General features: G+C 72.7%; 53 protein-coding genes (2 of these 53 only partly in view). 25 read left to right on the top strand and 28 right to left on the bottom strand.

Features of this window, described 5'->3' with window-relative positions; translation table 11 throughout:
- Window positions 1-172: the beginning of an adenosylhomocysteinase gene (gene ahcY, locus ASG95_RS06120; protein WP_057376900.1), read on the bottom strand. 1259 nt of this gene lie to the left of the window's left edge; 172 of the gene's 1431 nt are visible here — the first part of the coding sequence; it begins with the start codon at window positions 170-172; its stop codon lies off the left edge, out of view.
- Window positions 173-392: 220 nt separating this feature from the next.
- Here ahcY and ASG95_RS06115 point away from each other — a divergent pair, with 220 nt between their 5' ends.
- From ASG95_RS06115 to ASG95_RS06100, 4 genes are all read left to right on the top strand, one after another.
- Window positions 393-683 carry a hypothetical protein gene (locus ASG95_RS06115; protein WP_056922841.1) on the top strand — a complete coding sequence of 97 codons (291 nt, stop codon included), beginning with the start codon at window positions 393-395 and terminating at the stop codon, window positions 681-683.
- A 78-nt stretch (window positions 684-761) separates the two neighbouring features.
- Window positions 762-1709, top strand: coding sequence for a DUF808 domain-containing protein (locus ASG95_RS06110; protein ID WP_056922842.1), 948 nt, complete (start codon window positions 762-764; stop codon window positions 1707-1709).
- 67 nt (window positions 1710-1776) lie between these two features.
- Complete coding sequence (locus ASG95_RS06105) at window positions 1777-4053, top strand: hypothetical protein (RefSeq protein ID WP_157581755.1); 2277 nt, start codon at window positions 1777-1779, stop codon at window positions 4051-4053.
- Between the two features lie 9 nt (window positions 4054-4062).
- A complete protein-coding gene (locus tag ASG95_RS06100) occupies window positions 4063-5502 on the top strand; it encodes a hypothetical protein (RefSeq protein ID WP_056922844.1) in 1440 nt (479 codons plus the stop codon).
- Here ASG95_RS06100 and ASG95_RS06095 read toward each other — a convergent pair.
- Window positions 5437-6318, bottom strand: a complete 882-nt coding sequence (locus tag ASG95_RS06095) for a glycosyltransferase family 87 protein (protein WP_056922845.1) — start codon at window positions 6316-6318, stop codon at window positions 5437-5439. The two genes, ASG95_RS06100 and ASG95_RS06095, sit on opposite strands and share 66 nt — an antisense overlap.
- Before the next feature lie 105 nt (window positions 6319-6423).
- On the opposite strand from ASG95_RS06095, the gene ASG95_RS06090 reads away from it, so the two are divergent.
- Entirely contained in the window at window positions 6424-6951 is a 528-nt protein-coding gene (locus ASG95_RS06090) for a YbaK/EbsC family protein (protein WP_056923213.1), read from the top strand.
- On the opposite strand, the gene ASG95_RS06085 is transcribed toward ASG95_RS06090, so the two are convergent.
- Window positions 6935-8125: a glycosyltransferase 87 family protein gene (locus ASG95_RS06085; RefSeq protein WP_056922846.1), complete on the bottom strand. Its 1191-nt coding sequence runs from the start codon at window positions 8123-8125 to the stop codon at window positions 6935-6937. The genes ASG95_RS06090 and ASG95_RS06085 overlap by 17 nt on opposite strands.
- Window positions 8126-8280: 155 nt before the next feature.
- Between ASG95_RS06085 and ASG95_RS06080 the strand changes: the two genes are divergently transcribed.
- From ASG95_RS06080 to ASG95_RS06065, 4 genes are read left to right on the top strand one after another with little or no spacing between them, the layout of a single operon-like run.
- Window positions 8281-8694: a hypothetical protein gene (locus tag ASG95_RS06080; protein WP_056922847.1), complete on the top strand. Its 414-nt coding sequence runs from the start codon at window positions 8281-8283 to the stop codon at window positions 8692-8694.
- A 5-nt stretch (window positions 8695-8699) separates the two neighbouring features.
- The gene (locus tag ASG95_RS06075) at window positions 8700-9110 is read left to right on the top strand and encodes a hypothetical protein (protein WP_056922848.1); all 411 of its coding nucleotides are present in this window, start codon (window positions 8700-8702) and stop codon (window positions 9108-9110) included.
- 10 nt (window positions 9111-9120) lie between these two features.
- Window positions 9121-9612, top strand: a complete 492-nt coding sequence (locus tag ASG95_RS21985; protein ID WP_162259372.1) for a DCC1-like thiol-disulfide oxidoreductase family protein — start codon at window positions 9121-9123, stop codon at window positions 9610-9612.
- Entirely contained in the window at window positions 9587-10279 is a 693-nt protein-coding gene (locus tag ASG95_RS06065; protein ID WP_235543447.1) for a TetR family transcriptional regulator, read from the top strand. Before ASG95_RS21985 ends, ASG95_RS06065 begins: the two co-directional genes overlap by 26 nt.
- Before the next feature lie 164 nt (window positions 10280-10443).
- Here the strand turns inward: ASG95_RS06065 and ASG95_RS06060 are convergent, their stop codons facing one another.
- From ASG95_RS06060 to ASG95_RS06045, 4 genes are read right to left on the bottom strand one after another with little or no spacing between them, the layout of a single operon-like run.
- Window positions 10444-11640, bottom strand: coding sequence for an SIS domain-containing protein (locus tag ASG95_RS06060; protein ID WP_057376898.1), 1197 nt, complete (start codon window positions 11638-11640; stop codon window positions 10444-10446).
- 18 nt (window positions 11641-11658) lie between these two features.
- Entirely contained in the window at window positions 11659-11859 is a 201-nt protein-coding gene (locus ASG95_RS06055) for a Trm112 family protein (RefSeq protein ID WP_056922852.1), read from the bottom strand.
- Window positions 11859-13301, bottom strand: a complete 1443-nt coding sequence (locus ASG95_RS06050) for a phosphomannomutase/phosphoglucomutase (RefSeq protein ID WP_057376897.1) — start codon at window positions 13299-13301, stop codon at window positions 11859-11861. The genes ASG95_RS06055 and ASG95_RS06050 overlap by 1 nt, the downstream gene beginning before the upstream one ends.
- Window positions 13302-13320: 19 nt before the next feature.
- Complete coding sequence (locus tag ASG95_RS06045; protein ID WP_057376896.1) at window positions 13321-13704, bottom strand: DUF3499 domain-containing protein; 384 nt, start codon at window positions 13702-13704, stop codon at window positions 13321-13323.
- A gap of 126 nt (window positions 13705-13830) precedes the next feature.
- On the opposite strand from ASG95_RS06045, the gene ASG95_RS06040 reads away from it, so the two are divergent.
- Window positions 13831-14214, top strand: a complete 384-nt coding sequence (locus tag ASG95_RS06040; RefSeq protein ID WP_235543445.1) for a metallopeptidase family protein — start codon at window positions 13831-13833, stop codon at window positions 14212-14214.
- Window positions 14215-14251: 37 nt separating this feature from the next.
- Here ASG95_RS06040 and ASG95_RS06035 read toward each other — a convergent pair whose 3' ends face one another.
- The 3 genes from ASG95_RS06035 to ASG95_RS06025 all read right to left on the bottom strand — a co-directional run bounded on the left by ASG95_RS06035 (window position 14252) and on the right by ASG95_RS06025 (window position 19170).
- Window positions 14252-15739 (bottom strand): DUF5719 family protein, encoded by a 1488-nt coding sequence (locus ASG95_RS06035; RefSeq protein WP_057376894.1) that lies wholly within the window; start codon window positions 15737-15739, stop codon window positions 14252-14254.
- A complete protein-coding gene (locus ASG95_RS06030; protein WP_057376893.1) occupies window positions 15736-18858 on the bottom strand; it encodes a glycosyltransferase in 3123 nt (1040 codons plus the stop codon). Before ASG95_RS06030 ends, ASG95_RS06035 begins: the two co-directional genes overlap by 4 nt.
- Window positions 18859-18954: 96 nt before the next feature.
- Window positions 18955-19170, bottom strand: a complete 216-nt coding sequence (locus ASG95_RS06025; protein ID WP_153269213.1) for a WhiB family transcriptional regulator — start codon at window positions 19168-19170, stop codon at window positions 18955-18957.
- Window positions 19171-19481: 311 nt separating this feature from the next.
- On the opposite strand from ASG95_RS06025, the gene cofD reads away from it, so the two are divergent.
- Window positions 19482-20468, top strand: coding sequence for a 2-phospho-L-lactate transferase (gene cofD, locus ASG95_RS06020; RefSeq protein ID WP_057376892.1), 987 nt, complete (start codon window positions 19482-19484; stop codon window positions 20466-20468).
- 2 nt (window positions 20469-20470) lie between these two features.
- The gene (gene cofE / locus ASG95_RS06015; RefSeq protein ID WP_235543443.1) at window positions 20471-21505 is read left to right on the top strand and encodes a coenzyme F420-0:L-glutamate ligase; all 1035 of its coding nucleotides are present in this window, start codon (window positions 20471-20473) and stop codon (window positions 21503-21505) included.
- Between the two features lie 6 nt (window positions 21506-21511).
- Here the strand turns inward: cofE and ASG95_RS06010 are convergent, their stop codons facing one another.
- Window positions 21512-22444 carry a DNA-3-methyladenine glycosylase gene (locus ASG95_RS06010; protein ID WP_057376891.1) on the bottom strand — a complete coding sequence of 311 codons (933 nt, stop codon included), beginning with the start codon at window positions 22442-22444 and terminating at the stop codon, window positions 21512-21514.
- A gap of 90 nt (window positions 22445-22534) precedes the next feature.
- On the opposite strand from ASG95_RS06010, the gene ASG95_RS06005 reads away from it, so the two are divergent.
- On the top strand, window positions 22535-23236 hold the full coding sequence (locus tag ASG95_RS06005) for a DUF3105 domain-containing protein (RefSeq protein ID WP_057376890.1): 702 nt from the start codon (window positions 22535-22537) through the stop codon (window positions 23234-23236).
- Between the two features lie 95 nt (window positions 23237-23331).
- Here the strand turns inward: ASG95_RS06005 and ASG95_RS06000 are convergent, their stop codons facing one another.
- From ASG95_RS06000 to ASG95_RS05985, 4 genes are all read right to left on the bottom strand, one after another.
- Window positions 23332-24135: a class I SAM-dependent methyltransferase gene (locus tag ASG95_RS06000; RefSeq protein ID WP_235543434.1), complete on the bottom strand. Its 804-nt coding sequence runs from the start codon at window positions 24133-24135 to the stop codon at window positions 23332-23334.
- Window positions 24132-25163, bottom strand: a complete 1032-nt coding sequence (locus tag ASG95_RS05995; RefSeq protein ID WP_082592373.1) for a lysylphosphatidylglycerol synthase domain-containing protein — start codon at window positions 25161-25163, stop codon at window positions 24132-24134. The genes ASG95_RS06000 and ASG95_RS05995 overlap by 4 nt, the downstream gene beginning before the upstream one ends.
- Before the next feature lie 832 nt (window positions 25164-25995).
- Window positions 25996-27035: glycosyltransferase family 4 protein (locus tag ASG95_RS21980; protein ID WP_235543432.1), on the bottom strand; the 1040-nt coding region annotated here is incomplete at its 3' end.
- A gap of 67 nt (window positions 27036-27102) precedes the next feature.
- Window positions 27103-28227, bottom strand: coding sequence for a glycosyltransferase family 2 protein (locus ASG95_RS05985; protein WP_235543430.1), 1125 nt, complete (start codon window positions 28225-28227; stop codon window positions 27103-27105).
- Window positions 28228-28393: 166 nt separating this feature from the next.
- Here ASG95_RS05985 and ASG95_RS05980 point away from each other — a divergent pair, with 166 nt between their 5' ends.
- Window positions 28394-29185, top strand: a complete 792-nt coding sequence (locus ASG95_RS05980) for an inositol monophosphatase (RefSeq protein WP_056923217.1) — start codon at window positions 28394-28396, stop codon at window positions 29183-29185.
- 25 nt (window positions 29186-29210) lie between these two features.
- Window positions 29211-29513 (top strand): hypothetical protein, encoded by a 303-nt coding sequence (locus ASG95_RS05975; protein WP_057376889.1) that lies wholly within the window; start codon window positions 29211-29213, stop codon window positions 29511-29513.
- Between the two features lie 15 nt (window positions 29514-29528).
- Here the strand turns inward: ASG95_RS05975 and ASG95_RS05970 are convergent, their stop codons facing one another.
- Entirely contained in the window at window positions 29529-31643 is a 2115-nt protein-coding gene (locus ASG95_RS05970; RefSeq protein ID WP_057376888.1) for a hypothetical protein, read from the bottom strand.
- 72 nt (window positions 31644-31715) lie between these two features.
- Here ASG95_RS05970 and ASG95_RS05965 point away from each other — a divergent pair, with 72 nt between their 5' ends.
- Window positions 31716-32150 carry an adenylyltransferase/cytidyltransferase family protein gene (locus ASG95_RS05965; RefSeq protein WP_056922866.1) on the top strand — a complete coding sequence of 145 codons (435 nt, stop codon included), beginning with the start codon at window positions 31716-31718 and terminating at the stop codon, window positions 32148-32150.
- Window positions 32150-32860, top strand: a complete 711-nt coding sequence (locus ASG95_RS05960) for a TIGR03089 family protein (RefSeq protein WP_056922867.1) — start codon at window positions 32150-32152, stop codon at window positions 32858-32860. The genes ASG95_RS05965 and ASG95_RS05960 overlap by 1 nt, the downstream gene beginning before the upstream one ends.
- An 18-nt stretch (window positions 32861-32878) precedes the next feature.
- On the opposite strand, the gene ASG95_RS05955 is transcribed toward ASG95_RS05960, so the two are convergent.
- Window positions 32879-34513 (bottom strand): peptidoglycan-binding protein, encoded by a 1635-nt coding sequence (locus ASG95_RS05955; protein WP_057376887.1) that lies wholly within the window; start codon window positions 34511-34513, stop codon window positions 32879-32881.
- Between the two features lie 442 nt (window positions 34514-34955).
- On the opposite strand from ASG95_RS05955, the gene ASG95_RS05950 reads away from it, so the two are divergent.
- Both ASG95_RS05950 and ASG95_RS05945 read left to right on the top strand, forming a co-directional pair.
- Window positions 34956-35795: a CoA transferase subunit A gene (locus ASG95_RS05950; protein ID WP_057376886.1), complete on the top strand. Its 840-nt coding sequence runs from the start codon at window positions 34956-34958 to the stop codon at window positions 35793-35795.
- A gap of 1 nt (window position 35796) precedes the next feature.
- Entirely contained in the window at window positions 35797-36438 is a 642-nt protein-coding gene (locus tag ASG95_RS05945) for a CoA transferase subunit B (RefSeq protein WP_057376885.1), read from the top strand.
- Between the two features lie 9 nt (window positions 36439-36447).
- Here the strand turns inward: ASG95_RS05945 and ASG95_RS05940 are convergent, their stop codons facing one another.
- Both ASG95_RS05940 and ASG95_RS05935 read right to left on the bottom strand, forming a co-directional pair.
- Window positions 36448-38493 (bottom strand): FG-GAP-like repeat-containing protein, encoded by a 2046-nt coding sequence (locus tag ASG95_RS05940; protein WP_057376884.1) that lies wholly within the window; start codon window positions 38491-38493, stop codon window positions 36448-36450.
- Window positions 38480-41206, bottom strand: a complete 2727-nt coding sequence (locus tag ASG95_RS05935) for an FG-GAP-like repeat-containing protein (protein WP_162259371.1) — start codon at window positions 41204-41206, stop codon at window positions 38480-38482. Before ASG95_RS05935 ends, ASG95_RS05940 begins: the two co-directional genes overlap by 14 nt.
- A gap of 200 nt (window positions 41207-41406) precedes the next feature.
- Here ASG95_RS05935 and pseI point away from each other — a divergent pair, with 200 nt between their 5' ends.
- Window positions 41407-42465 (top strand): pseudaminic acid synthase, encoded by a 1059-nt coding sequence (pseI, locus tag ASG95_RS05930; protein WP_057376882.1) that lies wholly within the window; start codon window positions 41407-41409, stop codon window positions 42463-42465.
- A gap of 77 nt (window positions 42466-42542) precedes the next feature.
- Here pseI and ASG95_RS21735 read toward each other — a convergent pair whose 3' ends face one another.
- Window positions 42543-44156, bottom strand: coding sequence for a bifunctional UDP-2,4-diacetamido-2,4,6-trideoxy-beta-L-altropyranose hydrolase/GNAT family N-acetyltransferase (locus tag ASG95_RS21735; RefSeq protein ID WP_057376881.1), 1614 nt, complete (start codon window positions 44154-44156; stop codon window positions 42543-42545).
- Complete coding sequence (locus tag ASG95_RS05920; RefSeq protein WP_082592371.1) at window positions 44156-44884, bottom strand: cytidylyltransferase domain-containing protein; 729 nt, start codon at window positions 44882-44884, stop codon at window positions 44156-44158. Before ASG95_RS05920 ends, ASG95_RS21735 begins: the two co-directional genes overlap by 1 nt.
- A 43-nt stretch (window positions 44885-44927) precedes the next feature.
- Between ASG95_RS05920 and pseB the strand changes: the two genes are divergently transcribed.
- Genes pseB through ASG95_RS05905 form a run of 3 tightly spaced genes read left to right on the top strand, consistent with a single transcriptional unit; the run spans window position 44928 to window position 48494 of the window.
- A complete protein-coding gene (gene pseB / locus ASG95_RS05915) occupies window positions 44928-45935 on the top strand; it encodes a UDP-N-acetylglucosamine 4,6-dehydratase (inverting) (protein ID WP_056922875.1) in 1008 nt (335 codons plus the stop codon).
- Window positions 45936-45937: 2 nt separating this feature from the next.
- Entirely contained in the window at window positions 45938-47065 is a 1128-nt protein-coding gene (locus tag ASG95_RS05910) for a DegT/DnrJ/EryC1/StrS aminotransferase family protein (RefSeq protein ID WP_082592370.1), read from the top strand.
- Window positions 47058-48494, top strand: coding sequence for a lipopolysaccharide biosynthesis protein (locus ASG95_RS05905; RefSeq protein ID WP_057376880.1), 1437 nt, complete (start codon window positions 47058-47060; stop codon window positions 48492-48494). Before ASG95_RS05910 ends, ASG95_RS05905 begins: the two co-directional genes overlap by 8 nt.
- A gap of 15 nt (window positions 48495-48509) precedes the next feature.
- On the opposite strand, the gene ASG95_RS05900 is transcribed toward ASG95_RS05905, so the two are convergent.
- Window positions 48510-49565, bottom strand: a complete 1056-nt coding sequence (locus ASG95_RS05900; protein ID WP_057376879.1) for a hypothetical protein — start codon at window positions 49563-49565, stop codon at window positions 48510-48512.
- A 62-nt stretch (window positions 49566-49627) separates the two neighbouring features.
- Here ASG95_RS05900 and ASG95_RS05895 point away from each other — a divergent pair, with 62 nt between their 5' ends.
- Complete coding sequence (locus ASG95_RS05895; protein WP_057376878.1) at window positions 49628-50296, top strand: glycosyltransferase family 2 protein; 669 nt, start codon at window positions 49628-49630, stop codon at window positions 50294-50296.
- Window positions 50297-50320: 24 nt separating this feature from the next.
- Window positions 50321-50785 (top strand): DUF2304 domain-containing protein, encoded by a 465-nt coding sequence (locus tag ASG95_RS05890; RefSeq protein ID WP_082592369.1) that lies wholly within the window; start codon window positions 50321-50323, stop codon window positions 50783-50785.
- Window positions 50786-50799: 14 nt separating this feature from the next.
- On the opposite strand, the gene ASG95_RS21200 is transcribed toward ASG95_RS05890, so the two are convergent.
- The 6 genes from ASG95_RS21200 to ASG95_RS21195 form a co-directional block, all read right to left on the bottom strand.
- Window positions 50800-51789, bottom strand: a complete 990-nt coding sequence (locus ASG95_RS21200) for a hypothetical protein (RefSeq protein WP_057376877.1) — start codon at window positions 51787-51789, stop codon at window positions 50800-50802.
- Window positions 51789-52595, bottom strand: coding sequence for a CDP-alcohol phosphatidyltransferase family protein (locus ASG95_RS05880; protein WP_057376876.1), 807 nt, complete (start codon window positions 52593-52595; stop codon window positions 51789-51791). Before ASG95_RS05880 ends, ASG95_RS21200 begins: the two co-directional genes overlap by 1 nt.
- Window positions 52592-54637 (bottom strand): DUF5941 domain-containing protein, encoded by a 2046-nt coding sequence (locus ASG95_RS05875; protein ID WP_057376875.1) that lies wholly within the window; start codon window positions 54635-54637, stop codon window positions 52592-52594. Before ASG95_RS05875 ends, ASG95_RS05880 begins: the two co-directional genes overlap by 4 nt.
- Window positions 54634-55383 carry an ABC transporter ATP-binding protein gene (locus tag ASG95_RS05870; protein ID WP_057376874.1) on the bottom strand — a complete coding sequence of 250 codons (750 nt, stop codon included), beginning with the start codon at window positions 55381-55383 and terminating at the stop codon, window positions 54634-54636. The genes ASG95_RS05875 and ASG95_RS05870 overlap by 4 nt, the downstream gene beginning before the upstream one ends.
- Entirely contained in the window at window positions 55383-56195 is an 813-nt protein-coding gene (locus ASG95_RS05865) for an ABC transporter permease (RefSeq protein WP_057376873.1), read from the bottom strand. Before ASG95_RS05865 ends, ASG95_RS05870 begins: the two co-directional genes overlap by 1 nt.
- 122 nt (window positions 56196-56317) lie before the next feature.
- A protein-coding gene (locus tag ASG95_RS21195; RefSeq protein WP_057376872.1) for a glycosyltransferase crosses the window boundary here: on the bottom strand, window positions 56318-56922 show its 3' portion. The gene runs 598 nt beyond the window's last position; only the last 605 of its 1203 coding nucleotides appear in the window; its start codon lies beyond the right edge, outside the window; the stop codon is at window positions 56318-56320.

Below are 56922 nucleotides of genomic sequence, written 5' to 3'. Positions count from 1 at the left end.
TCTGCACGGTCATGTGCAGGGAACCGGCGATGCGGGCGCCGGCGAGCGGCTGGGCCGCCGCGAACTCCTCGCGCAGGGACATCAGACCGGGCATCTCGTGCTCGGCCAGGCGGATCTGGTGACGGCCGGCCTCAGCGAGGCTCAGGTCGGCAACCTTGTAGTCAAAAGGCATGGAAGAACTCCTGGAGTTGACTTGCTGGTTTGCGGACCCGGCGTAGCCCATCTGGGCGCACATCGTTGGAGCGGGGTATCACCCACGCCGGCGGTGTCCCACTCTACCGGAGTCGGGGGCCGGGACCCGCTCGGCGTGACTCGAGGTGCGCTTGGGACTCAGGGTGCGCGTGACCCGGTCCGGCGCTAGGAAGGGAGGCACCAACCACGGACGGAGCACCATGAGCGAGCCCAGCAGCGGAGTCCCCGGAGAGATCGCCGACGCGCAGGTCGAGGAGCCGACGACCGACGAGCCCGACACCCTGGAGCTCGAGGTCGACGAGGAGAAGGTCGAGGCCTGGGACGAGGTCAAGGCCGACTACCAGGTCGAGCCCGGTGGTGCGCCGGTGCCGAACAGCATGGACCAGGCCGACGTGACCCTGGCGGATGAGGACGACGACGAGGACGACGACGACGAGGACGACGACAAGGACGACGACGAGGACGACGGGGCGGACGACGACCGCGCCTGAGGTCGGCCGCAGGTAGGCTCGCCGGGTGGCCGCACCCATACCTTCCGCCCTGCCCGCACGACAACCCAGGTCGCGGCCATGAGCGGCGGGTTGTTCGCGTTGCTCGACGACATCGCCGTGCTGGCGAAGGCGGCCGCCGCCTCCGTCGACGACGTGGGTGCCGCGGCGAGCCGAGCCAGCGTCAAGGCGGCCGGCGTGATCGTCGACGACACCGCCGTCACCCCGCGCTACGTCGAGGGCCTCTCCCCCACCCGCGAGCTGCCGATCATCAAGAAGATCGCGATCGGCTCGCTGCGCAACAAGCTGCTGTTCATCCTGCCCGCGGCGATGTTGCTCAGCCAGTTCTTCCCGGTCGCCCTCACCCCGCTGCTCATGATCGGTGGCACCTTCCTGTGCTACGAGGGGGTCGAGAAGATCTGGGAACGGATCTCCGGCCACGGCGAGACCGAGGCCGACGCGGCCCACGAGCGCGGCGAGGTCGCCAGCGAGGACGACATCACCAGCGGGGCGATCCGCACGGACTTCATCCTGTCGGCGGAGATCATGGTCATCTCGCTCAACGAGGTCGCCGACGAGCCGTTCCTCAGCCGGGCGATCATCCTGGTCGTCGTCGCCTTCGCGATCACAATCCTCGTCTACGGCGTCGTGGCCCTGATCGTGAAGATGGACGACGTCGGGCTGCACCTCTCGGGCCGTGAGTCCGGGGTCAGCCGCACCATCGGGCGCGCCCTCGTGGCCGCCATGCCACGCCTGCTGACGACTCTGTCGGTGGTCGGCATCGCCGCGATGATCTGGGTCGGCGGCCACATCATCCTCGTCGGCCTCGACGACCTGGGGCTGCACGCCCCCTACTCGTGGGTGCACCACGCCGAGGAGTCCGTCCACGACGCGACCGGCGCGCTCGGTGGCGTGTTCGGCTGGCTGACCAACACGGTCGGCTCCGCGGTCCTCGGGCTGATGGTGGGTGCGGTCGTCGTGGCCGTCATGCACGTCATCCCCCGCCGAGGCGCGTCCAGCAGCCACTGACTCGTCCTTTTGGCCGGAATCAGCGTGCCAACCGGAAACCGCACGCTGCACGCCGGATACTCCTGTGGTGGCGCAGACCCAGCTCACGTCGGTGGAACCCACCACCACGTCTCACGCGACGCCGCGCCACCCCCGGCCGGCCGGGCGCGCGTGGGTCGCGAGCACGGCCGGCCCAGGCCTCTCGGCCGTACTGTCGCTGCTGGTCGCGGTCCAGTCCCTGCGGCTGTGGGACTGGCGTCCCGGGGTGCCGCTCAGCCTCTCGGGCGACTCCCCGCAGGTGCTCATGCAGGTCCGGGCGATCATGGAGGGCGGCGGGTTCGGCTCGACCGACCGGATGGGCGCGCCGTTCGGCCTCAACGCCGCCTGGTTCGCCACCGGCGACCAGCTCAACTTCGCAGCGATCCGGGTCATCGGCCTCTTCACCGACAGCCCGGCGACCGCCTCGGCCGTCTTCTTCGTGGCCGGCTACCCCGCCGCCGCCCTCGCGGCATACTGGCTGGCTCGGCAGGTGGGCATCGCCCGTCCTGCCGCGGTCACGGTGGGCGTCCTCTTCTCGGCGCTCCCGGGCCACCAACGGTGGTTCCAGCACCTGTGGCTGTCGGCCTACTGGGTGCTCCCGCTCGGGGTGTGGCTGGCCCTGCAGGTGGCCACCGGACGCTCGGTGTGGCCGGCCAGGCGGGCGCTGCGGGCCGGGACGGCCGGGCGCCGACGGGCCTGGCTGCACGTGGCCCGGACCGTGGCCATCGCGCTCGCCGTGGGGCTCTCGGACGCCTACTACGTCGCGTTCGTCCTGATCCTCGTGGGCGTCGCGCTCGTCGTGCGGTGGGCCACCGACCGCACGCTCAGGTCGCTGCTCCCCGGGGTGGCCGCAGCCGCCCTGGTGGGCGTCAGCTGCGCGGTCTCCCTCGCCTTCGCCGTGGTCGCGAGAAGTGGTGACGTCGTCACCTCCGACGTGCCCGCGCAACGCACCATCGGCGAGTCGGAGCGGTATGCCGGTCGGCTGATCGACCTCCTCCTGCCCTGGTCGGAGCACCGGCTGCCGCCGTTGCGGTTCATCACGACGGCCTACGGCTACGCCGCGCCGCCGACCGCCGAACGCCATGCGCTCGGTGTCGTGAGCGTCTGTGGGCTGGTCGTGTTGGTGCTGGTGCTCCTGCGGTCGGTGACCGGTGGTCGTCGACCCGACCAGGTCGTCGGCGCCCTCGCCGCGTTCGCCCTCGTGAGCCTGGCCTTCTACACCCGCGGTGGCCTCGGGTCGGTCGTCGCGCTCTTCGTGACCCCCCAGATCCGCACCTGGGCGCGGCTGGGCACCGTCATCGCGCTCCTCGCTCTCCTGGCCGTGGGCCTCTGGATGACCAGGGTCGCCCGCCGCCGAACGGCAGCCTGGGCGCTGGCCGCCGGGGTGCTGCTCGTGGGGTGTCTCGACCAGACCAACCCCGGTGCCGCACCCGACTACGCGAGGCTGTCGGCCACCTCCGCGCAGCTGAAGGGATACAGCGCGCACCTCGCCGCGGCGACGTCTGCCCCGTGCGCGGTCTTCCAGCTGCCGGTCACGCCCTACCCCGAGGAGCCGGGCTTCGGTCAGATGGGCGACTACGACCACGTGCTGCCCGGGGTGGCCGCCCCGAGCACGCTGACCTGGAGCTACGGCGCGATCCGGGGCACCGCGAGCGCAGACTGGCAGCTGGCGCTGCCGGTGGACCGGATGGCCGCGCTGGTGCCGGACCTGCGGGCTGCGGGCTTCTGCGCTGTCGAGGTGGACCATCGGGGCTACGTCGGCGCAGCCGACCCGAGTGACGGGCTGGCGTCGTTGCTGGGTGCGCCCCTCGCGCAGACCGACCGGCTGGTCGCGTTCGACCTGGCCACCGAGCGCCCCGACGCGACCCCACCGACTCCACCGACTCGGGACGACGTCCTGCGCCCAGTCCTCGCCGGCCTCGACTCGGCTCGGCTCCAGCGTGACGACCGGGGTCGCCCGTTCCAGCTCCTCGGTCCGACGGCAACCCTGACCGTGAGCAACCTGGGCGACACACCCGTGCCGGTCACCCTGACGTTCAGCGTGCGGACCCTGAGCGGCGCCGAGGACGTGCTCGTTGCCACCGGTCTCCCCGGCGCCCCGCTGCGGTCTCCCATCAGCGGGGTCGACCAGCCGGTCCGGCTCGAGGTCACGGCCCCGCCGGGGTCGACGAAGATCGAGCTGGCCAGCACGGCCGAGCCGGTGGACGTCGGCGGCGGGGTGGCCTCGGCGCTCCAGCTCACCGACCTGCGCGCGAGCAGCACGGCCGGCGTCAACGTGGCCAGCACCCAGCAGTTCTTCGCCGCCAGCCCGGTCCCGAGTCGCTAGGGTCGGCGCGTGGTGAACTCAGACGTCCGTCCGGCAGCGAGCCGGACTGCCGGGGCGACGCCGCTGCCGGCCCCTGAGGGCATCCTGCGCTGGGCTCCGGTGGTCGCCTTCGGCCTCCTTCTTCTGGTCCTGTCGCGCAACGTCGGCACGGGGATCGCCGACCCCGACACGCTCTGGCACGTGCTGGCCGGCGACCACCTGCGCGACACCTGGCAGTTCAGTGGCCCGGACCCGCTGTCGACGTTCACCAGCCAGCCCTGGGTGCTCACCCAGTGGCTGCCCGAGCTGGCCCTCTCGCTGGCCAACCAGTGGGGCGGCCTGCCGGCGGTGGCGTTCCTGGCGCAGCTCGGTCGGCTGGCCGTGTGCGTCGCGGTCTACGTCGCCTGCCGCCGGACCAGCGGTCCACTGGCGGCCACCCTCGTCACCGGCATCACGGTCCTCGCCACCGCAGCGAGCCTGAGCCCCCGGCCGCAGCTGGTGGGCTTCGCCCTGCTGGCCGTCACGGCGAGCGCCTGGGTGCGGGTGCTCAGCGACCACCGGGCTCCCTGGTGGCTCGTCCCCCTCACCTGGGTGTGGGCTTCCAGCCACGGCACCTGGGTCGTCGGGATCATGCTCGGCCTCGTCACGACCGCGGGCCTTCTGCTGGACCGCAAGGTCTCGGTGCGACAGGCCATCCCCCTGGCCCTCGTGCCGGTGGCCAGCGCGGCCGCCGCGCTCCTGACTCCCCTCGGCCTGGGGATCCTCACCGCCTTCGGTCCGGTGCGTGCGGTGAGCCCCTACATCCAGGAGTGGCGGCGCCCCGAGCTGACCGAGCCCTCTACCCTCGGCCTGCTGGTGCTGGTGCTCGTGGTGGCGCTCGGCTGGGCCCGACGGCACTCCCTGGTCAGCTGGGGGGCCGCCGGGATCCTCGTCGTCGGCGTGGGCTGGGGCCTGACGTACTCCCGCACGGTCGCCGTCGGCGCCATCATCATCGCCCCCCTCGCCGCGAAGGCCCTCGACGCCGTCCTCGGCCGGGCCCGACCGGCGCGCGGGCGCGAGCCCGTCGTCGTGGCCGGCCTGGTCGCCGTCGTCGTGATGGTCTGTGGCCTGCTCGCCGCCAACGGACCCGACCAGCCGGTGTCGGTCCCCGACGGGACCACCGCCGCGCTGCGGGCCCTGCCCGCCGGGTCCGTGGTCTACAACGACGACTCGCTGGGTGGCTGGGTGATGTGGACCTTCCCGTCCCTGCGCCAGACCGCGGACACCCGGGCCGAGCTCTACGGTCCGGCCCAGGCGCGGACCTACCTGCGGGTCATGGGCGCCGAACCGGGGTGGCAGGAGGGGTTCGACCAGCACCAGCCGGTCGCGGCCCTGCTCCGGGAGGACGTGCCGCTGGCGACGGCCCTACAGCGGGATCGTGGCTGGACGGTCGCTGCCCGCGACGACGGCTTCCTGCTGCTCCGCCCCTAGCTCCTCGGCCTGCGACCGCTGCCAGAGCAGGAGGCGCGGCACTGCGCCGAGCACCGTGTAGGGGCTGAAGGCCTGGAAGACCGGGCAGGCGAGCAGCAGCGCGGGTGCCAGCAGCCAGGCGCGCCCGGTGCGCGCGGCGAACACCACGAGGGCTGTGGCGACCACGAACCGGACCAGGAACAACGGCCCGCCGGTGCCCGCGTTGGACGCGAGGAACTCGAACCACCGCGGCCAGGCCTGCGGGTCCAGGGCCACCGAGACCCCGACCACGACGGCCAGCGCGACGGCAGCGGAGCGCACCGCTCGCCAGTCGCCTCGCACGACGAACCAGAGCCCGACGACGGCAGGGGTCACTTTGGTCAACAACGGCAACACCAGGGCACCCGGCCGCCCCCTGACCGCGAGGACCAGGACGGCGGCGAGGAAGAGGTAGACGTTGCCCAGCAACAGCTCGGCCACGAAGAACGGGGCCACGGTCAGCCCGCGACGCCACCCGAGCGGCGTGAGCAGCCAGGCCAGCACGGCGGCCTGCGCGGCGAACCACACGCCCTGGAACACCGGCCACGGGAGGAAGCCCAGCGGCCAGAGGAGCTGGGCGAAGGCCGGCGAGTAGAGGTAGGCGTCGACGTGGTCGGGCGGCGTCGTGTACCAGGTCTCCGGCGAACCCGCCGCGACCCAGTAGGCGTGGGAGTCAGCGCCGACCATGCCGTGCGAGAGGTGCACCGCGACCTGCATGGCGCAGAACAGGACGGCGCCGGGGACCATGGCGAGCCACAGGGCTCGAGTGAAGAGCTCGAGTCGCGTCGGGCGAGGCATGGCAGTGAGGTCCTTCGGGCAGGGGTCGGCGCATCCAGCATGCCGAAGGGCCGAGGAGGCGGGCATCGCCCGTTTGGTCGGCATTCGCTCGGTTAGTCTGCGGTGGTGAGCAGCGCTGAAGGCACCTTGGGCTGGGAGCCCGCGACGCGGCATACCGAGCTGTTGGCGGCACCGGTCGCCGGCGCGATCGGCACCACCCCCTCCGCGCTGGTGGCGCCGATCGACCCGACGCTCGCCGACACGGCGGCCTTCTGCGAGGCCTACGACGTGGCCATGGAGCACTCGGCCAACTGTGTGGTCGTCGCCGGCAAGCGTGGTGGTGAGCTGCGGTATGCCGCGGTGCTGGTGCTGGCCTCGATGCGCGCCGACATCAACGGCGCGGTGCGCCGGCACCTCGACGTGCGCAAGATCAGCTTCGCCCCGATGGACCAGGCGGTCGAGCTGACGACCATGGAGTACGGCGGGATCACCCCGATCGGGCTCCCGGCCGACTGGCCGGTGCTCGTCGACGACGCCGTCGTGGCCGCCGGGCGCGTGGTGATCGGCAGCGGCATCCGCGCCAGCAAGGTGCTCGTGGACACCGCCGACCTCGTGGCCCTCCCGACCGCGCAGGTGCTCAGTCTCGCGCAGTGACGTCCGTGCGCCGGTGGTCCGTGGACCGCGCTGAGCTGCGCGCGGTGGTCGGCCCCGGCGACAGCGCGAGCGCCACGAGGAACGCCAGCGCCAGCAGCACGTAAGTGGACGCCACCAGCTGCTCGGCGGGCGAGAGCTTCAGGGGGTCGCCGTCGGCAGCCCACATCGGGGGCAGGTACATCAGGAGGGCGACCACGACGGCTGCGACCCGCCAGCCCCTCCCGGCCAGGACCACGAGGGCGGGCACCACCCAGACCCAGTGGTGGGTCCACGAGATCGGCGAGACCAGCAGCGACCCGGCCGCGACGGCCGCGAGCGCGGCCAACGGGTCACCGGCGCGGGTCAGCCGGATGGCCACCCACGCCACGAGGACCACGACGACCGCGGCGCTGAGGAGGTACCAGGGGCCGGGGTCGCCACCCAGCAACCGCACCCACAGCGCCCGCAGCGACTGGTTCGTCGGCTCGAGCGCGTAGCCGCCGAACTTGCCCATCGTCGTGAGGTCGTCGAGCCAGTAGCGCACGGACTCGGACGGCAGGACCACCCACCCGATGACCACCGAGAGCACGCCGGCCGCGGCGCTCCGGGCCACCGCGGGCCAGTCGCGTCGCACGGCGAAGTAGAGGACGAAGAAGGCGGGGGTCAGCTTGAGGCCCGCCGCCAGCCCCGTCAGGTAGCCACGGAAGCGCGCTGGGACGACGAAGACATCCAGCATCACCAGCGCGCAGAGCACGAGGTTCACCTGACCGAAGATGAAGGTGCGCTGCACCGGTTCGAGCACCCAGGCCACGAGGACCAGGACCGCCAGCCAGCCGAGTGACGCAGTCCGGCTCAGGCTTTGGGTCGGCGTGGCCTCGCGAAGCGAGAGCCACGCGATGACCACGAGTGCGGCCAGCGAGAGCGCCGACATCACCCAGACAGCGGCACCCCCGAGGAGCGCGAGCGGGACGAAGACGACCGCGGCGAAGGGCGGGTAGGTGAACTCCAGGGCGTCGGCCGGGCCGCCGTAGGGGTCGCCGCCGTGCAGGACCGCCTCCCCACCGCGCACGAAGACGTCGAGGTCGACCAGGTTCCAGGTGGACGGGTCGATCCAGCGCAGCCAGGCGAGGACGACCGCCACCACACCGATGACCGTGGGCAACAGCCACACGGGGGCGGGTCGGTTCGTGGCCACGAGCGGACCCTAGCCGGACGGGTTCGGGGTAGGGGCCGGACCGCGCTACTTGAACATGTTCAAGATGATCTGCTACGGTCAGGAACATCAACTTGAACACGTTCAAGGAGCCCTTAATGGTGGCTCCCCGGAACGTCCGTCCTGAAGGAGCCTCCGTGGACAACGCGGTCATCGCCTACCTGCTCTACCTGCTCATCGCCGTGCCCCTCACCATCTGGGTCGGGTCGACCTTGTCGCGCAACGGCCGGGTCTTCCTCGTCGACGTGTTCGACGGCAACGACGACCTGGCCGAGGCGGTCAACAAGCTGCTCGTGGTCGGCTTCTACCTGCTCAACCTCGGCGTCGTGGCGCTCTACCTGCGGGTCGGCGACACCCTCGCCGACGCGCGCGACATCGTCGAGGTGCTCAGCATGAAGCTGGGGGTCGTGCTGCTGATGCTCGGCGTCGTGCACCTGACCAACGTCTACGTGTTCAACAAGATCCGTCGCCGTGGCCGCCTCGACGCCATGACCGCTCCCCCGGTCCCTCCGCAGGGCTGGACCCAGCCCTTCCCCGCCCCGATGGGCTGAGGGACGTGAAGACCGCCCGGATCGCCCTGGCCGGCGCCACCCTCTGGAGCCTGGCGCTGGTCGTGGCAGCCCTCACCGTGCCGGTCTACTCCGGGGAGTCGGAGAGCACGGACTCGACCGGCGCGACCGTCACCACCTCCGCCTCCGCCACCCTCGTCGGGGAGAACGGGTGGTGGGGGCTGGTCGTGGCCGGTATCCCGCTGGTCGCCTGCCTGGTCGTCGCGGCGTCGCTGCTCGGGCCGGGCGGTCGTACCGCCAGGGTCGCCGCGGTGGTGGTCGTCGTGCTGCTCGGCATCGGGACCCTGCTCGGCATGCTGAGCATCGGGATCTTCGTGCTCCCGGTCACGGTGGCGCTCGCCGTCGCCGTCGCCTCGGCCTCAGCCGACCGGCGCCCCGTCGCCGCCCCCACCGTCTGAAGGCCTGGTCGTGAACAAGCTGGTCGTCCTCTACGACGCGGGCTGCCCGATCTGCTCGCGGTTCGGGTCGTGGCTGGTCGAGCAGCCGCACCTCGTGCCGGTCACCGCGGTCCCGGCGGGCTCCGCCGCCGCGCGCGAGCTGCTCCCCCACCTCGACCATGCCGCCACCCTGCGCGACATCACCGTCGTGGCCGACACCGGCGCGGTGTGGACCGGCGCCAGCGCGTGGGTCACCTGCCTGTGGGCCACCGTCGAGCACCGCGACCTCGCCCTCCGGCTGTCCACGCCCCTCGGCCTGCCGGTGGCCCGGGCGATGGCGTATGCCGCGGCCGGACTCCGCGCGTCCCTCACCACGACGCACGTGCCCGAGGCGCGCGGGCCCGAGGCGCGCAGCTCCGGCGCGACCGTGCCCGAGGCGCGCGGGCCCGAGGCGCGCAGCTCCGGCGCGACGGGAGGGGGTGGTTACGCTGACGACTGTGACGGACTCTGCGCACCGGTCTGACCCAGCCAACCGGTCCGACCGAGGCGAGCAGACCCGGGCCGCGATCGCGGCGGCCGCCCAGGAGCTCTTCCGCGAACGCGGCTACGACAAGACCACCATGCGCGCCGTCGCCGACCGGGCCGGCGTGAGCATCGGCAACGCCTACTACTACTTCGCCTCGAAGGAGCACCTGGTCCAGGCTTTCTACGACCAGATCCAGGTCGAGCACGCGGCGGCGGCGCACGACTCGCTCGAGCGCACGGACAAGTTCGCCGAGCGGCTGCGCGAGGTGCTGACGACGTGGGTCGACGTGGCGGAGCCGTTCCACGGGTTCGCGGGCAAGTTCTTCAAGGTCGCGGCCGAGCCCACCAGCCCGCTGTCGCCGTTCAGCGCCGAGTCGCGGGGTGCGCGAGAGGCGAGCATCGACCTGTTCCGACGGGTGGTGGAGGGCTCCGACCTCAAGGTGCCGGCGCCGATCCGGGCCGAGCTGCCCGAGCTGCTCTGGCTGCTCCAGATGGGCGTCGTGCTGTTCTGGGTGCACGACTCGAGCGACGGGCAGAAGCGCACCCGCGCGCTCGTGCGTCGAGTCGTGCCGCTGGTCGACAAGCTGGTCCGGCTCAGCCGCCTGCCCGGTATGCGGGGCGTCGTCGGCGACGTGGTCGAGCTGATCCACTCGGTCCGCCCCTGACTGGGTTGAGCAAGACCCGGAGTCGGCCTTTGGGCTCGGTCGGCCGGAGGACGACCAACGTTGGTGGCCGACGGTCCGCTTCGTGCTGGAGAGCGCCCATCGTGCATCCACTGTGGTCGTTGGGCGGCTCGTTCAAACGTTCGCCAGGGCGCGCCGTCGCGCCCTCAGCCCGTCCGTCCGCGCAGGTCGGCCACGTGGGGTGAGACCGCCGGGTCGAGTCCCAGCCCGAGGGCAAGGTAGGTCGCGGCGAAGTCGGTGGTGGCGATCTGGCCGGCCAGCCGGGTCAGGGAGTGGCCGGGCTCTGCGGTCACCTCGCTGACCCGCACGCCAGCCTCGCGGGCGGCGGTGGTCACGGCCTCGGCGAGGATCCGCGCCTCGTCGGCCGCACGGGTCAACGGGTCGGGCAGCACGTCGCGGAGCATGAGCAGCGACAGCCGTGGCGCGGCCGGCCCGTCGAGGAACGGGTCGGCGAAGATGTCGTCGCCGCGGTCCTGCCCTCCGGCCGCCATCGACGGCGCCCCGCCGGAGTAGGCCGCCGTGAACGGTCCGTCGAAGCACGCCACGATCTGGGCGGCATCGTCGGGCAGCTCGCCCGAGGTGGCCGGCACCCGGGCGGTCCGGGCCAGCATCGACGTCGCGCGGGCCGCGGCGACCCCGTTGAGGGGGCCGTCGCCGAGGACCACCGGCACCCCTTCGGCGAGGTCGGCGGCGAGGACCTTGGCCGGGTTGACGAATGACTCCGAGGACGGCCGGCAGGTCTCGGCCACCTCGTCGAGGCGGTCGGCGGTCTGGGTGAGCACGCGGGCGTCGACGTCGACGATGCCCAGGTGACCAGCTCCGAGCAGCACCGGTGCGAGCAGGGTCCACAGGGCGGTCCGGGAGGTGCTGCGGCCCCGGCCGATGCCGATGTGCACTCCCCTGGCCTGGGCAGCCACGTCGGCGAGTGGCGAGTCCACGGCGCCGACCGTGAGCAGCGAGGCGCCCCTGCGGGCGGCCTCGGCAGCCAGCGCCAGCGGTCCCGGCGCCCGACCCGACAGCGACACCGCGATGACCAGGTCGAGGGGTCCCACCCACCCGGGCAGCGGCACGTTCCTGCGCACGCTCACCGGCACCGGCGACCCCGGCTCAGCCAGCAGCTCGAGGACGTCGCACACGACGGCGGACCCGCCCAGCGACGCGACCAGCACCGAGCGCGGCCGCTCACCCCCGGCGACGCGCTCGATCCCCGCCTCCTCGGACAGGGCGACCGCCTCGCGGACCTGGGCCCCGGACGTGGCGAGGGCCCGGAGCGTCTGGTGTGAGTCGAGGGCGGTCAGCGCCTCGTCACTGTCGACACGCGACTCGTCGAAGAAGGGAGACATCGTCGCGCCGGCAGTCCGTCAGACCGGCTTGCGGGCTTCGTCGACCAGCAGCACTGGCACACCGTCGTCGATGCGGTACTGCAGTCCGCACTCGCTGTTGGTGCAGTGGAGCTCGGGCTTGCCCTCCACGGTGGCGTCGGTGAGCACGGAGCGGCAGGCAGGGCACCTCAGGATCTCCCGCAGCCACGGCTCGATCCGGACGTCCTGTCCTTGCGACATCAGCGTTCTCCTCTCACCAGTGCGAGAACATCGTCTCGCACCTGGGTCATCGTGTCTTGGTCGGCTGCCTCGACGTTCAGTCGCAGCAGCGGTTCGGTGTTGGACGCGCGCAGGTTGAGCCACCACATCGGGGAGTCCGGGGTGACCGCGTGGGTCGCCGTCAGCCCGTCCAGCTCGTCGAACTCCGCGCCCTGGTCGGCCGCCCACTCCCGCACCCGCGCGGTCGCCGCCGGCGCATCGTTGACGGTCGAGTTGATCTCGCCGGACGCGGCATACCGGCTGTATGCCGCGGTGAGCCGGCTGAGTGGCTCGGCCTGCTCGCCCAGCGCGGCGAGGACGTGCATCGCGGCCAGCATGCCGGTGTCGGCGAACCAGAAGTCGCGGAAGTAGTAGTGCGCGCTGTGCTCGCCGCCGAAGACGGCGTCCTCCCGGGCCATCTCGGCCTTGATGAACGAGTGCCCCACCCGGGTGCGGACGCCGCGGGCACCCTGCTCCGCGATGATCTCCGGGACTGCCGCGGACGAGATGACGTTGTAGACCACGGCGACGTCGGCAGCGGACGTGCCGGCCGCGACCTCCTTGGCGACCTCGCGGGTGGCCACCAGCGCGGTCACCGCGCTGGGGCTGACCGGCTCGCCGCGCTCGTCGATGACGAAGCACCGGTCGGCGTCGCCGTCGAAGGCGAGCCCGAGGTCGGCGCCGTGTTCGACGACCGCCGCCTGCAGGTCACGGAGGTTCTCGGGCTCCAGCGGGTTGGCCTCGTGGTTCGGGAACGTGCCGTCCAGCTCGAAGTAGAGCGGGACGACCTCGAGCGGGAGCTCGGGCAGGCCGGCCGCGGTGCCGAGGACCGCCGGCACGGTGTGGCCGCCCATGCCGTTCCCGGCGTCGACGACGACCTTGAGCGGGCGCCCACCCGAGAGGTCGACGAGGCCGCGCAGGAACACCGCGTAGTCGGTCAGCAGGTCGCGCTCGACGACGTCACCCACGGGCCCGTCGACCGGTCCGGCGCTGGTGCCGGTGTCGAGGATCTGCTGGGCCGTTGCGCTGACGTCGGCCAGGCCGGAGTCCTGTCCGACGGGACGCGCGCCCGCTCGGCAGAGCTTGATGCCGTTGTACTGGGCCGGGTTGTGCGAGGCCGTGAACATCGCACCGGGGAGGTCGAGGGCGCCGCTGGCGTAGTAGAGCCCGTCGGTGCTGCACAGCCCGATCAGGGTGGCGTCGAGGCCTTGGGCCGTGACCCCGGCTGCGAAGGCTCGGGAGAGCTCCGGCGACGACGGGCGCATGTCGTGGCCGATCACCACACCGGACGCCCCCTCAGGGGCGATGACGGTCTGGGCGAACGCAGCCCCGAGCGCCCAGGCCACGTCGACGTTGAGCTGGTCGGGGACCAGACCACGGACGTCGTAGGCCTTCACGAAGTCGGACAACACGGGTTTCGGCACGCCCGAAACCCTAGCGGTCTCAGGAGTCGCGCAGCACGCGCAGGTGTCCTCGGCGGCCGGTCTCGATCGCGCCCGAGGCATCCTCGTCGGCCGGCTGGCGGCGCGCCTGCACGGCGGCCTCGCCGAGCCGGGGCCGGCCGGCTTCACGCACGGCGTTGGCCAGGGCCAGGAGGTCGTCGTGCGACGGCTCGGGCTCGACGTACTCACCCGACAGGCGCACGATCTCCCAGCCCCGTGGGGCGGTCAGGCCCTCGGCGTGGGCGGCGCACAGGTCGTACGTGTGCGGCTCGGCGAACGTCGCGAGCGGGCCGACCACGGCGGTCTGGTCGCCGTAGACGTAGGTGAGCGTCGCGATGGCGGGCTTGGAGCACGCGGTGCGGGAGCACCTCCTGGACAGACTCACGTCGCGGACTCTATGCCAGCACCGCGGGGCCGACGCGTCGGCACGCCGTAGGCTGCGGGAGTGACTTCGGCCGGCTTCCCGCAGCGCCCCTCGGGGCGGGTCCGGAGGGACCGCCGAGGCCGCGGTGTGCGTGGTCCCCTGGCGTGGCCGGCCGTGCCCGCCATGGCCACCCGGCGGCAGCAGTTCGACGACCTGGTGCTGGACAGCGCGGCCCGCCTCGAGGGGCGTCTCGGGCCGCGCTTCGAGCAGCTGGAGTTCGCCGTAGAGGACGTCCCGCCGACCGACCCGGCGCCGTGGGAGCGCGAGGGCGCGCCGCTCGGTCGGGCCTTCCCCGCCCGCGGCCGGCAACCCGCCCGGATCGTCATCTACCGCAGGCCGATCGAGGCCCGCGCCGAGAGCCAGCGCGACCTCACCGCGATCGTGCAGGACGTCGTGGTCGAACAGGTCGCGGGTCTGTTCAACCTCCCCCCGGGCGACCTCGACCCGCGATACGACGACGACGGCGCCTGAGCGTTCCTGCCCCCACGCCGGACCGGCGCACCGAAAGCTACTGGGTGACCTCGCGCAGGCCGACCGACGTCGTCCGCAGGACGGTGTCCCTCAGTGGGGTGACCGAGATGAGCAACCCCTGGTCGTCGTGCAGCAGGGAGATGACGCCGGCTCGCACCTGACCGTTGCCCGACACGCGGTGCACCCAGACGGACGCGGCACCGGTGACGTCGATCGTCGAGGCGGCATCCACGCCGACCTGCGGCCTGCGCGAGGTCTCCACGCCCTTGGCGTCGACGGTCACGACCTCCACCCCGGCCGTGTCACCGGACGAGGTCAGCGACAACAGGCGCTGGACGCCGGTGGCCGTGCCGGGAGCGACGAGCGGCAGGCCGGCCACCCCTGTGATCGGTGGGGTGGATGACGCCCAGGCCAGGTCGCCGGGCTTGGCAGGGTTGGCACGGGTCACCATCGCGGCGGCCACGACTGGCACGTCGGCCCGGACCTGGATCCCCACGTTGGAGGGCGGGAGCTTCGAGAGGTCGATGTCGCGCACCGCGCCGCCGTTGATGCGGATGACGCCGCCACCCGGCAGGGCGCGGGCGCCCTGGGCGGTGAGCACCCTCGCCTGGACGACGGCCTCGGAGCCGCCGGGCACCGCGACGCGCAGCAGCGACCGGCCGGTCACGGAGACCGCTGGGATGACCTGGTCCCGCGAAGGCAGCGCGGCCGGCACGGCATCGTCCGACCCGCCCGCCCGGGTCCCGTCGAGCCAGGTGTCGTTGACGACCGCGCCGATGACGCCACCTTCGGCGACGACGTGCACGACCGGGTTGGCGAGGTCACCCGAGATCGAGTCGAGCAGGAACGAGGTGCGGCCGTGGGCCGGCACGACGATGTCCTTGCCGTTCGGGGACGAGACCGGCCCGTCGGCCCCGTGCAGCGTCGCGTCGACGGTGACCGGGTTGCCACCCGGGTTGGTGAGCACGAGCCGCTCCTGGCGGCCGGGGTCGCCCCCACCCGCCAGGATCCAGAACTCGGCACCGGGCTGGCTGCACGGCGCCCCTCCGAGGGAGCGCAGGTCGCCCGAGGGCACCAGCCAGCTCTGGGCCGCGGCCACCCCGGCCGCCATCGACTCGGACCCGGACACGAGGACACCAGCCGCCGTCCCCTGGTCGACGGAGAGGTTGGCCCCGCGGGTGGTGACGGGGGCGCCGAGGGCACCACTCGGCATACGGGTGAAGCTGAGCTTGCCTGCGGCAGTAGCGGGGTGGAGGCCAGTCAGGGCACGGGGCGGCGCCGCGGCTGCGGCCACCCGCACCGGCACGCCGGCGTCGTCGACACCCTTGATGCCCTTGAGCTCGGGGCCGGGGCAGACCAGCGACGAGCTGCGCACCGGGTTGGTCACGGCGGTGTCGGCCCGGTCGGCAGCGGCACCCGACCCGAGCGCCAGGGCGCCCTGGCTGTGGGTGGCCGCGACGACGATGCCCACGCCGGCGAGGGCCACGAGGGAGGTGCGGACCAGTCCGCTGGCCGACACGTTCACGGGCGACTCCTCCTCGAGGAGCGGTTGCCGAAGGGCACGGCGAGAAAGACGACGAGCAGCAGGAGGATGCCCTGCGCGTAGCGCCACGTGGCGCTGGTGGGGAGCACCTCGACGGAGATCGTCGCCGGGCCCGGGGGCAGTGCGTATGCCGCGCGGTCGCCACTCGGCGCCAGGATCCGGCCGTCGACGGTCACCCTGGCGTGGCGCACCCAGGCGTCGGGCTCGGCGAGGACGAGCGAAGCGCCTTGCGGCACCACGGCCCGCACCTCGAGACGGGCGTGCGAGCCACTCACCGGCAGCGCCTGCTCGGAGCCCTTCGTGACCAGCCGGGCCCGCGACGGCGCGACGGCGCTGTCGGCCGTGCCCCCGCCTCCGGGGAGCACGCGCCAGAACGTCACGCCGTCGTGCTCGCCCAGGCGGCTGAGCCCCGCCGTGGCGTCGAGCGCCCGGATCCGCGGGTCGGTGGCCTCGGTGCGCAGGCCGACGAAACCCACGGCCTGGTCGGACAGGTCGGCGGCGGGGGTGAGCGCGCCGGGGGCAGCGCCCTGCTCGAACAGCGCCCCGACCGAGGTGGCGAGCGCGGTGCTGCTGGTGCGGTCGGCGGAGGGCGTGGGCAGCGAACGCGCCACGTCGCTCACCTCGCGACCGAGCAGCTGGTAGGTCAGCCCGTCACCCTCCGGGGTGAGCAGGAGCATGCGGTTGCCGATGCCGCTCTCGGCCTGGTCGACGGCCACCGCGGGTCGCGGGTCCGGCCAGGCGCGCAGGTCGCTGCCCACCGTGCGCCAGGTCAGCCAGGCGCCGCTGAGCAGGACCGAGCCGATGAGGGCGGCGGCGACGGGCCAGCGCGCGAGCGCCTGCCAGCCTCCGCGGGACCGGCTCACCGCGAGGCCTTCGGCCCCCAGCAGCGCGGCCGCGACGAGGGCGAGGGCGAACACCAGCAGGCCGGTGCCGGCCCAGGCGGTGATCGGCCGGCCGGCCTCTGGGAGGCCGTGCGGCACGACCCCGAGGGAGATGCGGGGTGCCACGACGGCATACCCGAGACCGAGGAGGGCGACGACGGCCAGGACGCTGGCGGCCGGGCCACGGCGGCCCGCACGGAGCAGGCCGAGCAGGCCGGCCAGGACCAGCGGCGCCGAGAGCAGGACGGGGTAGGAGCCTGCTCCACCCGGGTGGAGCAGGGCGATCTGCCAGGGCAGCGCCTGGTCGGTGCCCCAGACCGAGAGCCCGGGACCGGTGAAGACCAGCGCGGGCCGCGTGACCAGCGTCTCCACCCAGGGCCCGAGCAGCAGCACGGGACCGACAGCGATCGCCAGGCCTCGCACGCGAGCCCAGCCGTGACCGGCCAACAGCACGACGACGCCGGCGACGACGACGAGGGCCAGGAGCGCCGGGGTGAACGCGCCGAGGACGGCCGCCCCGAGGACGGTGGCCGCGGTGGCGGTCGTCGTGCCGGTCCGGCGACCGGCGAGCACCACGCCGGCCGCGACCAGCGGCAGCACGACCGCGGCGACGATGGCCCCCAGCCGGCCGGAGCCGACCGCGGTGGCCAGCACCGCCGTCGTGGACCAGGCCAGGGCCGCGAGGGCCCGTGGCAGCCGCGAGTGGGTCACCACCCGGGCGGCGAGGTATGTCGTGAGCGTGGCCAGCGGGAGCGCGAAGGTCACGAGCATCGTGACCACCGCACCGGCCGGCGATGCGGGAGCGCTGAAGAGGGGGAGGTGGGCGGCCAGCCACGAGAGCCCGGCCAGCACCACGAGGTGGGGCCCCTGCTCGGCGCCGGACCCGAGTCCGGAGCCGTGCCAGCCATCGAGCCAGGCGTGCCAGAGCGTGCCCGCACCGGCCCGGACCCCGACCGTCTCGCCGCCGGTGAGCCCGTTGTCGAGGCGCTCGCCGAAGCTGCCCCCGAACCGCCTGGTCGCGAGCACGGACACGACAGTCATCGCGAGGACCACGAGCACGCCGGGGTTGCGGGTGGCACGGGACGCCCAGGTGGCACCCAGGACGTTGAGGTCCTGCGCCTCGTCGGCGACCGGACCTGACTCGATCGCCGCCGCACGGGCGGACTCGAGCTGTCCCGGCTCGAGCGCCACCTCGTCACGGATGAGGTCAGTGGTGTGGCGCAGCACGGTGCGCGACGGGACGAACAGTCCCTGCAGGTCGCGGCGACGCACCTGACGCGTGCCGCGCGAGCGCCACCGCGCGCCCAGCACCCGACCGGGCGTCAGCACGGCACCGATGTCGGAGAGCTCCGCCCAGGCGGCGCGGGGGCGCTTCGCGAGGAGGAGGGCGACCGCCGCGGTCGTGCTCGAGAGGACGATCCACGCGGCCAGGAACGGCAGCGTCCACCAGGCGCAGCGCGACAGCGCCACGCGGCGGGCCTGCCGCCGCATGCGGGTGGCCGAGTCGCTCGGCACGAGGTCGTCAGGGGCCGGCTCGGCGCCGGTCCGCACGGTGGCGCGGGGCACCACGACCACGCGACGACCGGACTGCTGGGCCCGCCAGGAGAAGTCGATGTCGGCACCGAAGTCGCCCAACCTGCGCTCGGGACCACCCAGCTCCGCGAGCAGGGCCCGCTCGACCAGCATCCCGGTCGCGGGGATGGCGAGGACGTCGGTGCGGCGGTCGTACTGGCCCTGGTCGGGCTCGCCGGGCGCCGGCGACGGGATCACCCGCCCGCTGCGGGTCAGCTGGAGACCCACGGAGCGCAGCGCCCCGGCGCGGGTCCAGTCGAGGAGCTTGGGGCCGGCCGCCCCGACCGACGGGCTGCGCCGCACTGCGTCGAGCAGGCGGGCCAGGGTCGTCGGCGCGGCGGCGCTGTCGGAGGTGAGCACCCACACGTGGCTGGCCGGGTCGGGCGCCGCAGCACCGGTGGCGAGGTCCTGCGCGAGGGCCGAGCACACGGCATACGCGAGGGAGGCAGCGCCGGGGACGGTCACGACGGTGATCGAGGGGATGGCGTCCGCGACGCCGCGGTGGGCCCGCACGGTCTCGACGGCGTTGCCGTCCACACCGGGGTCGACCACCACGAGGCGCTCCGGGGTGCGCGTCTGGCGCGCGAGCGAGTCGAGGGTCTCCGGGAGCGCCGAGGCGGGACCCCGGAGGACCAGAACCGCCGTCACGGTCGCGACCGCCGCAGGAGGTCCTGCGGGGTCCGTCACATCATGGGGCGGGGCAAGCGTCATGCGCTGGTCACGAGGGAGTCGCCACGCGGGCGACTAGACCGCACGCTTCTTGAGCTTGCGGCGCTCCCGCTCGGACAGCCCACCCCAGATGCCGAACCGCTCGTCGTGCGCCAGGGCGTACTCCAGGCACTCGGCCCGGACCTCGCAGCCGACGCAGACCTTCTTGGCCTCCCGCGTCGACCCGCCCTTCTCAGGGAAGAACGCCTCGGGGTCCGTCTGGGCACAGAGCGAACGCTCCTGCCACGACATCTCCACCTCTTCGCCACCTTCGAAGGTGACCAACTGAAGCTCTTGCACGGCTTCCTCCTCGACCCGGTGCGCCGCCCTGTGTGTGACCAAGCGCGATCACAACAATGGAATTACACGCGTGTCATACGTGGTTAGTCAAGCGGAAGTCTGATATTTGCCCGATCGGACGAACCTTGATAACGCCTCTTCCCCGAGCGCTAGAGGTGCGGTAGAAGTGCGGTGCGCGTGCCTGGCGCGGCTCGGACCGCCGTGGGCGTCCGTCCTGGGAGCCACCGATGGCCGCGCAGGGTGGGACTGCAAGACTGCGGGACATGCGCATCACGGCACTGGCCGGCGGTATCGGCGGGGCCCGCTTCCTGCGTGGCCTGCGCGCCCACCTGGACCGCACCCCCGACCTCGCGGACACCGAGCTCACCATCATCGGCAACACCGGTGACGACATCAGCCTGTTCGGTCTGCGGGTCTGTCCCGACCTCGACACGTTGATCTACACCCTCGGCGACGGCAGCCACGAGGCCCAGGGCTGGGGACGGGCCGACGAGAGCTACCGGGTGCTGGGCGAGCTGGCGGCCTACGGCGCCGTGCCGCAGTGGTTCGGCCTCGGCGACCTCGACTTCGGCACCCACATCGTGCGCTCGCAGTGGCTCGGCCAGGGGCTGTCCCTCTCCGAGGTGACCGCCCGGCTCGCCGCCCGGTGGGGGCTGCCCGACCAGCGCATCACCCTGCTGCCGATGAGCGACTCCCCCGTCGAGACCCACGTGGTCGTCGAGGACGAGCAGGGACAGCGGGCGATCCACTTCCAGGAGTGGTGGGTCCGACACCAGGCGTCGATCCCGGCCCAGCGGTTCCAGGCCGTCGGCATGGACCGCGCGTCCGCTGCCCCGGGCGTCCTCGACGCGATCCGTGGGGCCGACGTCGTGCTGCTGCCGCCGAGCAACCCGGTCGTTTCCATCGGGATCATCCTCGGGGTCCCCGGCGTGCGAGATGCGTTACGTGGCACCGCTGCTCCCGTCGTCGGGGTGTCACCGCTGATCAACGGCATGCCGGTGCGTGGCCACGCCGACGCGTGCCTGCGGGCGATCGGCGTGGACTCCACCACCTCCGCCGTCGCGGGGCTCTACGAGGACTTCCTCGACGGGTGGCTCGTCTCCCCCGAGGACGAGTCATCGGTGAAGCTGCCCCGAGCGGTGGTGCGCGGCCGGCCGCTGCTGATGACCGACACCGACGCGGCTGCCGAGATCGCGGGCGCCGCCCTCGACCTGGCGCTCGAGCTGACCTCCCGGACCAGGGGCGCCTGAGCGTGCCGACACTCTCGATCGTGCCGCTTACCGGCATACCCGAGGTGCGGGCCGGCGACGAGCTGGTCGGGCTGCTGCTCGACGCCGCGGCAGCCGCGGACCTGACGCTCGTGGACGGCGACGTGCTCGTGGTCTCGAGCAAGATCGTCTCGAAATCCCTTGGCCTGTGGGCTGATTCGACGGTCAAGGGCGCTGCCGTGGTCAGCCAGACGGTGCGCGTCGTGGCCGAGCGGATGACCGGCGACAAGGTGACGCAGATCGTCCGGTCGACGGCCGGTCCGATCATGGCCGCCGCCGGCGTCGACGCCTCCAACACCGGAGGGCGCGATGCCGTGCTGCTGCTGCCAGCTGACCCTGATGCCGAGGCGGAGCACCTGCGGGTGGCACTGCTCGCCGCGACCGGCCTCCGGCGCCTGGGTGTGGTGGTGAGCGACACGGCCGGGCGACCGTGGCGGTTCGGGCAGACCGACTTCGCCCTGGGGGCCGCAGGCATCGAGGTCGTCGACGACCTGCGTGGTGGCGTCGACGCCGACGGTCGACCGTTGTCGGTCACCGCCCGAGCCGTCGGCGACGAGCTGGCTGCCGCCGCAGACCTGGTGAAGGGCAAGGCCGACGCGATCCCCGCCGCCGTGGTCCGCGGGACCGAATGGGCGCTGGCCGACCGCGGCCCGGGCGCCCGCGCACTCATCCGCGCAGGCCGAGAGGACTGGTTCGACTACGGCCGCGCGGAGGCGGTCCGGGCCGCCCTCGGCATCGAGCCCGGCGAGGGGATCGCCGAGCAGATCGGCATCCCGACCGTGGGCACCGAGGACGTGGCCAGCCGCCTGGGTCGGGCCGTCGCGGTGGCGCTGGTCGGCGCCCCCGACGTCGGCATCGACGTGGGTGGGTCGGTCGTGACCGTGTCCAGCCCCTCGTCCTACCAGCTCGGCGTCGCCGTGGCCCGGCTCGAGGTGGCGCTCTGGGGCGAGGGGCTCACCGCCGAGGTCCCCGACGACGTGGCCGGGCTCGACCTCCGGCTCGAGATCCGCGACCGCTGAGGGAGCTCAACGTCGGGTCGGCAGGTGGGTCCTCGGGGCCATCCGCGGGCCCCGGCGCGGACGAGCCGCCCCGGACAGCTCCAGCAGGTGCTGGACGCGGTAGCGGTGGCCCCGGTAGGGCTCGAGCAGCTCGGCGAGGACGTCGTCGTCGCGAGCCTCGCCCAGCAGCGCCCAGGTGAGGTTCTTCGCCACGTGGTAGTCGCCGAAGCTGACTGCGTCGGGATCACCCAGCGCGCGCTGGGCGACCTCGGCCGCCGTCCAGACGCCGATGCCCGGCACCGACCGCAGTCGTCGGTGGGCGGCGTCGAGCGGCAGCTGGGCGCTCTCCTCCAGCCGACCGGCCACCTTCGCCGCCCGCATCACCGTGCCGGACCGCGCGCCGTCGACCGAGGCCGCCAGCCAGTCCCAGGACGGGATGGCCGCCCACTCCTGCGCCGTCGGGGCGACCCAGAGGCGGCGCTGCTCGCCGGGGCCCGGGGCGCGCGAGCCGAACCGGTGGACCAGCGTCCGGTAGCCGCCGAACGCCTCCTGGCCGGTCACCTTCTGCTCGATCACGCCCGGCACCAACGCGTGCATGACCAGGCCGGAGCGCGGCACGTGCCAGGCGGCATACCGTCTCCATGCCGTGGCGACCTGCGGGTGGTGCGCCACGAAGTCACGGTCGTCATCACCGTCGCCGAGCAGCGCCGGCACCTGGTCGAGCGCCCACTGCGCCCCGTCACCCCAGGCCGTCGCCACCACCTCACCGACGTCGCGACGCTGGACGAGCCGCAGGGTCGCCGGCCCGGCGGGCGTCGGCAGCCCGAGCCACCAGCCGTCGCCACGGTCGGGCTGGAAGGTCGGGTCGCCTCCCCCACGACGGAACGCGGAGATGACCAGCCCTACCGCTGTGGCCCTGCCGGGACGCCACACACGGGTGGTCTCGGCGGTCGGGGACATGTCGCCAGTGTCGCGCGTCGGGGTGACAGGGTCCGCAGGCGGGCCACGTAGACTCTCCGCGACCCGCCCCCGAACGACCCCGAGGAACCCGTGGCAAACAAGCGCGCGAGCCAGGACCGCAAGGCCCGACTGGCCGAGATCCAGAACCAGCAGAAAGCCAAGGAGCGCAAGGTCGTCGCCGGCATCGTCGTCGGTTGCCTGGTGCTGCTGGCCGGGCTCACGGGGGTCGTGCTCTACGCGATCAACGACGCGAAGGGCAAGCAGCTGCCCGCTCTCGGGGTCTCCGTGGCGGCCGCCAAGTGCGACCCCGTCACCACCGACGCCGCCACCGGCTCGGGTGAGCACGTCGGGCCGGGCACCGCGAAGCCGGACCAGACCTCGGTGCAGTACTCGACGATCCCGCCGAGCAACGGCGCCCACTTCGCCACCCCCGACGTCAGCGGACGGGACTTCTACACCGCCACCGACCGCCCCGTGCTCGAGACGCTGGTCCACAACCTCGAGCACGGCTACACGATCCTCTGGTACGACGGCACCAAGGTGAAGGACACCACCCTCCTCAAGGACGTCGCCGACCAGGCCAACAAGGTCGCCGAGACCAGCGGCAAGTTCAAGGTCGTCGAGTGGGACCCGAGCCGGGGCGCCTTCCCCGCCGACAAGCCCTACGCCCTCTCACACTGGGCCAAGGACGCCGGCCACCGCCAGCTCTGCGGCGACCTCTCCGGCCAGGTCATCATCGACTTCGTGAAGAAGTACCCGAAGGACGACACCCAAGAGCCGGGCGCCGCCTGACCCCAACGGGTTTCGGGACCCGACCACCAGACGGAGCCGGCCAAGACAGGTATGCCGCCCGCTCGCACGAGCGGGCGGCATACCTGTCTGCGGGCTCAGAGGTGGACGGGGCTGACGCGCAGCGCGGGGCCGGCCGGGGCGGCGTCCTTGAAGGCGGCCCAGATGTAGGTCGGCGCCATCGGTGCGGCCGCCTCGAGGACGCGGCCGGGCACGCGGGACACCCACGCCGGGATCTGGTCGGTGCCGGCGAAGGCCGTGCTGTCCGCGAGCACCGGGAGCGTGTAGTCCCAGACGTCGAAGGCGCCGAACAGCCGCCGCAGCCCGGCCCGGGAGTAGTAGTGCTCGTAGTAGTGCTCGCCGCGCCCGGTCAGCCGCAGGTAGCGGTCGGCGGCGCCCTGGGGAAGCCAGGAGAGGAACGGCAGCTTGTAGTGCGGTTCGACGACCTGGTGCCGGTGGCCGATGCCGAGGTAGAGCACCCCGGTGGGGCTCAGCACGCGGTGGATGTCGGCGACGACCGACTCGGGGTCGACGACGTGCTCGTAGATGTGGTTGAAGACGACGACGTCCATCGACCCGTCCTCGAACGGCAGCGCCTCACCCCGGGCCAGGCTGAACTCCACGCGTTCGCCGAACCGCTCGCGCGCCGCGACCAGCCCGGGCTCGTCGATGTCGACGCCGGCCGTGTGCGCCCCGGCCAGGGCCAGCTCGTCGGCGATGAAGCCGGCCGAGCAGCCCACGTCGAGGGCCCGCAGGCCGGCCAGGTCGGCCCGGCCCAGCGCGTGCCGGACGACGGCCAGGATCTTCTGGGCCTTCTGCCGGCGCTTTCGCTCGTCGAGCATCGCGCCCATCAGCTCGGAGTAGGCCAGCTGCTCCTCACGAGCGGACCCGTCGGACGTCACGAGCGGGACTCCTCGGCGGTCACGTCGGGGTCGACCTCGATGTGGTCGTGCTGCCGCTCCTCCGGGGAGGTGACCAGGTGGTGCGACCGCGCGTAGAGCCAGCCACCGAGGGCGAACACGACGTCCGCGGCCACGGTGAGGAAGCGTGAGATGACGACCACGGCGGTCGCGGCAGAGGTGGAGGTCACCGGGGCGAGGATCAGCACCAGCACGCCCTCGCGCACCCCGACGCCGGCCGGCAGGACCACGCTGAACATCGCGATCGACGACGCCAGCGCGAAGCCGGACAGGCTCGCCAGCACGAGCTGACCCGTGCCGGCGTCGTCGCCCGTCGCCCGGGCCAGCACGAGGATGTGCAGGCCGGACGAGAGCCACGCGCCGATGAAGAACAGGGTCGCGGTGAGGACGGCCCGGCCGGAGAGCCGGTGCTCGAGCTGCTCACGGCGGAGCACCCGCAGGACGGTGGCGATCCCCCAGTTGAGCAGCGGTGGCCAGAGCACGACGGCCAGCAGCGGCACCGCGAGCAGCAGCGCCCAGCCGGTCCGCGCCGCCGAGTCGTCGCGGGTGATCAGCAGCGGCAGGGCAGGCGCGCCGACGATCAGCCCGCAGATGGCCGCCATCGCGACCGAGACGAACGCGACGACCGCCGAGCGCTTGCGCGGGATGTGCAGCCGGGCGCCGATCTCGGCCTGCGCGACGATGCTCCAGACCGCGCCGGGCACGTACTTGCCCAGCTGGCCCACGAAGAAGATGCCGCCGGCCGGCGCGACGTGCAGCGGCGACCCGAGGTCGGCCATCAGGACCCGCCAGCCCAGCACGGTGAAGACCGGGGGCAGGCAGACGAGGACGGCAGCCAGCGCGAAGGTGCCGGCGTCGATGCGCCCGATGTCGGCGGACACCTCGCGCCAGTTCTTGGCGACCGCCACGGTCACGGCCGTGACGACCAACAGCGCCAACAGGATCCGCAGCCCGCTGAAGATGCGGGCGCGGTTCGTGGCAGTGGTGGTCTTGGTGCGGCCCGTGGCCATGTCAGCGCCTCCGCAGGGTGAGCCGGAGCAGCCCGTATGCCGCGTCGGTGCGGGTGGACGTGTCGGAGGCCGACCGCATCCGGCCGGTGATGTCTCCGTCGAGGTCGCCGACGAGCACGAACCCGAAGTCGTGGGAGCGCGCCAGGACCGCCCGCACGTCGGCCGGCCCGAGGGCGCCCTCGGCTCCGGGGTGGCCGATCGGCAGCGTGACACAGAGCAGGCCGCCGGACTTCAGCGCCCAGGACGCCTGGCTCATCGCCTCGTCGATGTCGTCGGCGTCGCAGCCGCCCGGGTGCAGTCGCACGATCACGTCGAGCGAGGCGGTGTCGACGTCGAGCACCTCGACGCTCGACCGGTGGCCGGTGAGCTCGAGCTCCACGGGGGCGAACCCGATCGCCCGCGCCCACCGCGACAGGGGCGACCGGCTCCCCGACTCGTCGACGATCACGGCGCTGCGACGACCGTCGTCGCGGACCCTGACGATCGCCGCGAGCGCACCGAGGGCGGCCCAGGCGGCGATCCCGTCGCTGCAGCGCGGGAGCCCGAGGCTGCGCGCGAGCGCCTTCGCGTCGTCGGCGTCCTGGCCGTCGGCGAGGACGTCCGAGGCGCGCACCCAGTCGGGCAGGTCTCCCCGGGACAGCTCGACCTCCGGCCGGGACGCTGCGACCACGGCGCGGACGGTGTTCGAGATCCGGTGCCGCAGGTGACCTGCGACGGCTGCCGCTCCGGTGGGGGCGTCGGCCACGTCGTCGTCGTCCGGCTCGGTGGCCGTCTCGACGGCGGCCAGCGCCTCGATGGTCCCGACGTAGCGGGCCCAGGGCCCGGACAGGTNGGGAGCCGCTGGAGGGCGGCCACCAGCGCGGCCTTGTCGCCCGGTGGCACGAGGATCCCGTCGACGCCGTCGCGCACCTGGCCGCCGAACGTGCCGACGTCGGAGGCGAGCACCGGCAGGCCGTGCTGCTGGCCGAGCAGGGCGTTCTGGGAGGCGGTCGCGCTGCGGTAGGTCAGGGTCAGCACGTCGTGCGAGGCGAACAGCGGCGCCAGGCGGTCGGCCGGTACGTAACCGCCGTGCACCTCCACGCGGTCGCGCAGCCGGGGGTCCTGGGCGAGCTCCTTGACGCGTTCGCCGCTGGAGCCCCACATCTCCCCCGCGACGGTCAGGGTCGGACCGGGCACGTCGGCGAGCGCCTCCATGAGCAGGTCGACGCCCTTGTAGTCGCGGACCATGCCGATGGCGAGCAGCCGCGGCGGCCCGTCGTGCTCGACGCGGTCCACCGGGGCGCCGCCCGGCAGGTGCGGCGGCAGGTCGGTCACCGACACCCGCGGCGCGCCCAGCTCGTAGGCGAGCCGCGCCTGCGCGTCGCTGTGCACCAGGACCGAGTCGACCCGCTCGAGGAACTGCCGCATCAGCTCCCGGTCACCGGGGTGCGTCTCGTGGGGCAGCACGTTGTGGGCGATCACCACGGTGCGCGGCCCGGGGTGACGGGTCGTGCGCTGGACCGACCGGCGGCCCACACCGGCCGCGCGCAGCAGGGCGAGGTGAGCGGGCACGACTGCCGGGATGACGTGGACGACCACGACGACGTCGAAGCCGCGCAACCGGCGCCCGGTGCGCACCCACGTGTCGGGTCGGGCCCAGCTCAGCGCCCGCACCGTGCGGGGGAACGGCTCGACGTCGGGGGCTCCGCCGGGCACGGCCTGCTCACCCGGGTAGAGCTTCGAGGGGTAGAGGTGCGACCAGGACACCAGCGTCACGTCGTGGCCGGCCTCGGCCAGCTCGTGCGCGAGGCTCGTGGTGTGCGCGGCCACCCCGCCCTTGTAGGGATGCGTCGGGCCGACGACCGCGACCTTGAGGGCCGCGCTGGGGCTCATCGGAGGCCTCCGGACCGCCGGCCGCGCGAGGCCACGCGAGCCGGCCACCCGGCATACCGGGTCGTGCTCACACGCCGGTCCGCGAACGCACGACGAGGTCGGACAGCAACGCCAGGGACCCGATCATGATGCCGCTGACGATGAGGAGCACCGTGCTCGCCGGGAAGTAGAACGGGTGGCGCACCATGTCGACCACGGCCTTGAGGACCCCGATGACGATCAGCCACAGCGCCGGCGGCATGAGCACCTTGAGCGGGTCGAAGTACATCACCATGCGCAGCACCTGGAGGATGTAGCGGTAGGCGTCGCGGACGAAGTGGAACTTGCTGACCCCGGCCCGCTTCGCGTAGCTCGTGGGGACGTACTTGACGTCGTGCTGGTTGGACAGGAACGCCAGCGTGATCGTCGTGACGCAGCTGAAGCCGGGGGGGAGCAGCCGCAGGTAGGGCAGCGAGACCTCGCGCCGGAACGCCCGCAGACCCGAGTTGAGGTCGGGGATGGTCTGGTTGGTGAGCTTCTCGGCGATCTTGCGGATCAGCCACTTCGCCGGGACGCGGGCCCACTTGTGCGTGCCCTCCTCGGTGGTGCGCGCGCCGACGACCTGGTCGTAGCTCGGGTCGTCGCGCAGGATCCGCACCAGCTCGGGGATCCGCTCGTTCTCGTAGGTCATGTCGGCGTCGGTCCACACGACGATCTCGCCGTGCGCCTGCTGGGTGCCGATGCGACGCGCCGTGCCGCTGCCACCGTTGCGGCGGAACGGCATCACGCGGATGTTGGCGTAGTCGCGGCTCGCCTGCTGGAGCACCTCGAGGGTGTTGTCGGTCGACGCGTCGTCGATGCAGAGCACCTCGTAGGTGAACTCGCTGGAGTTCATCGCCGCCGTGATCCGGTCGATCTCCTTGAGCACGTGCTCGCCCTCGTTGTAGCAGGGCAGGACGATCGTGACGTACGGCTTGCCGTGGCCGGGTTCGCCGGGGAGCGGTGCGGCGGCGGGCTCGACCGCCGGCAGGTAGGCCGCGTCGGCCGGGTGCACCGGCGCCTGCGCTGCCGGGGTGGAAGGCGTAGCCGGTGCGCTGCTGGCTCGTTCGCCGGTGCCGATCACCTCGGTCGCGGGGTTCGACACCTGCGGGGGGTCGACGGGAATGCGCTCCGTGACGGGGGCGGCTGGGCCGGTGCTGGGGTGCTCGCTCATCTCGCGAGGAGCCTACCCGTCGCCCCACTCCCCCGTGCCCACCCTCGCCGTGCCTGCGACTCTGAAGGATCGTCCGGGTCTGGGTCCGGACGATCCTTCAGAGTCGCGGCAGGTAGGGCCGTGGACCGGGTGACGGGCGTCGGCTCGGGTGTGGAACGGTGGGGTCGTGGACACCCAACAGGTGCTTGAGCTGATGCAGACCGTGGCCGCCGAGGTCATCACGCCGCGGTTCCGTTCGCTGGCCGACGGCGAGGTGATGGAGAAGAACCCGGGCGACCTCGTCACGATCGCCGACCAGGAGTCCGAGGCGATCCTCACCCGCGAGCTGTCGGCGGCCTTCCCCGGCGCGTTCGTCCTCGGCGAGGAGCTGACCTCGGTCGACCCGACCACGCTCGACCGCTACGTCGAGGCCGAGCACGCCTTCACGGTCGACCCGGTCGACGGCACCAAGAACTTCGTCCACGGCTCCCCCGACCACGCGGTCATGGTGAGCGAGGTCGTCCGCGGCGAGACCGTCCGCGCGTGGATCTGGCAGCCCGAGCACGAGGTCGCGTGGGTCGCGGAGAAGGGCGCCGGGGTCTACCGCAACGGCGAGCGCGTCGTCCGCGAGCCCGTGCCGGACGACGTCGAGCCCCGGGGGGTCACGTCCATCTGGCCGTTGCGCGGGCACTCGCTCGGGTCGATGCCCGCACTGGTCGGCTCGTGGGTCTGCTGCGGGGTCGACTACCCGCGCCTGATGGAGGGCGCCACCGACTACATCCTTTACGCGCGCAACAGCCCCTGGGACCACTCCCCCGGCACGCTGATGGTCACCGAGGCCGGTGGTTTCACGGGCTTCGCCGACGGAACGCCTTACTCACCAACGCTGCTCACTCCCGGCATCGTCGTGGCCGCCGACCGTGGCACGTATGCCGCGGTGCGCCGCCACGCAGCCGACGCGTTCGCCAAGCGCAGCTGACGACCAGCGCCCGTAGCCTCGTCCCATGACGTCGCGCACCTGGGACCACACCGAGGTATGCCGCGTGCTCGCCCTCGCGGGCGACCCCGCCGCCCTGGGTGGTGCAGTGACCGTCGCGCTCTGCGGCCACTGGGAGCACGACGGTCCGTGCCGGTGGGAGCACCTCACCACCTCCGAGGCCGACGGTGACGGCGCGGTCGTCACGGTCTCCTTCGACGCCAGCACCGAGGACGAGCAGCAGGTGCGCGACCTCATCCGGTCGGCGCTGGCCGCAGGGTCACTGGTCGGCCCCGACGGCACGACCACCACCTGGCAGCTCGCGCCCTGACGCAGGGGCGGGGCCTCAGCCGAGGCGGCCGAGGTAGACGCGGATCGGCAGCTCCACCAAGGAGTTGGGGCGTGCCTCGAGCAGCCGGTCGTCCTCCCGGACCCGCGCGTCCACCGCGACCACGGCACCCTTGAGGCCGAGCCGCTGGAGTCCCTCGGGAGAGTCGGCAGCGACCAGCACGAGCCGGCCGCCCCGGGCCTCGACCGCGCGCTGGACCTGTTGGACCGCGGCGCCCAGCCGGCTCGGGTCGTTGCGGAGCGTGGACGTCGTCGACAGGGCGCTGACGCCGCAGTAGCCGCGCAGCACCTGGGGCCATTCGTTGGCGGCCCTCGAGTCGACCATCAGGGCGACGTCGCCGGGGTGCATGGCGGCACAGACCGTGTCGACCGCGGCCCACTCCCCCCGCTCGACCCGCTCGTCGAGGTGTGGACGGGTGGCCAGGGCCGTGGGCACGAGCAGGGCCGCCGCGATCCCGACGCTGACGGCGACGTTCACGGCATACGGGAGGCGCCTGGTGGACCACCGCGAGACCACCGCCGCGCACGCCACCGTGAGGACCACCACGGTGGGCAGCGCGATGAGGAGCCGGCGGTCGGCCCACGGGTGGTCGGGCGTGATCCCCGGACGGTAGAGGGTGAGCAGGGTCGAGCCGACCGCGATGACCGCCGGACCGCTCCAGCCCGGCAGCGCGCGGCCGTCCACCCAGGCCGACGCGGCACGGTGGGCGAGCACCGCCGTCGCCACGAGGGCGAGGCCGAGGGCGGCCGGGCCGACCCACCACGACATCCAGACCAGGGTGTGCTCGGCATACGTCCGGCCGCCGTCCACGGTCAGGCCCTGCCGTGCCTGCAGCCCGGCCACCACCCGCGCCCCGGAGTCGGCGGCTGACTGGCGCACGACCTGCCACCAGGGACGGCTCGCGAGCACCAGGCCCACGACGACGAACCCGCCGGCGAGGATCCGCGGCAGCCACGCCTGGACGATGGTCGGCAGCGCCCAGCCGCGCGCCGAACCCCACAGCAGGACGACGCCGAGCAGGCACGCGGCCACCCCCATCGCGACCAGTGGGAGGAGCGAGCCGGCGATGCTGCCGAGGTACTCGCTCGACGTCAGCCAGGTGACGCCGAAGGCGATCGCGGTCGACACCGCGGTCGAGCCGGCGAGCCCCCGGGCGTGCGTCTGGCGTTGCAGGGCAGCCAGCACCACGACCGGGACGACCAGGACCACCTCGCGCAGGGCATCGACGCGGATCGCGATCGCGCCACCCATCAGCACCCCGGCCACGACGGCGGCGCGGCGGGCCGACACGACATCGGGGAACGCCGCGCTCCGGGCCGCCAGCACCAGGGCGAGGAGACCGGCGGCCAGCACGGGGAGGGACACGGGTTCGGAGTAGGTGGATCGGGCGACGTGGAGCAGCGGGAAGAGCAGCCCGGTGCCCAGCGCGGCCAGCGGTCCCCACCGCGGACCCACGACCGTCGCGGCGAGCAGACCCACGCCCAGGACGGTGAGGCCGAACAGGATCGCGGGCGCCCAGGCCGTGCCCGCGGGACCGGCGACCCACCACGCGACGGAGTACCAGGCCGACGCTCCGACCGGGAACTGCGGCTGGATGCTCGGGTGCTGAGGGGTGCCCGTCGCGTAGAAGGCCGGACTCGCCAGCGTGATGCCGTCGATGGCCAGCACGTCGGGTCCGCCGACCGAGTCGGGGCTCACCGCGATCGGACGGGCATGGCCGGCGGCCAGCTGGATCGCCGACTGGAGGTAGGAGCCGGAGTCGCGCCGCGGGAGCACCTGCTCGGAGTGGGTCGCACCGGCCCAGACGACGGCTCCGACCGAGAGCACCACCAACAGTCCTGCTGACCAGACCGGGAGCGGGCGCACCGGCACCAGCGCGGCGCCGAAGCCGGCCACCACCGCCAGCACCAGCAGCACCGGTCCGGCGACCCACGGGCTCCAGGCCCCACCGAGCGAGAGGAGCGCCGCGGCGACCGAGCCGAGGACCAGCCACAGGCCGGCCCAGACGACGGTGCGGGTCACCAGCCAGCCGCCCCAGGCCTCGCCCCTCAGCAGCGGGAGGTCGCCGGGGTCCGGGGCATAGGGGTAGCGGCGGGGCTCGCGGCTGCTCACAGACGGCAACGCTACTGCGCGGGAGGACCTCGGCCGCGCACCGGTGCTCGCCCTCGCGATAACCTCACGGCCATGCCTGACGACACCACCCAGTCCGGGGACACCACCGCTCCGCGCACGGTCATCACCTTCGGGACCTTCGACGTGCTGCACGTCGGGCACATCCGGATCCTCAAGCGCGCCGCCTCCCTCGGCGACCGGCTCGTCGTCGGCGTCTCGGCCGATGCGCTCAACGAGGCCAAGAAGGGCAGGGCCCCGGTCTTCTCCCAGGACGAGCGGCTCGAGATCATCGGCAGCCTGAAGTTCGTCGACGAGGTCTTCGTGGAGGAGAGCCTCGAGCTCAAGCGCGACTACATCATCGAGCACCGGGCCGACGTCCTGGCGATGGGCGACGACTGGAAGGGCCGGTTCGACTTCGTGTCCGACCTGTGCGAGGTCGTCTACTTCCCGCGCACGCCATCCGTGTCGACGACCGAGCTCATCGAGCACATCGCCAACACCGCCTGATGCCTGCCACTCCCGCGGAGGTGCTCGCGGCGATGCTGCGGTCGGACCCGGGCCGTCCCCGGGTCACCTTCTACGAGGACACGCCCGGCGCCACCCGCGGTGAGCGCATCGAGCTGAGCGCCAAGGTGCTCGCCAACTGGGTGAGCAAGGCCGCGAACGCGCTCCAGGAGGAGTGGGACCTCGCGCCCGGCTCGCGCGTCCGGCTGGCGCTGCCCCCGCACTGGCGCTCGCTCTACTGGGCGCTGGCCGTCTGGTCCGTCGGCGCGACGGTCGTCCTCGACGACGCTGACGCGGACCTCGTCGTCACCGACGACCCCGCGAGGGCCACCCCGGCCCCGACGCCCTCCGTCCTCGTGACGCTGGCCGCCCTGACCCGCGGCGCCGCCGGGTCCGTGCCCGCGGGGGTGATGGACGAGGCCAAGGAGCTGGCGACGTATGCCGACCAGTTCAGCCCGTGGGACGAGCCGGCTCCCAGCGACCTCGCCGTGGTCGGCGCAGGTGCCGACGCGGCATACGAATCCGTTGTCCCCCAAGGGAACTGGGCTCCGGGTAGTCGCGTGCACACTGCGGCCGAGTCGCTCTCGAGCGTGCTGGCGACGGCCCTCGGCGCCTGGTCGGTGGACGGCTCACTCGTGCTGTCCCGCGGGCCGGAGCCCGAGGGTGGCCGCGCCGCTCGACTGGCCTCCGAAGGTGTGACCGTCGAGGCCTAGCCGCTCGGCCCGCAAGCGCTAGCGGCGGCGCAGCTCGGCCTCGAGGGCCTGCCACGTCAGGGTCGCGACCACACCGGTCCGGGCCAGCTTGGCGCGGCCCTGGAGCGCCTTGACGGCGGTGGCGGTGGCCGGGCCGAAACTGCCATCGGCCTTGATGCCCAGCGCCTTCTGCAGCGCCGTGACGGCCGTGCCGTGCGAGCCCGTCTTGAGGACGGTGCCGTAATAGGCCCGCAGCGGGTAGTCGCGGTTCTCGAGGGCCTGCCAGACCTTGCCGTCCACGACACCGGTCTGGGCCAGCTGGTGGGACTTCTGGAAGGCCTTGACCGCGGCGGTCGTGCGCGCCCCGAACGCCCCGTCGACGGCCAGGCCGCCGAGGGCCCGCTGGAGGGTCTTGACGGCGGTGCCGCGCGAACCGGCCTTGAGGACCGTGGACTTCAGGGCGGTGTAGGGAGTGGCGACACGCGTGGTGCTGCGCGAGGCCGAGTCGGTGCTGCCGGTGCCACCCATCAACGCGGCCCACGTGCTCGGGCCGACGATGCCGGTCGCCGGCAGGTTGCGGCGGGCCTGGAAGGCCTTGACGGCGGCCTCGGTCTTGGGGCCGAACGCGCCGTCCGCGGTGATGCCGAGCGCCTTCTGGAGGGCGACGACCGCCGCCCCGGAGGAGCCCTTCTTCAGGGTCAGCTTGGCGTAGGCCGCGAGCGGGCTGGCGGGGGACTTCACCGGTGGCTTCGTCGGGGTGGTGACCGGGGGCTTGGTCGGGGTGACCGGGGGCTTGGTCGGGGTCGACGGCGTCGTCGCCGTGCCGCGCGGGGGGATCAGCTTGAGCGCCACCATCTTGGCCCAGGTGGCCGGGTCGAGCTGGCCGGTCACCTTGACGCCGTGGGCGGCCTGCCAGGCCTTCAGGGCGGCCGCCGTCTTCGGGCCGAAGACGCCGTCGGGTGTGACGCCGATGACCTTCTGCGCGAGCACCACGTCGGGACCGGTCGCGCCCTGGATCAGCAGCGAGTAGACGGCCGACGGGGTCTGCGGCGGCGTCGTGGGCTTGGGGGCCGAGGCCGGGCCGGGGCTGACCGTCGTGAGGGCCTTGCCGGTCCACCAGGAGGTGCGGGCGTAGGCGCCGTCCCACGAGAACGAGAAGTGGATGTGGTCGGTGTGCGGCACCGGCCCGGTGTAGGGGGCCCAGCCACGCGCCGGGTCGTAGGCGCGCCACATCTTGTGGTTCCAGATGATGTACATGATCCCGAACCGGCGGGCCATGGCACCGGGTCGACCCTGCGCGTCGGGCGCCGACAGCCACTGGGTCACCGAGTCGGCGATGGCCTTCTCGTTGGGCTTGTTGGCGCTGAGCATCCAGTCCCAGGCGCGACCCTCGGAGTGCTCGGTGAGGCCGCTGTTGCAGTTCCGGACGATGCCCCACTCGGAGGTGCCGACCTTGTAGTGGCTGGACATCAGCTTGGCGAAGGCCACGACACCAGGCTTGGCCTGCGGGTCGCAGAGCCGTTGCGCCTGGTAGGGCGGGGCCACGTCGAGGGCGGACGGCAGCGTCTTGGTCGGGGGCTTGGGCAGGGTGGCCGCATCCGCGGACGCCATCCCGACGGGGACGGTGAGCACCGGGATGGCCAGGACGCCGAAGGCACGCACGACACGCGACACGAGAAACTCCACGGGGGGATGGCGGCTCGGAGCCCGAGCCGCAGTACGAGTTGGACACCTGCCCCACAGGTGACCAGGCGTCACTTGCGGAGCAGGCAGGACATTTGTCCCACCAGTACTCACCCGTCACAAGCGGTTCGAGCGAACTACAACCACGGAATTCGCTCTCGCCTCCCCCGAACGGCCAGCCGCGCTGGGCGGCGCCCGGCCGGCATACCTCAGCTTTATCGGGTCTAGGGGAAACGTTGAGCTTCACCCCGGAACGCTTCCCGTGCGAAGGTCAACCTTCTTGCTTGACCCGATAAAGCTGAGGCGAGGACGGTCGGAGACCGGGCTCGTCACGCGGTGCACCGTCGTCATGTGGCATGCGCACGCGGCATACCGATGACTGTGGGGAGGGACCACGCAAGGCGGCCCGAGGGGTCCGGCTAGAGTCCACGCCATGGACAAAGTCGTCTCCACCGCGGCCGAAGCCATCGACGGGATCGTCGACGGCTCCTCCCTCTCGGTGGGCGGGTTCGGGCTCTGCGGCATCCCGAGCGTGCTCATCGCGGCGATCCACGATGCGGGGGTGACCGGCCTCGAGGCGATCAGCAACAACTGTGGCGTCGACGACTGGGGCCTGGGCATCCTGCTCAAGGACAAGCGGATCGCCCGGATGGTCTCCTCCTACGTCGGGGAGAACAAGGAGTTCGAGCGGCAGTACCTCTCCGGCGAGCTCGAGGTGGAGCTGACGCCGCAGGGCACGCTCGCCGAGCGGCTGCGCGCCGGCGGCAGCGGGATCCCCGCGTTCTACACCGTGACCGGTGCCGGCACCCAGGTCGCCGAGGGCGGGCTGCCCTGGCTGTATGCCGCGGACGGCACCGTCGCGAAGGCCTCACCTCCCAAGGAGGTCAAGGTCTTCCAGGTCGACGGGCACGACAAGGAGTTCGTCCTCGAGCGCGCGATCGTCGCCGACTTCGGGCTCGTACGGGCCTGGAAGGGCGACCGGCACGGCAACCTGGTCTTCAACCAGAGCGCCCGGAACTTCAACCCGCTGGCCGCGATGGCCGGCCGCATCACGATCGCGGAGGTCGAGGAGCTGGTCGAGCCCGGTGAGCTGGACCCCGACCAGGTGCACCTGCCCGGGATCTACGTGCACCGGGTGCTGCCGCTGACCGCCGACCAGGCCAAGGAGAAGCGGATCGAGCGCCGCACCGTGCGCCCCCGCCCGGATGCCAACCACGCCGGCGCAGGCGCCGGCAGCGAGAGCCAGTCCTCGACCAACAGCCAGGAGGCCTGAGATGGCGCTGACCCGTGAGCAGATGGCCGCCCGCGCAGCCGCGGAGCTGTCCGACGGCTCCTACGTCAACCTCGGCATCGGGCTGCCGACGCTGGTGCCCAACTACGTCCCGGACGACGTCGAGATCGTCCTCCAGTCCGAGAACGGCATCCTCGGCGTCGGCGCGTATCCCATTGACGGCGAAGAGGATCCGGACCTCATCAACGCCGGCAAGGAGACCGTCACGCTGCGTCGCGGGTCGTCGTTCTTCGACTCGGCCACCTCCTTCGGGATGATCCGCGGGGGCAAGGTCGACGCCGCGATCCTGGGCGCGATGCAGGTCTCGGCCAAGGGGGACATCGCCAACTGGATGATCCCCGGCAAGATGGTCAAGGGCATGGGCGGCGCGATGGACCTGGTCCACGGCGCCAAGAAGGTCATCGTCCTGATGGAGCACAACGCCAAGGACGGCGCCTACAAGATCGTCGACGAGTGCTCACTGCCCTACACCGGCCGCGGGGTCGTGCAGCGCATCATCACCGACCTGTGCGTCTTCGACGTCACCGAGTCAGGCCTGGTGCTGCGCGAGCTCGCCGACGGCGTCACCGAGGACGAGGTCCGCGAGAAGACCGAGCCGGACTTCACCGTCGACCTCGCTGGGTAGGGCGGTCCGTCAGCGCAGGATGTTCGAGAAGATCTGCCAGCCGTTGCCGACGACCACGCGGGGCTTCCAGCCACCGGTGCCGTTGCCCGGGTAGAGGTAGAGCAGACCCGACGACGTGCGGGCGAGGACGTCGGACTTGCCGTCGCCGTTGAAGTCCCCGCCGCTGGTGAGCGCGGTGAAGGTGTCCCAGCCGCTGCCGACCTTCACCCTCGGCTTCCAGCCACCCGTGCCGTCGCCGGCATAGAGGTAGAAGGTGCCGTCGGCCGTGCGGGCCAGCACGTCGGGGTGACCGTCACCGGTGAAGTCGCCGGGGCTGAGGATCGAGGTGAAGATGTTCCAGCCCCCACCGATCGTGCTGTGGCCCTTGAAGCCGCCGGTCCCGTTGCCGGAGTACAGCCAGAGCGCGCCGTCGCTCGCGCGGCGGGCGATCAGGTCGGTCAGGCCGTCGCCGTCGAAGTCACCGACGGGCAGGACCAGGTTGTGGATGGTCCAGCCGGCGCCGATCTTCTTGGCTGCTGCGAAGGTCCCGTTGCCGGTGCCGCTGCGCAGGAACAGGTTGCCGGCGGTGTCCTGCACGATGACGTCGCTGATGGTGTCGGCGTCCCACGTGCCGGCCGTCAGCGCCTTGGCGTATGAGTTCCAGCCACTGGGCTCGGCCACCGTGGTCGGGTTCCACCCGCCCTTGCCGTTGCCGGAGTAGACGCGCAGGGCGCCACTACCGGCCTCGACCGCGAGGACGTCCATCTTCGCGTCCCCCGTGACGTCGCGCGGGAAGGAGGAGGCCGACTCGAGCCGGGGGGCGAACCAGTCACTCCAGGTGTTGCCGAAGACGCTGCGCAGCGACGAGACGCTCGGGCTGACCGATCCCTTGGACCCGGTGATGGTGGCGGCGAGGACCCGGCCACCCTGGTCGCCGAGCCCGTTGCGCTGGGTGATCGCCAGCGACTTGAACGACCCGATGCTCGGGTAGCTGGCCTCGATGGTCGAGGTCGAGAGCGTGTGCGTCCAGGTGTGGTACGGGTTGGAGGGCGTGGCGTCGTAGTCGTCGCGCTTGGCCACGAGGTAGGGCTTGCCGCCGTCGGAGGACCAGCCGCCGTCGGACGCGCTGAACTGGGTGAAGGCGGCCTTGCCGCTGTAGAGCACGGCCATCTTCGCCGTGACGCTGATGGCGTCGTTGGTCGACGCGAACTCGTTCGAGGTGCTGCCGGTCTTCGTCGGCTTGAAGACCTGGCTGCGGGTGTCGTCGTAGACGTCGTACCACGTCGAGACCGGCGCGTTGGTGCGGTGCCACTCGGCGAACGACCGGGCGGCGACGGCCTGGGCGCGCAGGGTGGCGGCCGGCCAGGAGGCGAAGACCTCGCTCGGGACCACGGTGCGCAGGTAGCTGTCCATCGGCAGCGCCACGACGGGCACGAGGGACTCGGCGCCGGGGCTGCCGCTGAGGATCCCGCGGACCTGCCCGCGGTACTGCACCTGGGTGGTGCCGCGGTAGGTCGTGACGATCCCGGAGGTGGGGTTGAGGAAGGCACCGGTCAACGGCACGCTGGCGGTGGCGTAGGTCGTCCACGTCGGGGACGGGACATCGGGGAGGTACTGGAGGCGGAACTTCGTGGGCGTGCCCGACACCTTGGGCGCGGGGATGAGCCGCCACCGGGTGATGGCCTTGCCGTCCTTCTCGGTCGGCAGGACCGAGGAGTCGGTGAGGTTCCAGGTGACCCGCAGCCCGGTGGCCGGCACGGCCTGCACGGTGCTGCCGAGGTCGGCCACCCGCACCCGGATCGTGGGGTTGCCCATCGAGCCAGGGGTGGTGCCGGGGTAGTAGAAGCCGACGATCTGCTGCCACGTGAGGCCCGCCTCGGCCGCCCCGAGGGCGCCGTACTGCGACATGCCGTGGCCGTGCCCGTTGCCGTGGCCGGTGATGGTGAGGGTGCCGTCCGCGGGACGGGGGTAGACCTCGGCTGCGCCCGCCGGACCGGCTGACACGACGAGGCCGACTGCCACGGCGACCCCGGCGGCGGTCAGTGACCGCAGCCGGCCCGACCTAGCCCAGGACATTCGCCGCACCTGCAGGAGCGGTGACGGGCTGCCGAACGGAGCTGAACCCCTTCGTCCCGTCGCCCGCGTAGAGCCAGAGCTTTCCACCGTTGTCCTCTGCCAGTAGGTCATTCTTGCGGTCTCCGTTCAAGTCTCCCACCCCCATGATCCGACGCAGGTCGGTTTGCCCCGAAATGGCCACCACATAGTCGTTCAGCGTGCCCGGCCCGCTGCCGCGGTAGAGCAGGACCGCCCCGTCGCTCTTGCGCAGCCCCACGACGTCTGCGTTGAAGTCCCCGTTGATCGCGCCGGCAGCGGTGACACTGCTCATCACCTGCCAGCCGAGCCCCAGCTGGATCCACCACGCGAAGGTCCCGCTCCGCGTCATCGTGTACATCCGCAGCTCGCCACCGGTGGTCCGGGCGATCAGGTCCGGCACCCCGTCGTTGCTCAGGTCGCCCGCGGCCTCGATCAGGTCGAAGACCTGCCAGCCCTTGCCGATCGGGGTGCTGGAGGCGGCGAAGCCACCGCCGCTCTGGCCGCGCAGCAGGTAGAGGTTGCCGTTGCCGGCGCCCCTCGCGACGGCGTCCGTGCGACCGTCGCCGTCGAGGTCGCCGACCACGCGCACCAGGTCCATCCCGGTCACCTGTACCCCGGCGGGCACCGGCGCGGAGCCGAAGTCGCGTTGACCCGTGCCGCGGTAGAGGCGCAGCGTCGAGTCACCCGGCACGCGGGCGATCACGTCGGCGTGGCCGTCGCCGTCCCAGTCGGCCCCACTCGTGACGTGGTCGAGCGAGGACCAGCCCTTGCCCCAGAAGTTGTAGCGGGTCAGCTTGCCCGCCGCGTCGGCGTAGTAGGTGCGCATCACGCCGTCCCGCTGGCGGACGACGAGGTCACCGGCGTGGCCGTCACCGTCGAGGTCCGGACCCGCGGTGATGCTGTCGAGCGAGCCCCAGCCGCTCCCCCAGGTCCGGGCGGCGCCCAGGCCTCCCGACGCCGTGCCGGGGTAGAGCACCAGCTGGTTGTCGGAGCTGCGGATGCCCAGCAGGTCGGGGTGACCGTCGCCGGTCAGGTCACCGGCACTGGTGAGCGTCCGGACGCCAGCGAACCCGGTCCCGATGACCACACCGGAGGTCACCCACCCACGGCCGTCACCGGCATACAGGAGCAGTGCTCCGTCGTTGCGCACGGCGAGCAGGTCGGCACGGCCGTCGCCGGTGCGGTCGCCCGCGGCGACCAGCCGGCTCATGACGTTCCAGCCGCCACCCTTCACGGCCATCGTGCCGAACCCGCCCCGACCGTTCCCCGCGTAGACGCGCACGGCGTTGCGGGCGGGGTCGCGGGCGACGATGTCGGCCCGGCCGTCACCGGTGAGGTCGGGGCTGAGCACGATGTCGTCGAGGGCGTTCCACCCCTTGCCGATGGTCTGCGCCGAGCTCACCGGCTGCGGTGCGGCGCTGGTGAGGCGCTGCACGGACCCGCTCATCGTCGGCGGGCTCAGCGTGCCCGGGTAGGTGAGCAGGTCGGGCGTGCCCCCGCTGTCGAGCGACCGCGAGATGCCCGACCGCTGCAACGTGCCGATCATCGACGCCACCGCGCTGCGGATCGTGGGCAGGCGGTTGTACATCTGCTGGCCGGGGCAGCTGGTCGAGCCGCCGTCGCGGTGCCCGGAGATCCGGTTGAAGGTCTTGTCGCGGGCGAACACGGTGCCCGTGGCGGGGTTGCCGTGCAGGGTGAACTTCCAGGCGATGGTGCGCTCGATCGCCGTCAGCATCGCCGCTGGTGGGGTCGCGGAGGTGAAGTCGCCCATCGCGGCGACGCCGAAGGACCAGGAGTTGTAGTTGGCCGTGTGCGCGCCGATGACGGCCTTGTCGACCCCGCCGTAGCGCCCCTCCCAGATCCGGCCGAACCGGTCGACGAGGAAGTTGTAGCCGATGTCGTTCCAGCCCTGACCGTTCACGTGGTAGTCGTAGATGCCGCGGATGATGGCCGGCACCTGGGCGCTCGAGTAGGTGTTGGTGCCGGCGGTGTGGTGCACGAAGGCGATGTGCGCCTGGCCGTAGCCGACGCCCCCCTGTCGCATCGACTCGTCGGCGCCCCACTCCTTGCGGGTGTGGATGGTCGGCCGCGCAGCAGCAGCCGTCGCCGACCCGGGGGCGGCTGCGCCCGGTGCGCCGTCGGCGTCCGACGTGCCGGGGTCGACGACCGACACCTGCACGGTGGGCGCCACGGCCTTGCGGCTCAGCACCCGCACCTGGGTCTGGTCGCCGTCCACGACGTAGGCGCTGGTGCCCTCGCGCACGACGCGACGGCCCTCGGCGCCGCCCGGACCGTCGACGTCCGGGGCGTGGTCGTCGTCGCGGTCCATGGTCTGCCACGCGTCCCAGGCGCCGTCCTTGTGGATGCGCACCTGCACGACGTCGTCGGCCCCCAGCTGACCCTTGACCCAGGTCGCGCCGACCACCGCGAGGTCGCGGTGCACCGGCTGGGCCGCGGTGACCGCCCCCGAACGGGTCGACGACGGTCGCGCCCCGCCGAGCTGGTCGACGGCCCGGGGAGTGGCGGTCACCTGCACCCGGCTCGACTTCACCGGGTGGGTCTGCGCGGCGGCGGCGCTGCCGGGCAACGGCCCGACGGTGACGACCGAGGTCGCGACCAGGGCCAGGCTCAGGCCGAGCGTCGGGGCGGCGGTCCGGTGCAGCACGGTGGACCAGGTCAGGGATGGCACAGGCATGGCAGATCTCGCAGGAGTCGGGTGCGGGGGAAGGAGCGTCAAGGGCGAGTTACCCGACACCATGCCCCACAACCGGTGCACAAGCAGCACGAGTTCCCAACTTTCACAGCAGACACAGGCATTTGTTACCGATCCGCGACTGCAGCCGCCGCCCGGACCACGAGTCGGGGCTCGGCCGGACCGTCGCCTAGGCTGGTCCCATGACCAGCCCTGCACCCATTGAGATCGACGGCCACCAGGTGGGGCCGGGACAGACCCCGTTCGTCATCGCGGAGGTGTCCGGCAACCACAACGGCTCGCTCGAGCGGGCCCTGGAGATCATCGACGCGATCGCCGACTCCGGCGCGCAGGCGGTCAAGTTCCAGACCTACACGGCCGACACCATCACCATCGACGCCAAGGGCCCGCAGTTCCAGATCCGCGCCGACCACGACCTGTGGGGTGGCCGCACCCTCCACGACCTCTACCAGGAGGCGCACACCCCCTGGGAGTGGCACGCCCCGATGTTCGAGCGGGCCCGCGAGCGCGGCCTGACGCCGTTCTCCAGCCCGTTCGACCCGACGGCGATCGAGCTGTTGGAGTCGCTCGACGCCCCGGCCTACAAGATCGCCTCCGCCGAGGTGGTCGACCTCCCGCTCATCCGCGAGGTCGCCGCCACCGGCAAGCCGATGATCATCTCCAGCGGCATGGCCACCCTCGGCGAGATCGACCGGGCGCTGTCGGCGGCGCGCGACGGCGGCTGCACCCAGATGGTGCTGCTCGCCTGCACGGCGTCCTACCCCGCCGCCCCCGAGGACGCCCGCCTCCTGTCGATCCCGACGCTCCAGGAGGCGTTCGGCATCCCGATCGGCCTGTCCGACCACACCGAGGGCATCGGTGTCTCGGTGGCCGCCGTGGCGCTCGGCGCGGTCGCCCTCGAGAAGCACGTCACCCTCGCGCGGGCCGACGGAGGGGTCGACTCCGACTTCTCGCTAGAGCCCCACGAGCTCACCGCGCTGGTCCGTGAGTCCGCCGCCGCACGCAAGGCCGTGCAGCCCCCGCGGTTCGGGCCCACCGAGTCGGAGCGCGACACCCTGGCGCTGCGCCGCTCGCTCTACGTCGTGGCCGACGTCGCCGCCGGCGACCCCGTCACCCGCGACAACATCCGCTCGATCCGTCCCGCCGGTGGCCTGGCGACCGACGAGATCGAGAAGGTGCTCGGCCGCACCTTCACCAGCGCCGTGGAGCGCGGCACGCCGCTCACCTGGGACCTGATCTAGGCCACATTCCGGGCGTAGCAGGAGATCAGAAATTCCGGGCGCAGCAGGAGATCAGAAATTCCGGGCGCAGCAGGAGATCAGAACTTCACGAACCTCTCGAAACCGTCGGCGTCCGCCGGCCGGTCGGGCAGGTATCCACTCCCGAGGAACAGTCGCCTCGACGCGGCGTTCGCGGTGTGCACCGCAGCGAGGTATGCCGCGAGGCCGGCTCGGTCGCCCGGCCCGACGGAGCGGGCGGCCGGGTCCCCGCCCGTGACCTCGTGCGACAGCCAGACCTCTCCGGCGGCCAGGAGGCCGCCCGCGACGCCGCGCCCGCGACTGTCCGGGGCGACCGTGATCGAGACCTCCCACTCCCCGGCGGCCTCGCGGTCCCAGCGGACCGTGCCGACCGGACGACCGGCGACCTCGCCCACGAGCAGGTGCCGGTCCGCACGGGCCAGGCTGGCCTCCAGCCAGGCGAGGTGGGACTCCAGCGGGACCGGCTCGTGCGAGCGCGAGTTCTCGCGGGTGGCCGGGTCGTTGCGCCAGTGCCAGAGCAGCTCGGCGTCGGCCGGGGTGGCCGCCCGCACCGTGACCTCGCCGGGTCGGCGCGACGCCCTCGCTCCGCCGACCACCTCCTCCAGCGACGAGACCAGCCGCCACGCGCCCAGCCCGTCGACCATGCGACCGGCCGCGGTCGCGAGGTCGCGCCTGGCGGTGGCGTCGGTGAGCACCGCGGTCAGCGCGCCCGCCATCGCCGCCGGGTCCGGGGCCGCCGAGGGCGAGCCGAGCCCCACTGCCGCCCCTGCTCGCAGCAGCGCGAGGTAGCCGGGGACCTGGTTGTCGACCACGGCGAGGACGGCCATCGGACGGGCCATCGCGCAGAGCTCCCACACCGACGTGCCGGCCGCGGTGACCACCAGGTCGGCGGTCGCCATCTCGCGGGGCAGGTCGGGGACCGGGTCGGTGACCGTGAGGGTGCCGTGGCGCCAGGCGTCGGCCCGGGCGGACAACGGCGACCTGGTCTGCTCGTTGGCCACCACCACGACGTCGAGCTCGAGGCCGGTCGCCGCGAGCGCATCGACCACCCGCGGCGCGGCGCCGGTCGGGTCGACGCCGCCCATCACCACGAGGACCCGCAGGGCGGAGCCCGCGGACCGCCACCCCGGATCGCCAGGAGCTTCCGCGACGCTGGGGGCCCCCTTCGGGTCCGCGGTGCGCAGGGAGGTGACCGACCGCCGCAGCGCCACGTAGCGCGCGCCGCCGAGGTACCACCGGGCCGGCGCCGGCGGGTCGGACCACTGCGCGTCGACCGTGGGGTCGACGACGAGGTCGGCCGCGCGGGCCCCGAAGGTGCCGTCGGCCATCGTCGACAGCACGGGGGCCGGCGAGTCCGGACCGTCGGGTCGCAGGGTCGGCCGCTGCAAGGCACCGAGCAGGCCCTCTGGGAGGTCGTAGTGGTCCACGTGGAGGGCGTCGTAGCCGGCTGCCGACCGCGCCAGGTCGGCCGGCTGGTCCGACGGCGACGGCCCGAGCAGGGACAGGCCGGGACCGACCGAGGCGGCCAGCGCGGTGAGGAACGGACCTTCGACCCGGCCCAGCAGCGCCACCTCGTGGCCGCGCGCCGTGGCCTCCTCGGCCAGCGCGAGGCTGCGCACGACGTGGCCCACCCCGATGCCCGGCCCTCCGTCGCACCGCAGGAGCAGCCGCATCAGCCGGCTTCCAGCGACTTCTGGGCGATGTCGGCGTTGATGGCGGCCAGGTCCGGCCGGGCCCTCAGCAGCGCGATGATCTCGCGTCGTTCGGCGATCTCGGTGCCGCGCTCGGCCACGATCGCGCGCAGGGCCTCGAGGTCCCGCGGGGTGTCGAGGGTGATCCGCAGGTCGGTGGTGTCGGGGGCGAAGCACAGGCCCATCACCGCGAACTCGTCGGGCGCGGTGTAGATCCCCGAGGTGACGTGGATGCGGTGGTGGTCGGTCGCCGTCGCGGCGACCCGGCGCAGCGCCTCCGCCGTGACCAGCTCGACGTCGAGGCCGTGTGGCAGGGTGCGCACCACCACCGTCGAGACGTAGTCGAGGGTGGGGTCGGCCAGCCACGCGCCGACCACCGTGTCGATGACGGCCGGGTCGGTGAAGGGGCAGTCGGCGGTGATCCGCACGAGGGCGTCGGCGGGCTGCTCGTCGAGCGCCTGCACGTAGCGGGACAGGACGTCGTCCTCGCTCCCCCGCACCACGGGTGCGCCGAGCTCGCGCGCGAGGTCGGCCACCGGGTCGTCGCCGGGGAGGGTGCTGGTGGCCACGACGACGTCGTCGACGAGGCGCGCGGCCCGACAGGCACGGACCACCCACGTGAGCACGGGAAGGCCCCCGAGGTCCTCGAGGACCTTGCCCGGCAGCCGGGTGGATCCCATCCGGGCCTGGACGACGACGATGACGCGCATGCGGCTCCTACCGGGGGTGGGGGGACGTGCCATTATTGCGCCCATGCCTGACGTCTCCGCTGCACCCTCGTCCGTTCTCGCCGGCTCCTCGATCCTCGTCACCGGTGGCACCGGCTCGTTCGGCAAGGCGTTCATCACCGAGGCCCTGAAGAACCACGACCCCAAGCGGATCGTGATCTTCAGCCGCGACGAGCTCAAGCAGTACGAGTGCCGCCAGCTGTTCGGCGACGACCCGCGGCTGCGCTGGTTCATCGGCGACATCCGCGACCGCCACCGCCTCAACCGGGCCATGCACGGCGTCGACTACGTCGTCCACGCAGCCGCGCTCAAGCAGGTCGACACCGCCGAGTACAACCCGTGGGAGTTCGTGCAGACGAACGTCGTCGGCTCGCAGAACGTCATCGAGGCCTGCATCGACGCCGGCGTCAAGCGCGTGGTCGCGCTGTCCACCGACAAGGCGTCCTCCCCGATCAACCTCTACGGCGCGACCAAGCTCACCGCCGACAAGCTCTTCATCACCGGCAACCACTACGCCGCGGCCTACCCGACCCGCTTCTCCGTGGTCCGCTACGGCAACGTCATGGGCAGCCGCGGCTCGGTGATCCCGTTCTTCCGCAAGCTCGCGGAGGCCGGCCAGTCGCTGCCGATCACCGACCTGCGGATGACCCGCTTCTTCATCACCCTGCCCCAGGCGGTCAAGTTCGTCACCGACTCGTTCGAGATCATGCAGGGCGGCGAGCTCTACGTGCCCAAGATCCCGTCGATGAAGATCACCGACCTCGCCCAGGCGGTCGCCCCCGGTGCCGAGATGCACGAGATCGGCCTGCGCCCCGGTGAGAAGCTCCACGAGGAGATGATCAGCCCCGAGGAGGGCCGCCGGGCCCTGCGCCTCGGCGACCGGTTCGTCCTCCAGCCCGACCTCGCGTCCTGGGGCTACACCGCTCCGGAGCACGGCGAGTCCGTCCCCGAAGGCTTCCACTACACCTCGGACAACAACACCGAGTGGTTCACCAGGGAGGACTTCACCGCACTGCTCGAGACGGACGTCTGAGCGTGCTCCCCTACGGCCGCCAGTCGGTCGACGACAGCGACGTCGCCGCGGTCTCGAAGGTCCTCACCAGCGACTGGCTGACCACTGGACCGTGGGTGCGTTCCTTCGAGTCCGAGCTCGCCGCGCTCGCCGGCACCCAGGGGGCCGTCACGGTGACCTCGGGCACGGCAGCCCTGCACACGGCATACGCGGCGATCGGGGTCGGCCCCGGCGACGAGGTGGTCACCACCCCGCTCACCTTCGTGGCCACGGCGAGCACCGCCACCATGCTCGGCGCCACGGTCGTCTTCGCGGACGTGACGCCCGACACCGGCAACCTCGACCCGGCGTCCGTCTCGGCGGCGCTCACCGACCGCACCCGCGTCGTGTCGGGGGTCGACTACGGCGGTCACCCGATCGACGCCCCCGGCCTGCGCGCGGCGGTCGCCGGCCGCGACGTCCTGCTCCTCGAGGACGCCGCCCACTCGATCGGTGGCCGCCTCGACGGCACCCCGGTCGGGTCGCTGGCCGACGTCACCACGTTCTCGTTCTTCCCCACCAAGAACCTCACCACCGCCGAGGGTGGCGCGGTCGTGGCCACCGACGCGGAGGTGCTGCTCCGCGCCGCGACGTTCCGCAACATCGGCATGGTCAAGGACCCGGAGCGCCTGCAGCGCACCGACGAGGGCGCCTGGTGGTACGAGGTCCACGACCTCGGGGTCAACTACCGCCTGCCCGACGTGCTGGCCGCCCTCGGGTCCAACCAGCTCACCCGGCTGGGCCACTTCAAGGACCGTCGCACCGAGCTGCACGCGCGCTACACCGAGGGACTGGCCGGGCTCGACGAGCTGGTGCTGCCCCCGACCCGCGACGGAGCCGACCCCACGTGGCACCTCTACTCGCTGCGGATCCGGGACGGGCGCCGCCGCGCGCTCTTCGACCACCTGCGCGACAACGGGATCGGGGTGCAGGTCAACTACATCCCGGTCTACTGGCACCCCCTGTACGCCGCGCAGGGCTACCAGCGCGGCATGTGCCCCGTGGCCGAGGAGTACTACGAGCAGGAGATCTCGCTGCCGCTGTTCCCCGACCTGCTGGACTCCGACGTCGACCGGGTCATCGAGCTGATCCGTGAGTTCCTGGGTGGCTGAGCCACTCCCGTCCGACCCCGAGCTCACGGCCGGCTCCACCGGCAGCACCGCGAGCAAGGCGGTGCTCGGTCGTGGTCTCCTCTACACGATGGGCACGGCCGCGCCGGTGCTCAGCAACGCCGTGGTCACGCCGTTCGTCACCCGCCAGCTGGGCAGCACGGAGTACGGCTCGGTGGCGACCGGGCTCGTCGTCGTGCAGGTGGGCATGATCGTGGCCGGCCTCGGCCTGGCGGCCGCCATCACCCGTCACGGCATCCTCGAGAGCTCCGGCGTCTCGGGCGCGCGGAGCCTGGTGCTGCGGGGCGCTGCGGCTGCCGTGCTCCTCACCGCGCTCGGCGCCCTCACCGCGGGGTGGAGCGCCGGCTGGCTGGGCATCCGGGAGCCGATCGCGCTCGTCCTCGCCCTCGCCTCGGCGGCCGGCTTCTCGATGGTCGTCAACGTCCAGTCCTACCTCCGGGTGCTCGACCGTCCGCTGCCCTTCGTCCTGCTGTCGCTCGGCAGTGCGCTGGGCGGTCCGCTGCTCGGCATGCTCCTGCTCCTCACGGGGGAGCCGACCGCCGCGCGCTACCTGGGCGGTCTGGCCATCGGCTACCTCGCCGCCGCCCTGTGCGGCCTCGCGATGGTCGTGCGCGGGGTCGAGCACCACCGCGGCGACACCCGGCGCGCCCTGCGCGTGGGCGTGCCGACGGTGCCGCACCAGGTGGCCATCTTCCTGGCCAGCGGCATCCTCGTCCTGGTCGCCGGCTGGCTGTTCGGGTCCGCCGAAGCCGGTCGGCTCCAGCTCGCCGTGCTCATCGGGTCGGCCCCCGGGGTGCTCACCTCCAGCCTCAACAACGCGTGGGCGCCGATCGTCTACCGCACGCCCGAGCACGACCGAGCCGAGGTGCTCGAGCACACCGGTCGCGACATCGCCGTGCTCACCGCCCTGGCGGCGGGGTTCGTCGCAGCGGCCGCGCCGGTGCTCCTGCGCATCGTGGCACCGGCCTCCTACAGCCCCGGCGAGATGACCCCGGCGGTCGGCCTCGTCGCGGCCGGCACGGTGCTGTCGGTGCTCTACCTCTGCAACGTCCACCTGGTCTTCGCCTCCGGGCGCAGTGAGGGCCTCGCCCTGGTCACGCCGCTGTCGCTGGTGCTGGGCACGGCCGGGGCGTGGCTCGCGGGCCACTTCTTCGGCGTCGCCGCCGTGGGCGTCGGCATGACCATCACGTATGCCGCGATGGCCGTGGGCGTCGCGCGCCTCGCCCGACGGGTCAGCCCGACCCGCTGGCACGAACGTGCGCTGGTCCCGGCCCTGGGCCTCGGGTTCGCCCTCTGCGCGCTGGGCGCCGCCCTGCCCGTCGAGGGGTCGTGGACCGTGGTCCGGATCGCGGTGGCAGCGGTCGTCTTCCTGGCCAGCCTGGCCATGCTGCGCCGGGTCCTCACCCGCTGACCGGCCTCAGCCGGCCTACGCCGCGGGCCGGACCTCGATCGGCTCGACGAGCTGTCCGGCAGCCGGCAGGCTGCGGGGCAGCGGCCGCGGCAGGTAGGACATCGCCGCCCGCAGCCACGGCCCGAAGGCCAGACCCGTGGGCGCCTCCTCGGCGGGGGCGGGGGGTGCGGACGGCGCATCCGCTCGACGACGGAGGTTGATGACCGCCCGCGACACGACCGAGGTGGTCCAGAACTCGGTGGCCGGGATCGCCGGGCCGAGGCCGCGCCAGCCCAGCAGCCGCTCGAGCTCGCCCGCCGGCAGGAGGTGCTGCACGCCCAGCTCACGGTCGACCACCGGGCCTGCGGTGGCCGGGTCGAGGTGCTGGCCGTGCAGCTCGGGCCAGGTCTGCCGGACGCGCTCGTTCATCGCGTCGCTCTCGCCGTCGATGCGCAGCGCGTCGCCGTAGACGCCGAGGTCGGCGCCGAGGTGCCCGCCGTAGAGGACCGGGGTCGAGAGCCGGTTCGAGACCACCCGCCGGGCCCGGCCGAGCATCGTCCAGAGCCGCCACAGGAACTCCGCGTCCATCCGCTCGCCCAGCACGACCACCCGGTGGCCGGCCCCGGTGTAGGCCCCGAGGATGTCCGGGTCGGCGGCGTCCGCGGCATACAGGCAGGCGGTGGCTGGCCCCTCCTGCTCACGCCACAGCCTGGCCAGCCCGGCGTGGTCGCCGCGCACCCGCTGGGTCTGGATGCCGTGCACCGGCATGAGGACGACCTCGTCGCGCTCGTCCCGCGGCTTCGGCGTCGGGCCCGCCGCGCGGGCGAGGTAGGCGAACTGGGCGCCGACCGGGGTGGTGGTGTGCCGCTCCTCCCGGGGGTCCCAGGCGCGCGACTCGTGCGACCAGACCAGCAGCCGCCGCCGGCTGCCGGCGTCGAGCCCGACCTTGGGGAAGTCGCGGAAGTGGGTCTGCACCGGGGACACCGCGGTCCAGCCGTGTTGCACCAAGCCGTGGATGTGCCGTGGTCTCGGCCGACCGGCATACACCGCGAAGGCGGCGCTGTGCCCGTAGAAATGGTTCTGCGACTCCATGCCGGAAGGCTATCGGGGCGGCTGCGGCACCCCACCGGCGGCGACCACTAGGCTGGGGCGCGATGAACGACGACGTCTGGCTCGTGGTGCCTCTGTACAACGAGGCCGAGGTGATCGGCGATGTGGTCGCCCAGGCCCGCGAGACGTTCCCCAACGTGGTGTGCGTCGACGACGGTTCCCGTGATGGCGGCGCGGCCGCTGCGGCAGCGGCCGGTGCGGTCGTGGTCCAGCACCCGGTGAACCTGGGGCAGGGCGCTGCGCTGCAGACCGGGTTCGAGTACGCGCTCACCCGGCCCGACATGAAGTGGGTCGTCACCTTCGACGCCGATGGGCAGCACCAGACCTCGGACGTGCTGGCGATGCTCGAGAAGGCCCGCGCCGAGGACCTCGCGGTCGTGTTCGGGTCGCGCTTCCTCGACGACCGCACCGACGCCGGCCTGCTCAAGAAGCTCGTCCTGCGGATGGCCGTCGGCTACACCAACCTGACCACCCACACCCGGCTGACCGACGCCCACAACGGGTTGCGGCTCATCTCGCGCGAGGTCGTCGAGCAGCTCGAGATCACCCAGAACCGGATGGCGCACGCCTCCGAGCTGGTCCAGCAGATCGGTGCGCTCGACATCCGCTATGCCGAGAGCCCGGTGCACATCCTCTACACCGACTACTCCAAGGCCAAGGGCCAGTCGCTCTGGAACGCCGTCAACATCCTGGCCGAGCTGATCCTGCGATGAGCCGGTCGACAGGAGCCCGCTGACATGAACATCGTGCTGATCCAGGTCCTGCTGATCGTCGTCGTGGTCGTGGTGGCCGCACGGCTGTTCCGCTCGCGCGGGGCCCGCTCCCAGGCGGTGCGCCGACTGGGGCTGATGCTCTTCGCCGCCTTTGCCGTGGTCTCGATCCTCTTCCCGAACCTGTGGAACCGGATGGCCGCCGTCGCCGGCGTCCGGCGCGGCACCGACCTGGTCCTCTACGCCCTCGTCGTGGCGTTCCTCAGTTTCACCGTGACCACCTACCTGCGGTTCCGTGACTTCGAGGCCCGCTACACCCGTCTGGCCCGCCGGCTCGCGCTCGACGAGGTCCGAGCGGAGTCGACCCCGAGCCAGTCGGATCCGACCAGCAGCCCGATGGCGGGCACGACCGCGAGCCCCACCGTGCCGCCGCGCCGTGACGAGGGCAGCAACGCGGGCAGCGACGCCCCTCCCGCGACCGAGCAGGCCTGACGCTCGTCGGTCCGTCAGGCCTCGAGCGTCGCGAGGGCCGCCTCGGCAGCCACCAGCAGCGTGTCGACGGCCAGCCCGCTGCCGTCACTCGGGCGGCCACCGCGCTCCAGGGCCACCGCCAGGGCAGCAGCGTCGAGGGCGGAGAGCTCCACCCCGAGCGGGCGGGGCGCGGTGTCGCTGGCCACCACGCGGGCGCCGGAGTCGAGCGCCTCGCGCACGATGACCGAGTCGCCGTCCCAGTCCGTCGGCCGCAGGAAGACCCCGGACGACGCGAGGACCGCGCGGACCTCCTCGGCGGGCGAGTCGAAGGTCAGCGTCACCCAGTCGAGTGGAGCCACGGCGGCGCGCAGCCGACCCAGGTGCTCGCCGTCGTGGCCGTAGGCCAGCACCCGGAGGGTGGCGTCGGGCCAGGCGGCCGCGCGGACGAGGCGCACCGCCTCGACGGCGAGCTCGGCGTTGTAGTGCGCGAGCCCGGCGTTGGTCGCCACGGACACGGCGTGCGGGTCACGCGGGGGAGCCTCGACCGCCGGGTCGGCGGGGGTGGGCACGAACGGCGTCACCACCCGCACCCGGTCGCGGAGCGAGTCGGGCAGCACCGCGCGGATCTCGTCGTTGACGGCCCAGATCTCGTCGTACGCGTGCAGGGCGAGCCGCAGCACGGCGCTGCCGGCCCCACCCAGGCGCTCGACCTGGCGGAGCGTCGAGCCCGAGTGGAGCACGACGGCGCTGCGGCCGGGCAGCACCGCGAACAGCGGCGCCAGCACCACGGCGCGCCAGAGCCGGGTGATGTGGAACAGGTGCAGGGTGCGACGACCCCACCACCCGGGGACCGACCGGACCGCCCGGGCGGCGGCACCGGTGTCGACGTAGCCCACGGCATACCCCTCGGCGCGCAGCGCGTGGGTCAGCTGGCGGTGGCTGGCGTGCACCCCACCCACCTCGCCGTGCTCCTGCGCCCACTGCAGGACGCGGGCCGACCGGTGGGGTGCGCTGCCGCCTGCCATCAGTCCAGCCGCGAGCTCGTGAGGACGCCGACGAGGTGCCCGCCCGCGGTGACGAGCGCCAGCGGGACCATCACGGCGACCAGCACCTGCGTGCCGAGCAGGTCGCCCCGCACCACGTCGACGATGCCTGCTGCCAGCGCGAGGAGCGAGGCCTCGACGGCGACGAAGGCACGGAAGATCGGGAGGTAGCCCATCGCGCGCCGGACCGCCGCGAGACCGGACACCTTGGAGCGGGTCGTGGCGGCCACGTCCTCGAGCACCGGGCGCCCGGTCTTCGCGCGCGCCACGTGGACCAGGTCGGTGAACGCCTTGTTGAGGAGGACCACCAGCGCGACCAGCAGCCCCAGCACCGTCCAGCCGCCCACGTCGCCCGGGTCCGAGAGAGACCAGCCGTCGGCCCGCAGCCCCAGCGCCGCGGGGATGGCGGCCTCCGTGGCGTAGTGGCCGATCCGGTCGAGGTAGATGCCTGCGGGCGAGAACCGCTGTCGCCAGCGGGCCACCTCGCCGTCGCTGCAGTCGAGCAGGATCTGCAGCTGCATGGCGACGACGCACAGCAGCGGGCCGACGACGCCGGGCAGCGGGAGCAGCAGCGCGCCGACCACCCCGACGAGGATCATCAGCCAGGTCACGCCGTTCGGGGAGATGCGGGTGGGCAGCAGCGCACGCGTCGCGTAGACGGACAGGTGCCGGATGTAGAGGGCCCCGGCCCAGTGCTCGGCGTTGTAGCGCGCGATGTGCTCGGGGGGTTGCGCCACGGCGCGCAGCTCGGCGAGCGACGGGTGGTTGTCCGAGGGGTCGTGGTTCACGCCAGCACCTCCTCACCCGAGGTGACCGGGCCGGCCTCGGTGCGCGCCCAGGCGCGCCACCCGAGGGCTGACTCCACGGCATACACGACGACGAGGGCCAGCGCACCCCACGCGAGGACGGCCTGCACGGGTCCGCCCACGGCCCACACGAGGACGAGGAGCAGCATCCGGCCGTCGACCCCGAGGGTCACCAGCGTGACCCACGCGCTCGCGGGCGACCCGGTGTCGCGCAGCCGGTAGACCACGTCGTAACGGTGCCACGCGACGGCGGCGAGGTAGGCGAAACCGGTCCAGCGCTCGACGCCGGGGGTGGCCACCAGGAGGCCGATGACCAGGACCGACTCGGCGGCCCAGAGGAAGGTGGGCAGCTGCCAGGCCAACGGGCTCCGCAGCGGGGGGTGCGCCCCCGCGCCGACGAGGAGCACGCCGACGGCGACCAGCGCGACCGCCACCCAGGGCTGCTCCGTGCGCCAGGCGACGACCGCCGCGCCGAGCAGGACGACCACCCCGAGGAGGGCCACGGCCAGCGGCGCCGGCAGGACGCGGCCCGCGAGCCGGGCGACCGGCCCGAGGTCGGCCTGGTGGTCGAGGTGGCCCCAGTGCTCCGCGGACAGCGTGTCGTCGGGGCGGTGGTCGTCGAGGCCGAGCACCGCCTTGACCGTGCGGCCGCCCTGGGTCCAGACCAGCGCGAAGCCGACGGCGAGGGTGATCGCCCACAGCAGCCACTGCGGGTGGAAGGTCAGCAGACCGACGGACAGGAGCAGGTAGCGCTCGGCGATCGGCAGGTGGAGCACCTTCTTGGTCCAGAACACCGCCTCGGCGAGCCCTCGGCGCGCCGGGGGGATCGCCAGGCGGGCGCCCTCCGGCCCGAGGTCGCGGGGTGCGTCGACCGGCAGCAGGTCGGGCGTCTCGTGCGCCCTGGCCACCCGGCTGCGGTGGACGTAGGCGTAGTCCTCGAGGTGGCGGGCCGTGATGAGCACCATCGCGAGGATCGCGAGCACCCATAGGTCGGTTCCGCGGCGCTCGGCCACGACGGCCACCGCGGCGATCAGCGAGTACTCCTTGATCCGGTCGCCGACGGCGTCCAGCCAGGCCCCGAGCGCGCTGAACCTGCGGGTGAACCGGGCGATCTCGCCATCGACGCAGTCGATGACGATCGCCACCTGGAGGAGGACCGCCGCGGCCACCCAGGTCCAGCGGTTGTCGACCGCGGCGAGGCCCGATGCCACGAGCCCGACACCGAGGCTCGTGACGGTGACCGCGTTGGGGGTCCAGTTCTGGCGCAGGCCGACCGCCGTGACGCGACGGGACATGGGTCGGATCACGCGGGTCGAGAAGTAACCGTCACCGCCGCGGGAGGCGCCGCGCAGTCGTTGCTGCCAGGCCGACCCCCGGGCGCCGGGCGCTTCGTCGCTCCCCCGCCGGAAGGCGAACGGTCCCAAGGGGGACGAGCCGATCGGCATCCCGCCGCGCACCAGCACGAGCAGCGCCAGGTCGAAGGGGTCGACCGCGGGGTCGGCCGCAGCGGGCGTCGAGGAGGCGGCCCGCCAGAGCTGGGCGGCGCGGGCGCGGTGCGCACCGGAGAGCAGCACGACGCCGAGGCCGAGGTGGGTGGGCGCCGTGACGGTGTGCCGGGTGGTGCCGACCGAGTGCAGGAGCTTCTGCTCCGGGTGCACCCGCAGGAGGGTCAGGTCGGTGCCCTGGGTGCGCAGCGCGGGCAGCTCGACGGTGACGGCTGCGGTGGGGTCGCCGGGGCGGTCGAGCAGGTCGAGCAGGGCCACCGGGCTGATCGTCAGGTCGGCGGCCACCAGCACCAGTGGCGCGGCGTCGTCGGCCTCGGCGAGCGAGGCCAGCGACGCAAGCCAGTCGGGGCGGTCCGGACCCCACGGACCGGCCAGGGACAGGTCGAAGGGGTCGAGCGACTCGCGCAGGTCGGCCGACGGCTCGACGGTGCCGAGGAAGGCCACCGACCCGCCCGCCGAGTGTCCGTGCACGGCGCGGGCAGCCGCGCTGCCGACGAAGGGCTGCTCGTCGAGCCTCACGCCCCGGCATCCAGGTCGTGGTTGTAGCGCTCCAGCACGTCGGTGATGGGGCCGTCCATCTCCAGGTGTCCCTTGCGCAGGTAGAGACCGCGGGTGCTGAAGCGCTTGAGGTCGCTCTCGGAGTGGGACACGAGGAAGAGCGTGCGACCGTCGGCGAGCATGGCCTCCATCCGCTTGTAGCACTTCTCGCGGAACGCCCGGTCGCCCACGGCGAGCACCTCGTCGACCAGGACGATCGGCTCGTCGAGCGTGGTGACCACGGCGAAGCCGAGCCGCACCTTCATGCCCGAGGAGAAGTGCCGGTAGGGGGTGTCCAGCCCGGCCCGCACCTCCGGTCCCGCGAAGTTGACGATCTCGTCGAAGCGCTCCTCGATCTTCTCCTTGCTCAGGCCGTGCAGGCCGGCCGTGAGGTAGATGTTGTCGCGGGCCGAGAGCTCGCCGACGAAGCCACCGGTCAGCTCGATGAGCGGGGCGACGCCCCCGGTCACCTCGACCGAGCCCTCGTCGGGGAGCAGGACGCCGGCGATCATCTTGAGCAGGGTGCTCTTGCCCCCGCCGTTGCCGCCGACCAGGCCGACCGCCTCGCCGGCGTGGATGTCGAAGCTGATGTTGCGCAGCGCCCAGAAGGACTCCTTGGGCGCGCTGTTGCGACCGTGGAACAGCAGCTCGCGCAGCTGCATCCGGCGACGACGCGAGCGGTAGAACTCCACCCCGAGGTCGTGCACGGAGATCACGGGACCGGCCATCAGATCTCCTTCAGGACGGCGCGCTCGAGCCGGCCGAAGACGGTGTTGCCGATGAACAGCAGCACGACGCTCACGAACAGCGACGCGATGATGGCGCCCCACGAGATCGCCTGCTTGCCCTCGTGGGAGAAGAACCCGGCGCGCATCATCTCGAGGATGCCGGTCATCGGGTTGAGCCAGGTCACCTTGTCGTAGGGCTTGGGGACGACGTGGCTGGCGTAGATGACGGGGGTCGCGTAGAAGAGCATCCGCATGAAGATGCGGATCACCCGCTGCATGTCGGTGACGAGCGCCGTCACCGGGGCCAGCAGGAGCCCGAGCCCGGTGAGCGCCACCGCCTGCACGACGATCGCGAACGGGAACATCAGCAGCCACCAGTTGAGGTGGGTGTCGTGCTTGACGAAGTAGATCGCGGTGAAGGCCAGCAGCACGGGCAGCGACAGCAGGTACTCGATGCCCTTGGAGAAGACCACCCGCAGCACCCAGATCTCGCGCGGGAGGTTGGTCGACCGGACCAGCTTCGCCTCCTGGATCAGGGCCCGCGAGGTGTCCGTGAGGCAGCCGGAGAACCACTGCCAGGACAGCAGCCCGATCACGAGGAAGAGGAAGTACGGCTTGTGGCCGATGTCGCCGCGCTTGAAGATGTAGACGAAGACGAGGAAGTAGATGAGCGACATCAGGAGCGGGTCGAGGACGGTCCAGACGTAACCGAGCACGCTGCGCGAGTAGCGGACCCGGAGGTCACGCACGATGAGGGTCCAGAGCACACTCCGCTTGGCCGCGATGGCCTGCGTCCGGGAGATGAGTCTCATTCGTCCTTGCCTGTCGTGTGCCGCGCCCGCGGCGGTTCCATCGGAGGCCATCTTCTCGCGGCGAACCCGCCGACCGAGCGTACGCCACACGGCATACCCGGCACTGCACTGCTCCGCACCGCTCAGCCGCCCTGGCCGCGGAGCCGGCGCAGCAGCGCACCGACCTGCTGCTTGCGGCGCTCGGGGAGGAGGGCCTTGAGCGTGCTGGTCGTGGCCCGCCGGACCAGCTGCACGGTCGTCGCGGGACTCACGTCGCGCTCGATGGCGAAGCTGGCGAGGTTGTCGCGGGCCCGCTCCAGCCGGCCCCGGTCGTCGTCGGCCCAGGCCTTGCGGCCGCGCCGGGCGCGGACCACCTTGACGAGGTCGTCCATCCGGCCCGCGTCGGCCAGCGCGACGTAGAGCCGCAGCGTGGGGGGCTGCGCGTCCAGGAGCCGCTGCGGGAGCCCGGACACCACGTGCCGGAAGAACGTGAGGTATGCCGCGCGGTAGGCGCCGTCCGACTCCGGCAGGGCCGCGGTGTAGAGCGGGAGGTCGAGCTGGAGCACCTTGACGTCGTGGTGCTCGCGCAGGTCGAGGAGCTGCTGCTCCTCGAGGAACTCGTCGACGTCACGCACCGCCGCGAACCGGTCGGTGAGGTTGACGAGCTCGTTGCGCCGCTGGGTGATCGAGCGCTCTCCCTGCCGGCTGCGCCAGCGGTACACCGGCTCGTGCACGACCGCCACCGGGC

The organism is Phycicoccus sp. Soil803 (assembly GCF_001429685.1).
Taxonomy (GTDB): Bacteria; Actinomycetota; Actinomycetes; order Actinomycetales; family Dermatophilaceae; genus Pedococcus.
This window is presented reverse-complemented; position numbering and strand designations above follow the sequence as displayed.

Bases quoted from the DNA above. Each gene is read 5' to 3' on its own strand.
- ASG95_RS06115 (WP_056922841.1), top strand. From the start codon at position 393: ATGAGCGAGCCCAGCAGCGGAGTCCCCGGAGAGATCGCCGACGCGCAG.
- ASG95_RS06110 (WP_056922842.1), top strand. From the start codon at position 762: ATGAGCGGCGGGTTGTTCGCGTTGCTCGACGACATCGCCGTGCTGGCG.
- ASG95_RS06095 (WP_056922845.1), bottom strand. From the start codon at position 6,318: ATGCCTCGCCCGACGCGACTCGAGCTCTTCACTCGAGCCCTGTGGCTC.
- ASG95_RS06060 (WP_057376898.1), bottom strand. From the start codon at position 11,640: ATGTCTCCCTTCTTCGACGAGTCGCGTGTCGACAGTGACGAGGCGCTG.
- ASG95_RS06055 (WP_056922852.1), bottom strand. From the start codon at position 11,859: ATGTCGCAAGGACAGGACGTCCGGATCGAGCCGTGGCTGCGGGAGATC.
- ASG95_RS06025 (WP_153269213.1), bottom strand. From the start codon at position 19,170: ATGTCGTGGCAGGAGCGTTCGCTCTGTGCCCAGACGGACCCCGAGGCG.
- cofD (WP_057376892.1), top strand. From the start codon at position 19,482: ATGCGCATCACGGCACTGGCCGGCGGTATCGGCGGGGCCCGCTTCCTG.
- ASG95_RS06010 (WP_057376891.1), bottom strand. From the start codon at position 22,444: ATGTCCCCGACCGCCGAGACCACCCGTGTGTGGCGTCCCGGCAGGGCC.
- ASG95_RS05995 (WP_082592373.1), bottom strand. From the start codon at position 25,163: ATGGCCACGGGCCGCACCAAGACCACCACTGCCACGAACCGCGCCCGC.
- ASG95_RS05985 (WP_235543430.1), bottom strand. From the start codon at position 28,227: ATGAGCGAGCACCCCAGCACCGGCCCAGCCGCCCCCGTCACGGAGCGC.
- ASG95_RS05975 (WP_057376889.1), top strand. From the start codon at position 29,211: ATGACGTCGCGCACCTGGGACCACACCGAGGTATGCCGCGTGCTCGCC.
- ASG95_RS05965 (WP_056922866.1), top strand. From the start codon at position 31,716: ATGCCTGACGACACCACCCAGTCCGGGGACACCACCGCTCCGCGCACG.
- ASG95_RS05960 (WP_056922867.1), top strand. From the start codon at position 32,150: ATGCCTGCCACTCCCGCGGAGGTGCTCGCGGCGATGCTGCGGTCGGAC.
- ASG95_RS05950 (WP_057376886.1), top strand. From the start codon at position 34,956: ATGGACAAAGTCGTCTCCACCGCGGCCGAAGCCATCGACGGGATCGTC.
- ASG95_RS05945 (WP_057376885.1), top strand. From the start codon at position 35,797: ATGGCGCTGACCCGTGAGCAGATGGCCGCCCGCGCAGCCGCGGAGCTG.
- ASG95_RS05940 (WP_057376884.1), bottom strand. From the start codon at position 38,493: ATGTCCTGGGCTAGGTCGGGCCGGCTGCGGTCACTGACCGCCGCCGGG.
- ASG95_RS05935 (WP_162259371.1), bottom strand. From the start codon at position 41,206: ATGCCTGTGCCATCCCTGACCTGGTCCACCGTGCTGCACCGGACCGCC.
- pseI (WP_057376882.1), top strand. From the start codon at position 41,407: ATGACCAGCCCTGCACCCATTGAGATCGACGGCCACCAGGTGGGGCCG.
- ASG95_RS21735 (WP_057376881.1), bottom strand. From the start codon at position 44,156: ATGCGGCTGCTCCTGCGGTGCGACGGAGGGCCGGGCATCGGGGTGGGC.
- ASG95_RS05920 (WP_082592371.1), bottom strand. From the start codon at position 44,884: ATGCGCGTCATCGTCGTCGTCCAGGCCCGGATGGGATCCACCCGGCTG.
- pseB (WP_056922875.1), top strand. From the start codon at position 44,928: ATGCCTGACGTCTCCGCTGCACCCTCGTCCGTTCTCGCCGGCTCCTCG.
- ASG95_RS05900 (WP_057376879.1), bottom strand. From the start codon at position 49,565: ATGGAGTCGCAGAACCATTTCTACGGGCACAGCGCCGCCTTCGCGGTG.
- ASG95_RS05895 (WP_057376878.1), top strand. From the start codon at position 49,628: ATGAACGACGACGTCTGGCTCGTGGTGCCTCTGTACAACGAGGCCGAG.
- ASG95_RS05890 (WP_082592369.1), top strand. From the start codon at position 50,321: ATGAACATCGTGCTGATCCAGGTCCTGCTGATCGTCGTCGTGGTCGTG.
- ASG95_RS21200 (WP_057376877.1), bottom strand. From the start codon at position 51,789: ATGGCAGGCGGCAGCGCACCCCACCGGTCGGCCCGCGTCCTGCAGTGG.
- ASG95_RS05870 (WP_057376874.1), bottom strand. From the start codon at position 55,383: ATGGCCGGTCCCGTGATCTCCGTGCACGACCTCGGGGTGGAGTTCTAC.
- ASG95_RS05865 (WP_057376873.1), bottom strand. From the start codon at position 56,195: ATGAGACTCATCTCCCGGACGCAGGCCATCGCGGCCAAGCGGAGTGTG.